The sequence below is a fragment of the Pseudomonas sp. 910_23 genome (genome assembly GCF_052850795.1).
In genome coordinates, this window is sequence record NZ_VXCZ01000002.1 from 56,780 (window position 1) to 114,450 (window position 57,671).

The window sequence follows — 57,671 nt, forward strand, 5'->3', positions numbered from 1 at the left end:
TGAGGCTGTCGATCAGTGCCTTCTGGCTGTTGCCACGCCCGGTCAGGTTGCTGTCCAGGGTGACCTGGCCTTTGACCGGCGGGTTTTTCCCTTGGGCCTGCAGGATTTTCTCAACCGGTACTTGCTTGATATGGGTTTGCATGGCCAGAAGCGGGAGATCCTGGCGCACATCGAGCGTGCCATTGGCCTGGAAGGTACCGTTGTAGAGACCACCGCTCAGGGTGTCGAGCTTGAGCTGGCCGTCGATGCCGGAGGCTTTCAGCGCCGCGTTCTGGATCGGCAGCTGGCTCAGGGTCAATTGGCCGAACGCAAGGTCGGCGTCGATATCCAGGCTGCGCAGGCGGGTCAGCGGCAGCAGCTTGTCGGTGCTCCAGGCGCCTTTGGTCGGGGCGTCCGGCAGTGGCGTGTTGCCGCCGGCTGCCATCGCACCGGCCTCGCTGTTCTGCACTTCGGCCTGGCGAGCGGCGGTTGCGCCTTTGGCTGCTTCTGATTTGGCCGGCAAGTAGTTGTCGGCATTGAAGGTATCGGCCTTGAGCTGTACGCGCAGCGACTGCTTGGCGAAATCATCGACAGCGACACGGCCGCTGAAGGTGCTTTCGTCGAGTTTCAGGTTCAGATTTTCCAGGGCGACGCTGGTGGGCGTGCCCTTGAGGCGACTCACCAGCTCGACCTTGCTCAGGCTGCCTGGGGCCATGGCCGGCAGCGGGTGGCCGACGCTCTCAAGGAACTTGGCCAGATCGAACTGGGCCACAGACAACGCACCACTGACCTGCGGGGTCTTGTCCAGGTCGTTGACCTTCAGTTCGCCCAAGGCGCGCAACTGGTTGGCCGACAGTTTCAGGTTGGTCCATTCGGCGACGTTGGCCGCCAGATCCACCAACAATTGGCCCTGGGTGGAGAAACTCACGGTCTTGCCTTGCAGCGGCTCGCCGGTGGCTTCGCCGCTCAGGCGCATGTCTTCGAACTGGTAGCGCTTGAGGGCACGCTGGATGCGCAAGTTGCCGTTCAGCTCGGTCTTGACGCGCATCAACGGCTGGTTGCTGCCCAGGAACGCGGTGAGTTTGAGCGGAATGCTGGCGCCCTCGTGGATGGCCCCGGCGCTCAACTGGATGCTCTCGGCACTCAATTGCTTGCCGGTCTGTTCATCGGTGTATTCAACGCGAGCGTTGTTGATGGTCAGGCTGTCGATGTCCAGGCGGATCGGCTGCGGGGGTTTTTCCGGTTTGGTTTCAGCCACCGGTTCGACGGGGGCCGGCGCAGGGGTATCCGTGGTTTCGTCGGGCAGGTTCTTGCCGATGTCTTCCCAGTTGCCATGGCCTTGCTTGTCGCGGTTCAGGCGCAGGTTCAGGCCCTCCACACGCACATCGCTCATCTGCACTTCGCGGCGCAGCAGTGGAAGTACGCGTACCGACAGGCCGAGCATCTGCAAATCGGCGAAAGGTTGAGTCGGTGCGGTCAGGGTCGCGACGCTGGCCTCGTGCAACTCCAGGCCCAGCCAGGGGAACAGGCTCCAGCCGATATCGCCATTGAGCGTCAGCTCGATGTGGGCCTTGTCGCGGGCTATCTGGCGAATTTCTTCTTTGTAGTCGTTGGGATCGAAGAGGTGGGTCAGGGCAAAGCCGAGCGCCACAATGATCAGCAACAGCCCGAGAAGTACCAGACCCAGGATTTTGCCGAACGCTTTCATGGGCGAGTCCTTGTATGTCGATTTCAAAATTTAGCCGAAGAGTATAACGCCCGACGGCCTGCGTCAGTTCACGGATCGTTACATTGTATCCAGGAGCTCGGAAATGGGATTTTGACGTCAGAAAAGTACAGATAATCCAAAAAAGGTAGTGGCAGTTTGATTTTTCTGTCATCCACTGATGCTAATCTCTGCACGTTCGTCCGCCTTCTGCGACGTATCGTCGCGCTTTAAATGGAGCTTCACTCAAAAAAACGGCCACGCTTTGCGTGCAAGGCCGAGGAGGAGAGCGCCTGACGGACGCATACCAATAACTGGGGGAAACACCAATGAGCACTAGCACTGTGGCCGGCACCGCCGCCGCACAGCCTGCGTTCCTGTCCAAGGAGCGCATCATCGCCAAGCCGGGGTTCAACCGCTGGCTGGTTCCACCGGCCGCCCTGGCCATCCACCTGTGCATCGGCATGGCCTACGGCTTCTCGGTGTTTTGGCTGCCGTTGTCCAAAGCGCTGGGTATCACCGCACCGGTCGCCTGCGCGCCAGACATGAGCTTCATCGCCCAGGTCTTCTCGTCCCAATGCGACTGGCCCATCTCCATGCTGGGCTGGATCTACACCTTGTTCTTCATCTTCCTGGGCTGCTCGGCCGCGATCTGGGGCGGCTGGCTGGAACATGCCGGGCCACGCAAGGCCGGTGTCGTCTCGGCGTTCTGCTGGTGCGGTGGCCTGCTGATCTCGGCGCTGGGTATCTATACCCACCAGATCTGGCTGATGTGGATCGGCTCCGGTGTCATTGGCGGTATCGGCCTGGGCCTGGGCTATATCTCGCCCGTTTCGACCTTGATCAAGTGGTTCCCGGACAAGCGCGGCATGGCTACCGGCATGGCGATCATGGGCTTTGGCGGCGGCGCGATGGTGGGTGCGCCCCTGGCTGCGGCACTGATGGGCCATTTCTCTTCGCCGACCAGCGTAGGTGTATGGCAGAGCTTTGTGGTCATGGCGGCGATTTACTTCGTGTTCATGATCGGTGGCGCACTGCTGTATCGCGTTCCGCCGACCGGCTGGAAGCCTGAGGGCTGGACCGCGCCGGCGAAAAAAGCCAGCAATGCGATGATCACTCATCGCCACGTGCATGTGAATGTCGCGTGGAAAACCCCGCAATTCCGCCTGGTATGGCTGGTGTTGTGCCTGAATGTATCGGCCGGTATCGGTATCCTCGGCATGGCCTCGCCACTGTTGCAGGAAGTGTTCGGCGGCAAGTTGCTGGGTGTTGATGTGCCATTTGGCCAGCTGGATGCCGGTCAGCTTGCCTCCATTGCAGCCATTGCCGCTGGTTTTACCGGCCTGTTGAGCCTGTTCAACATCGGTGGCCGGTTCTTCTGGGCGTCGTTCTCCGACTACCTGGGACGTAAGAATACCTACTTTGTGTTCTTCGCCCTGGGCTTTGCCCTGTACGCGCTGATCCCGAACCTGGGGCATCTGGGCAACGTGGCGCTGTTCGTGGCGGCGTTCTGCATCATCCTGTCGATGTACGGCGGTGGTTTTGCGACGGTTCCGGCTTACCTGGCCGACTTGTTCGGTACCCAGATGGTCGGTGCTATTCACGGTCGCCTGTTGACCGCCTGGGCTGCTGCGGGCGTGTTGGGGCCGGTACTGGTGAACTACCTGCGTGAATATCAGCTGAGCATCGGCGTTGAACGCGCCGCGGCGTATGACATCACCTTGTACATCCTTGCCGGTCTGCTGGTGCTGGGTTTCATCTGCAATCTGCTGGTACGCCCGGTGGCCGACAAGTACTTCATGACCGATGCCGAACTGGCCGCCGAACAGGCTCTCGGGCATGACAAGGGTGCCGATGCGTCCACCGTGCTGGAGTGGAAGGCCTCCGCCGCCAGCAAGCCGTTGGCGATCGCCGCCTGGCTGGTGGTGGGTATTCCGTTGGCGTGGGGTGTGTGGGTGACCCTGCAGAAGACCGCGGTACTGTTCCACTAACACTGCAAAACCCTTGTGGGAGGGGGCTTGCTCCCGATGGCGGCGCATCAGTCAGTGCATTGTTGACTGATCTACCGCTATCGGGAGCAAGCCCCCTCCCACATTGGTTATGCATGTATGCACATGTCTAACCCCGACACGCCGTCAGTCTTATCCCCTTCGATGTTTCTGTTTGGCGCCCGCGCCCCTATAATGGCTGCCTTTTTCGCCCAATGATTTTGCGGAGCTGGTGATGGCCGAACGTAAGGCGTCTGTCGAGCGCGACACTCTGGAAACCCAGATCAAAGCCTCGATCAACCTGGATGGCACCGGAAAGGCCCGATTTGATATCGGTGTCCCTTTTCTTGAGCACATGCTGGACCAGATCGCCCGTCATGGGCTGATCGACCTGGATATCGTCGGCAAGGGCGACCTGCACATCGACGACCACCACATGGTGGAAGACGTGGGCATAACCCTCGGCCAGGCATTTGCCAAGGCCATCGGCGACAAGAAAGGCATCCGTCGCTACGGTCATGCCTATGTTCCGCTGGATGAAGCGCTGTCGCGTGTGGTGATCGACTTCTCCGGCCGCCCAGGCCTGCAGATGCACGTGCCCTACACCCGCGCCAACGTGGGCCGTGGCTTTGATGTGGACCTGTTCCAGGAATTCTTCCAGGGCTTCGTCAACCACGCACTTGTCAGCCTGCATATCGACAACCTGCGCGGCACCAACACCCACCACCAGATCGAAACCGTGTTCAAGGCTTTCGGCCGCGCATTGCGCATGGCTGTGGAAGTCGATGAGCGCATGGGCGGGCAAATGCCGTCGACCAAGGGCGTCCTGTAATGCAGACGGTCGCGGTTATCGACTACGGCATGGGCAACCTGCACTCGGTGGCCAAGGCCCTCGAGCACGTAGGCGCCGGCAAGGTGCTGATCACCAGCGATGCCAACGTGATTCGCGAAGCCGACAGAGTGGTGTTCCCAGGCGTCGGTGCGATTCGTGATTGCATAGCCGAAATCCGCCGCCTGGGCTTTGACAGCCTGGTGCGCGAGGTCAGCCAGGATCGTCCATTCCTCGGTATCTGCGTCGGCATGCAAGCCTTGCTCGACAGCAGTGAGGAGAACGGCGGCGTCGATTGCATCGGTATGTTTCCCGGCCAGGTGAAGTTCTTCGGCAAAGACTTGCATGAAGACGGTGAGCATTTGAAGGTCCCGCACATGGGCTGGAACGAGGTGCGCCGTACCGTCGACCACCCGCTGTGGCACGAAATCCCGGACATGGCGCGTTTCTACTTCGTGCACAGCTACTACATCGCTGCCGGTAACCCGCGCCAGGTGGTGGGTGGCGGGCACTATGGTGTCGACTTCGCCGCAGCGCTGGCCGAAGGTTCGCGTTTTGCCGTGCAATTCCACCCGGAAAAGAGCCATACCCATGGCCTGCAATTGCTGCAGAACTTCGCCGCGTGGGATGGTCGCTGGTAAATGGCCAGGAAACCGAAGCCGCCGATCTTGAACCTCACGCCCGAGCAAGAGCGTGAGGCAACCGACAAGATCAAGCGTTTCATGGAAGACCGCTTCGAGCTCAAGCTGGGCTCGTTCGAGGTCGCTGAGATTCTTGAGCTGTTCACCACCGAAGTGGCGCCGCACTATTACAACAGGGCGATTTTCGACACGCAGACGCTCCTTAAGGAAAGGTTCGAAAGCATCGAAAGCGACTTGTGGTCGCTTGAGAAGCCCTGATTTCCCAAGCATTGCTGAATATCGAATAAGGTTTGCCAGATGCTGATTATCCCCGCTATCGATCTCAAGGACGGCGCTTGTGTACGCCTGCGCCAGGGCCGCATGGAAGATTCCACGGTGTTCTCCGACGACCCGGTGAGCATGGCCGCCAAATGGGTGGAAGGTGGCTGCCGTCGTTTGCATCTGGTGGACTTGAACGGTGCCTTCGAAGGCCAGCCGGTCAATGGTGAGGTGGTCACCGCGATTGCCAAACGCTACCCGAACCTGCCGATCCAGATCGGCGGCGGCATTCGCTCCCTGGAAACCATCGAGCATTACGTCAAAGCTGGCGTGAGCTACGTGATCATCGGCACCAAGGCCGTGAAAGACCCGGCCTTCGTCGCCGAAGCCTGCCGTGCGTTTCCTGGCAAGGTCATCGTTGGCCTGGATGCCAAAGACGGCTTCGTTGCTACCGACGGCTGGGCTGAGATCAGCACCGTGCAGGTGATCGACCTGGCCAGGCAGTTCGAAGCCGACGGCGTGTCCGCCATTGTTTATACCGATATCGCCAAAGACGGCATGATGCAGGGCTGCAATGTGCCGTTCACCGCAGCCTTGGCAGCGGCCACGAAGATTCCGGTGATCGCTTCCGGCGGCATTCACAACCTGGGCGATATCAAGTCGCTGCTGGACGCCAAGGCGCCTGGCATCATCGGCGCCATCACTGGCCGTGCGATTTACGAAGGCACCCTGGACGTTGCGCAAGCCCAGGCTTACTGCGACGCCTACAACGGCTGAGGACTGACCATGGCGCTGGCCAAACGCATCATCCCTTGCCTGGACGTCGACAACGGTCGGGTGGTCAAGGGCGTCAAGTTCGAGAACATCCGCGATGCCGGCGACCCGGTGGAAATCGCCCGTCGCTACGATGAGCAAGGTGCCGACGAGATTACCTTTCTCGACATTACCGCCAGCGTCGATGGCCGCGACACCACCTTGCATACCGTCGAGCGCATGGCCAGCCAGGTGTTCATCCCGTTGACCGTGGGCGGTGGCGTGCGCACTGTGCAAGACATCCGCAACCTGCTCAATGCCGGCGCGGACAAGGTCTCGATCAACACCGCCGCGGTATTCAACCCCGAGTTCGTCGGCGAAGCCGCGCAACACTTTGGCTCGCAGTGCATCGTGGTCGCCATCGACGCCAAGAAGGTCTCCGGCCCGGGCGAAACCCCGCGCTGGGAGATCTTCACTCACGGCGGGCGCAAACCTACCGGGCTGGACGCGGTGGAGTGGGCGATGAAGATGGAAGGCTTGGGCGCCGGTGAAATCCTGCTGACCAGCATGGACCAGGACGGCATGAAAAACGGCTTCGACCTGGGCGTGACCCGCGCTATCAGCGATGCACTGGGTATCCCGGTGATCGCCTCCGGTGGCGTCGGTAACCTGCAGCATTTGGCCGACGGTGTTATCGAAGGCCATGCCAGCGCAGTGCTGGCGGCGAGTATTTTCCACTTTGGTGAATACACCGTACCTGAGGCCAAGGCCTACATGGCAGCGCGCGGTATCGTCGTTCGCTAAACGCTGCTGGACACCATGGCAGGCTCGCGGCACTCTCTGCGCTTGCCATGGATTCCGGTAGCCTTCATGTTCAAACACCTGCTGCTCGCCCTTGCCAGTACCTCGCTGCTCATGGCTGGTACGGCCCAAGCCGAAGAGCCGTCTGACGCCTCCCTGGTGCTGCTGACGGAAAATTTCCCGCCCTACAACATGGCGAAAAACGGCAAGAACTTCGCCAAGGACGAGAACATCGAAGGCATCGCCGTGGACATTGTGCGCGAAACCTTCCAGCGCGCCGGCATTTCCTACAACCTTACGTTGCGTTTTCCTTGGGAGCGAATCTACAAGCTCGCCCTGGAAAAGCCTGGTTACGGTGTATTTGTGATGGCGCGGCTGCCGGACCGTGAAGCCTTGTTCAAATGGGTCGGCCCCATCGGGCCGGACGATTGGGTATTACTGGCCAAGGCCGACAGCACGATCCAGCTCAACGAGCTTGAGCAAGCCCGCCGCTACAGGATCGGCGCTTACAAGGGCGACGCGATTGCCGAAACCTTGGGAAAACAGGGGCTCAATCCGGTTGTCGCTCTGCGCGATCAGGACAATGCGCAAAAGCTCATGGACGGCCAGATCGACCTGTGGGCCACCGGCGATCCCGCCGGGCGTTACCTGGCGCGCCAGGTTGGTGTGAACGGGCTAAAGACGGTGTTGCGGTTCAACAGTGCGCAGCTTTATTTGGCGTTGAACAGGGAAGTGCCTGATGAGGTGGTCGCCAAGCTCCAGGCTGCGCTGGATGAGTTACGCAAGAGCGGTCGTGTAGACGAAATCATGGCGCGTTACCTCTGAAGTTGGCAGTTGCGCAGAATAAACGCGGTCAAAATGTGGGAGGGGGCTTGCCCCGATAGCAGTAGATCAGCCAATACATTTTCAGCTGACACACCGCCATCGGGGGCAAGCCCCCCTCCCACATTGGATCTTCGCTGCCTTCATTTAGCGGTAAATGCCGTTTTTGCCGTGGGCACTCATGGCCCGATTACTGCGCACGCTGATCATCAGCTTGATATCGATCCAGTCGATACCCTGGGCCTTGAGCTTGGGCAGCTCGCGCTCCAGCACCGCCAGGGTCTGTGGGTAAGGGTGCCCGATCATCACCGCCGAACCCTGCTTATGCGCCAGCTTGATTGCGGTTTGCAGTTGGGTGGTAATTGCTGCCTCGGTGCGTTCGTCATCGAGGAACACATCCCGCGAAACATGCGCCAAGCCGATCTTCTGAGCCTCGGCGGCTGCGACGGTCTGCGCGCTGGTGCGGCTGTCCACGAAGAACTTGTGGCGTCGTTGCAGCTCGGCCATCAACCACGCCATCGCCTGCGGCTGCGCGGTCATGCGGCTGCCCATGTGGTTGTTGATGCCGGCGGTATAGGGCACAGCCTGGAACGCGGCGTCCAGGCGCTTGCCGAGTTCTTCCACCGGTAGCTCGGGGTGCCAGGCGAAGGGGCCGGTGGCCGGGTCCATGGGCATGTGCAGGATCACGATCTTGCCGGCCTTGTGCGCCTCGCGGGCGAATTCGGCGGCATGGGGCGTGTCGGGCATGATCGCGGCGGTCACCGGGCCGGGCAGCGCAAGTACACGGCGATCGCGCGGCAGGTTTTGCCCCAGGTCGTCGATGATGAGGGTCAAGTAGGCTTTGTGGGGTTCGCCGGCAGGGGCCGCGTGAGCGACCCCTGCCAGGCTGCACAGCACAGCGATGATCAGGGCAAAACGCATGATCAACGGCTGCGCGTGATGCTCAGGCCCTTGAGCAGGCTCAGTGCCTGGGCCAGTTGGTAGTCATCGTCCTGCGGCATCGGCTTGGCCTTGGCGCCACTGCCGGTAGGCTGGTCGGCGCCGCCGTTGCCATTGCCCAGGTGACCCTGCAGGTCGGCCTCCTTGTAGTACTCGCCGTCGATCTCGTTGGTGATCTTGGCCCTGCGCACTTCGATGTCCGGCACGATGCCTTGGGCCTGGATCGAGCGGCCGTTCGGTGTGTAATACAGCGCTGTGGTGATTTTCAATGCGCGTTCGTTGTTCAACGGCAACACCGTCTGCACCGAACCTTTGCCAAAACTGGTGGTGCCCATCAGCACGCCGCGCTTGAGGTCTTGCAGCGCGCCGGCGACGATTTCCGACGCTGAGGCACTGCCGCCGTTGATCAGCACCGCCAGTGGCACGTTTTCGCTCAGGTCGTTGCCGGTGGCCGAGAAGCGCAGTTCGGAATTGGCGATACGGCCTTTGGTATAAACGATCAGGCCCTTGGTGACAAAGTGGTCGACCACCTCAACTGCCGACTGCAACACGCCGCCGGGGTTGTTGCGCAGGTCGAGCACGATGCCGTTGAGTTTCTTGCCATTGTCTTTGCGCAGCTTGGCCAGGGCCTTGGCCACTTCGTCGCCGGTCTTGACCTGGAACTGGGTGATACGGATGTAGCCGTAACCCGACTCCAGCAACTGGCTCTTCACGCTCTTGACCGTGATGGTCGCGCGGGCCAGGGTCACGTCAAACGGGTTGCCGCCGTCGCGTACCAGGGTCAGGGTGATTTTCTGGCCGAGCTTGCCGCGCATCTTGTCGACGGCCTCGGTCATGCTCTGGCCACGGGTCGGCTGGCCGTTGATCTTCACGATCAGGTCGCCGGCCTGGATACCGGCCTTGGACGCAGGGGTATCGTCGATGGGCGAGACCACTTTGATCTGGCCGTCTTCGGAGCCCACTTCGATGCCCAGGCCACCGAACTCGCCGCTGGTGCTTTCCTGCAGCTCGGCGAAATCTTCAGGGCCCAGATAGGCGGAGTGCGGGTCGAGGTTGCTGAGCATGCCCTTGATGGCATTTTCCAGCAGGGCCTTGTCGTCTACGGGTTCGACATACGCTGCCTTGATCCGGTCCATGACCTCGGCAAAGGTGCGCAGCTCATCCAGCGGCAACGGCGCCTTGGTGGTCGCGGCCATTGCAGCGGGTGCAGCCTGGTCGGCAAAAGCCAGAGGCGCGCCGATCACCAGGGCGATCGTCAGGGCCAGCGAAGTGAGGCGGGACAAATGCAGCATGTCGAACGAACTCCTAATGTAGATGCAGCCCTATCCTTGGGAACGGCACCATTGTGCGGGATCGCTCGGGCGACCCTGCTGACGAATAGCGAAGTACAGCGCCGGGGTGTCCTGGCCGCCACTGTTACCGACAGTGGAGATGGATTCACCGGCTTTTACAACATCACCTGCCGACTTGAGTAATGTCTGATTGTGGCCGTAAAGGCTCAAATAGCCATTTCCATGGTCGAGAATCACCAGCAAACCGGCGCCCCGCAGCCAATCGGCAAACACCACGCGCCCACCGTGAACGGCATGGACCTGGCTGCCGGCTGAGGCGCTGATCATCACCCCATCCCACTTGGCGCGGGTGTCATCGCCACGGGTTTCCCCAAAGCGTGCCAATAGTCGACCATCAACCGGCCATGGAAGTTTGCCCCGTGCCGAAGCAAAAGGGCCGCCGAACGACTCGCCGCTGCTGGAAACCAGCGGGCCGGGGCTGGCGCGCGCGGGTTTGCGCGGTGCTGGCGCGTCGCTGGTGGCAGCCAGTTCGGCCTCACGCTGGCGCTTTTTTTCCGCTTCCTGCTGGGCGATCAGCGCTTTTTGCCGCGCTTCTTCGGCCTCGCGTGCCTGGCGGGCCAGGGTTTCTTCGATGGTCTTGAGCACTTTGGCCAGGTCGGCCTGGTCCTGCTCGCGGGCCTGGAGCTTGGCGTCGCGGGCTTTTACATCGCTGTTGAGCTTGGCCAGGGCCTGCTGGCGCTCCTTGCGCACCTTGTCCAACTGGTCGCGCTGAACGTCGAGGGCGCTTTTCTGGTCGAGCAGTTGCGATTGCTGGTCGGCAATTTCCTGCTCGACATTGGCCAATTGGCGCAGGGTTTCATTGAAACCCTTCAATTGCGCCAGGCGCGCCTGGCTCAGGTAATCGTAATAGGTGAGGGTGCGGGCGAATTTTTCCGGGTTCTGCTGGTTGAGCAGCAGCTTGAGGTATTCCTGGCGACCGCTCTGGTAGGCGGCACGGGCCTGGATCGCGATCAGGCGTTGCTGTTCAACGCGTGCGCTCTGGAGTTTTTTTTTCTCAGCGTCGAGTCGCTCCAGTTCCGACTCGCTCTTCTTTAATTCTTTTTGCAACTCCTGGACCTGCTTCTCGAGCTTGCCCATTTCGGTTTCCGTGCCGCGCAGGTCTTTCTGCACGCCGGATTTTTCTTCCTGGAGCTTGCCGAGCAGCTTTTTCAGCTCGGTAATGTCCTGACGCGTAGCGTCCAACTGTTGTTGGGTTTGTGCGCGCTCATCGGCAAACGCCGGTTGGAGCAGGCAGACAAGAGCAAGGGTTATCAAGGCGCGAAGCATAGAGGCGGGCGACACCAGGGGAAAAGGACGGCCTAGTATGCCCGCCAAGCGCTGCAAAAAAAACGCCCAATTGGGGAGTTACGGCAAGATAGGTGCCGAGTGGCGGTGGTATGGCAAAAAGACATCTATCAAACACCACAAAACCAATGTGGGAGCGGGCTTGCCCGCGATTGCGGTGGGTCAGCGACATAGATGTCGACTGATTAGCCGCTATCGCGGGCAAGCCCGCTCCCACACTGTTTTGTGGCGTACTTTGGATCAGACCAGGATCGAGGTCCCGGTCATCTCCTTCGGTTGCTCCAGCCCCATCAGTTTCAGCATGGTCGGCGCCACATCCGCCAGCACGCCACCTTCACGCACTTTCAGGTCACGTTTGCCGACATAGATGAACGGCACCGGCTCGGTGGTGTGGGCGGTGTGTGCCTGGCCGGTGGATTCGTCGGACATCTGCTCGCAGTTGCCATGGTCTGCGGTGATCAGCGCTTCGCCGCCGACTTTTTCCAGGGCGTCGACAATGCGGCCAACGCACAGGTCCAGGCATTCAACGGCCTTGACCGCCGCTTCCAGGTTACCGCTATGGCCGACCATGTCGCCGTTGGCGTAGTTGACGACGATCACGTCGTAACGCTGGTTATCAATGGCATCGACGATTTTGTCGGTCACTTCCGGCGCACTCATTTCCGGCTGCAGGTCGTAGGTGGCGACTTTTGGTGACGGGATCAGGATGCGCTCTTCGCCCGGGAACGGTTCTTCACGGCCACCGGAGAAGAAGAATGTCACGTGGGCGTACTTCTCGGTCTCGGCGATGCGCAGCTGGGTCTTGCCGTTTTTCGCCAGGTAATCACCCAGCACGTTTTCCAGGCTGCCCGGGGCGAACGCCGACGGGGCCGGGATGTTGGCGGCGTACTGGGTGAGCATGACGAACTCGACTTTCGGCTGGCGTGCGCGCTCGAAGTCCTTGAAACCTTCATCGACGAACACATGGCTCAGCTCGCGGGCACGGTCGGCGCGGAAGTTCATGAATACTACGGCGTCGCCGTCTTCGACCTTCACCGGCTCGCCGATGGTGGTGGCCTTGACGAACTCATCGCTCTCGCCACGGGCGTAGGCCGCTTCCAGGCCTTCCTGGGCCGTGGCGGCATTGAATTCGGCCTGGCCGTCGACGATCAGGTTGTAGGCCTGGGACACGCGGTCCCAGCGGTTGTCGCGGTCCATGGCGAAGTAACGGCCCACCAGGCTGGCGATGCGGCCCTTGCCGAGGGCGGCGAAGGTGGTGTCGAGCAGTTCGATGGACGATTGCGCGCTTTTCGGCGGGGTGTCGCGACCGTCGAGGAAGGCGTGCAGGTAGATCTTGTCGGCGCCGCGCTTGAAGGCCAGTTCGGCCATTGCCACCAGATGGTCCTGATGGCTGTGTACGCCGCCGTCCGACAGCAGGCCCATGAAATGCACGGCCTTGCCGGCGGCCACGGCTTTATCCACCGCAGCGCAGATGGTCGGGTTCTCGAAGAACTCGCCATCGCGGATCGCTTTGGTGACACGGGTGAAGTCCTGATATACCACTCGTCCGGCGCCAAGGTTCATGTGGCCGACTTCCGAGTTGCCCATCTGGCCGTCCGGCAGGCCCACGTCCATGCCGGAACCGGAGATCAATCCGTTGGGGACGGTAGCGCTCAGGCGGTCCAGCACGGGCTTGTTGGCCGAGTACACGGCGTTGTCGTGGTGGCTTTCACTGTGTCCGAAGCCATCGAGAATTATCAGGACCAAAGGTTTAGGCGTGGTAGTCATAGATCCTCTCGCGGCGGTAATAAAGGAAGACAATGGAAAAGGGAGTGGCAGTTTAAAGCGAAGTTCCGAGCGCGTCACCGCTTTACGGGGGTTGGCCCTCCTTGGCGGCTGTGTATACTTACCGCCATTTTAACGCCCTGGAACCTCCTTGATGGTTGATCACCTGATTGCATTTGCCACTGCCCACTACCTGCTCGTGGGTGCCTTCGTCATCCTGCTGGCGTTGCTGATCGCACATGAACTGAGCCGCGGTGGTCGCAGCCTGAGCACGTCGGAGCTGACCGCGCTGGTCAACAAGGATGAGGCCGTTGTCGTCGATATTCGCCCGGCCAAGGATTATGCCGCCGGCCATATCGTTGGTGCCCTTAACATCCCGCAGGATAAGCTGATTGCACGCTTGGCCGAGCTGGAAAAATACAAGGCCAAGACCATCATTCTGGTCGACGCCCAAGGCCAGCACTCCGGCACCCACGCCCGCGAGATGCTCAAGACCGGCTTCACCGCCGCCAAGCTGTCAGGTGGTATCAGCAGCTGGCGTGGCGATAACCTGCCGTTGGTGAAGTGATATGAGCCAGGTTGTCGTGTATTCCAGCGATTATTGCCCTTATTGCATCCGAGCCAAGCAGTTGCTCCAAAGCAAGAAGGTGGCCTTCGAAGAGATCAAGGTCGATGGCAAGCCCCAGGTGCGCGCCGAAATGGCCCAGAAGGCCGGCCGCACGTCGGTCCCGCAGATCTGGATCGGCACCCGGCATATCGGTGGTTGCGATGACCTGTTCGCTCTGGAGCGCGCCGGTAAACTTGATGCGCTGCTGTCCGTCTGACTGCTAACCCCTTAAGAACCCCAAGATAAAGAAGGATCTGCGATGACTGATCAACAGAACACCGAAGCAGCGCAAGACCAAGGCCCACAGTTTTCGCTGCAGCGCATCTACGTGCGTGACCTGTCGTTCGAAGCGCCGAAAAGCCCGGCGATCTTCCGTCAGGAATGGACCCCAAGCGTTGCGCTGGACCTGAACACCCGTCAGAAAGCCCTGGAAGGCGACTTCCACGAAGTGGTGCTGACTCTGTCGGTCACCGTCAAGAACGGCGAAGAAGTGGCTTTCATCGCTGAAGTGCAACAGGCCGGCATCTTCCTGATCCAGGGCCTGGACGAAGCGTCCATGAGTCACACCCTAGGCGCGTTCTGCCCGAACATCCTGTTCCCGTACGCCCGTGAGACCCTGGACAGCCTGGTCACCCGTGGCTCGTTCCCGGCGCTGATGCTGGCTCCGGTGAACTTCGATGCCCTGTACGCCCAAGAGCTGCAGCGCATGCAACAGGAAGGCGCGCCGACGGTTCAGTAATCTCGAACCCGACGCAGCACTCAATGTGGGAGGGGGCTTGCTCCCGATAGCGGTGGAACAGTCACTTAGATGTCGACTGACACTCCGCCATCGGGAGCAAGCCCCCTCCCACATTTGTTATGCGGTGTTATTTAAAGCCAAGCTGGCGCCAGCCTTCATAGACGGCGACGGCTACGGTGTTGGACAGGTTCAGGCTGCGGCAGCCCTCACGCATCGGCAAACGCAGGCGATGGCCATCGGGCAGGGCGTCGAGCACCTCGGCCGGCAGGCCACGGCTTTCCGGGCCGAACAGGAAGGCATCGCCCTCGGCAAAGCTGGCATCGTGAAATGGTCGCGAACCCTTGGTGGTGAATGCGAATAAACGCGGATGGCCCAGGGTTTCCAGGCAACTGGCCAGGTCGGCGTGACGCTTGAGGGTGGCGTGCTCGTGGTAGTCCAGCCCGGCGCGGCGCAGGCGCTTGTCGTCCATGTCGAAGCCCAGCGGCTCGATCAAATGCAGGTGGCAGCCACTGTTGGCGCACAGCCTGATAACGTTGCCGGTATTCGGCGGAATTTCTGGTTGAAAAAGGATGACGTGAAACATGCACGGCTCCGAAGGCAAAGATGCGCTGCATTCTACCCCTGAAGAAGACCCGAGGCCGAAGCTATTGCCGAGGGTTTTGGGCTCGTTGGCGATTGTCGGCTTGATGGTGGGTTTGATGATCGGTCGCCTGACCACGCCAGACCCAGTCCAGTTACTGGAGGTGGTGCCTGCTGTCGACGGTGTAGCGGTGTGGTTCAACCGTGAGCCCAAGCTGCACGGTGAGCATATCGACGGCACCGTGGCGCTGCTGTTTGACGCCCAGGGCAAGGCGGCCAGCGGGCAGCTCAAGGTCAATGACAAGGACGTGAACTGGCGTGTGCGCAAGACCGATGGTGGTTTGCTGCTGAACCTGGTGGCGGCGCGACCGTTGCGTGGGGAGTGGAAAGGCGAGCAGGTCGATGACCGCTGGCGGCTGGAGGTCCATCTCCAGGAGCAATAAAAGAGGGAGTTCCCGGCCTGCCTGTACCAGGGCTCCCAAAACGGAGTGAAGCCTAAGGCTTCGGTGTTAAAGAGGGGATTCTCGGCCTGCCTGTACCAAGGTCCCCGAAACTGGGTTGTACGAGGGTTATTGCAGGGCGCGTGCCAGAGTTTGCAATTTCACCCATAAAATTTTTCCAAAAAGCGCAAAGCCCCGTAATCCGGGGCTTTGGTGGTTTCAGCTTGCGAGAGTTGTCCCGCGATAACGGTCTTCCACGTATCCAGCCCGTGCCCGATGCCGGTTCATGGTGCATTGAAGCGGTGCACAGTCGTGGAATTGCAGAGATCCAAATGTGGGAGGGGGCTTGCTCCCGATAGCGGTGGGTCAGACACAGATGTGGTGACTGAACTACTGCTATCGGGAGCAAGCCCCCTCCCACATTAGACTTTCAGTGGAACTGGGAGGTGTGATCAGGCCTCATCACCCTCATCATCATCCCCACCATCCACCTTCATCCCCAACTCCTTGATCTTGCGCGTCAGGGTATTGCGCCCCCAACCCAGTAGCACGGCCGCATCGCGACGGCGGCCGGCGGTATGCTTCAACGCGGTCTCAATCATGATCCGCTCGAATGCCGGCACGGCGCTGTCCAGCAGGTTCGACTGGCCGCGCGCCAACGCCTGGTCGGCCCATTGGCGCAGCGCTTGTTCCCAGTTGGTTACCGGTGCCGAATCCTGCGGCAGGCTCAGCAGCTCAGGCGGCAGGTCGCTGATATGCACTTCACGCCCGGAGGCCATTACGGTGATCCAGCGGCACGTGTTCTCCAGCTGGCGCACGTTGCCGGGCCACGGCAGGTTCTTGAGGTATTCCTCGGTCTCGCTTTTGAGCAGCTTGGGCTCCACCGCCAGCTCCAGGGCGGCGCGGCTGAGGAAGTGGCGGGCGAGGGTGGGGATATCTTCGCGGCGGTCCGACATGCGCGGGATATGGATGCGGATCACATTGAGGCGGTGGAACAAGTCCTCACGGAACTTGCCCGCGTGTACCAGGGTTTCGAGGTTCTGGTGGGTGGCCGCAATGATGCGCACATCAACCTTGACCGGTGTGTGCCCGCCGACACGATAGAACTCACCGTCTGCCAACACCCGTAACAAGCGGGTCTGGGTATCGGCCGGCATGTCGCCGATCTCATCGAGAAACAGCGTGCCGCCGTCGGCCTGTTCAAAGCGCCCGCGCCGCAGGTTGGCCGCGCCGGTAAACGCGCCTTTCTCATGGCCGAACAGCTCGGACTCCATCAGGTCCTTGGGGATCGCCGCCATGTTCAGCGCGATAAACGGAGAGGCCGCACGCGGGCTGTGGCGGTGCAGAGCATGGGCCACCAGCTCTTTACCGGTGCCCGACTCGCCATTGATCAGCACAGTGATGTTGGAGTGGCTCAAGCGCCCGATGGCGCGAAACACTTCCTGCATCGCTGGCGCTTCACCGATGATTTCCGGGGTGCGGGTCAGGGTTGGCGGGGCTTCCTGGTTCTGTTGTTCCTGGGCGTGCTGGTTGGCGCGCTTGACCAGCGCCACCGCCTCATCCACGTCGAATGGCTTGGGCAGGTATTCAAAGGCGCCGCCCTGGTAGGACGCGACAGCGCTGTCCAGGTCCGAGTGCGCAGTCATGATGATCACCGGCAAGCGCGGGTGCTGCTCGCGGATGCGCGCCAGCAAGTCCAGGCCGCTTGCGCCGGGCATACGAATGTCGGAGATGATCACGTCCGGCTGCTGGCGTGCCAGGCGGCTCATCACCCCGTCGGCGCTGTCGAAGCTTTGGGTGGTCATGCCTTCCTGTTGCAAGGCTTTTTCCAGGACCCAACGGATAGAACGGTCGTCATCGACGATCCAGACAGTTTCACTACGGCTCATGTCGTGGGGGCTCCTTGTTCCAATGGCAGGAAGATCGAGAACGTGGTGTGGCCGGGATGGCTCTCACATTCGATCAGGCCCTGGTGCTGGCTGATGATGTTCTGGGTAATGGCCAGGCCCAGCCCGGTACCGTCCGGGCGGCCACTGACCATGGGGAAGAAGATGGTTTCCTGCAGTTCGGCGGGAATGCCGGGGCCGTTGTCGATGATCTCGACCTTGGTCACCAGGCGATGGCGCACATGGCCGATGGTGAACTGGCGCAGGGCGCGGGTGCGCAAACTGATGCGGCCCAGGCGCAGCTCGTTTTGGCTGCTGATGGCCTGCATGGCGTTGCGCACGATATTGAGCACCGCCTGGATCATCTGCTCGCGGTCGATCAATACATCAGGAATGCTTGGGTCATAGTCGCGTACCAAGGTGATACAGCCCTGGCTTTCGGCCTCGACCAGTTGGCAGACGCGCTCCAGCACCTCATGCACGTTGGTCATCGCCAATGACGGCAACTTGTTGGAGCCGAGCATCCGGTCCACCAGGTTACGCAGGCGGTCGGCTTCTTCGATGATGACGTTGGTGTAGTCCTTGAGATGCTCCTCGGGCAGCTCGCGGGCCAGCAGCTGCGCGGCGCCGCGAATCCCGCCGAGCGGGTTCTTGATTTCGTGAGCCAGGCCGCGCACCAGCATCTTGCTGGTTTCCTGCTTGGACAGCTGCGCCTCTTCCTTGGTGATGCGCAGCAGGCGGTCGCGGGGGTGTACTTCGAGCAATAGCAGCGTGGCGCCATTGCTCAGAATGGGGGTTACGGCGTAATCGACCGTCAGTGTCTGGCCGGTGAGGGCGGTGAGCATCGCTTCGCGCTTGGTGAACGGATGTGCCTGCTCCACGGCCTGGCGCAACGAGCTCAAGGCTTCGGCCGACTCGGTGAACAGCTCGCTGATGAACTGCCCATGGCTGCGCTGGCCGCTGATGGCCAGGAGCATCTCCGCCGCCGGGTTCATGTACTCAAGGCGCAGATCGGCATTGAGCAGGATGGTCGCGGTGGTCAGGTTGTCGAGTAACAAACGGTGCAGTGCATCGCTGATGGTCATCGGGACCTCTTTTGGAGCAAGGCGCAGGCTTGAGGCACACGCTGATACAAGGAAAATGCAAAAACCAAACCAAGGCTCCGAAAAGAAGCGTTAAAGCCCTGAAATAGGGGTTTGTGGCGCGAAACTGTGGCGTTCTGCCAGCTTTGTCGGGAAGATTCGAACCAAAATGGGCTGTGGCTGGAGTAAGGGTGCAACCTATCGCACCAATATAGTGCGGTTTTGTGAAGGTTGTTCAGGAAGCTGCCAGAGATGGCCCTGAATGCATACAGTCCAAATGTGGGAGGGGGCTTGCTCCCACATTTTTACCGGGTTTGCAGTCATTAACCTATGTAGATGCAGAGTTCGGCGGTGGCGCGGATCATTGCCAGTTGGCGCAGCGGATCATTCAGCGGCTCATGCACGGCGGTGGCCAGCCATTGGGGGCACTGTGGATCGGCACGGTGCGGAATGAAGTCGGCCAGTTGTTGCAGCAGGCGTTTTTGCAGCTCATCCAGCTGCGGGCGAATCTGCTTGATCAGGTCCGGCCGCGGCTCGTCTGGGGCTTTGCCCTGGAACTGCCAGTCGGACAGGTGGGTGTATTGCACCAGTTTGTTCGCTTCGATCTGCGCGGCGAAGAACTGCTCGGCAGCGGCCGGGTCCAGCTTGTAGCTCGGCGCCTGGGCAGTGACGCTGGCGATCACCTCTTGCTCGCGCTTCTTGTCCTCCACGGGCTTGTGGCTGTCCCATTTACTCAGCGCCACCTGGTCGGCAATCTCCAGGCGTTCGGCGATGCTGTTGAGCAGTGGCTCCAAGGTAGGTGGGGCGGCGTAAACACCGGCGCTGACGAACAGCAGGGCGAACACGAATTTATGTTTCAACACAGATCTCCTTGTGGGAGGGGGCTTGCTCCCGATAGTGGTGTGTCAGTAACACATATACTGCCTGACACTCTGCCATCGGGAGCAAGCCCCCTCCCACCTTTGATTGGGTTTGCAGATGGGGAGCCGGGTAATCCCCGGGCAAAAAAAAGACCTCCCTAGGGAGGTCTTTTTCATCACGCCACGTTAAGCAACGCTACCGGATCAGCAGCTGTAGTACAGCTCGTATTCCAGTGGGTGTACGAAGGTGCGCACCTTGATTTCTTCTTCGCTTTTCAGGGCGATGTAAGCGTCGATGAAGTCGTCGCTGAACACGCCGCCTTTGGTCAGGAACGCACGGCCCTTGTCCAGCTCTTCCAGGGCTTCTTTCAGGCTGCCGCACACTTGTGGGATCTCTTTGGCCTCTTCAGGCGGCAGGTCGTACAAGTTCTTGTCGGCGGCGTCGCCAGGGTGGATCTTGTTCTGGATACCGTCCAGGCCGGCCATGACCAGTGCAGCGAAGGCCAGGTATGGGTTGGCTGCCGGGTCCGGGAAGCGAGCTTCGATACGGCGAGCGCGCGGGCTGGACACGTAAGGAATACGGATCGAGGCAGAGCGGTTACGCGCCGAGTAGGCCAGCATTACCGGAGCTTCGAAACCTGGGACCAGACGCTTGTAGGAGTTGGTCGACGGGTTGGTGAAGCCGTTCAGGGCCTTACCGTGCTTGATGATGCCGCCGATGAAGTACAGGGCTGTGTCGGACAGGCCGGCATAACCTTCACCTGCGAAGGTGTTCTTGCCTTCTTTGGCGATGGACAGGTGAACGTGCATACCCGAACCGTTATCGCCGTACAGAGGCTTGGGCATGAAGGTAGCGGTACGGCCGTAAGCGACGGCAGTGTTGTGTACGCAGTACTTCAGGGTCTGAACTTCGTCAGCCTTGGCCACCAGGGTGTTGAACTTCACACCGATTTCGTTCTGGCCGGCAGTCGCCACTTCGTGGTGATGCACTTCGATGACCAGGCCCATGTCTTCCATGGCGTTGCACATGGAGGTACGGATTTCGTGGTCGTGGTCGAACGGTGGAACCGGGAAGTAGCCGCCTTTGATGCCTGGACGGTGGCCATGGTTGCCGCCTTCCACGTCCTGGTCGGACATCCACGAACCTTGTTCGGAGTAGATCTTGAACATGGAGCCGGAGATGTCGGACTTGAACTTCACCTGGTCGAAGATGAAGAACTCTGGCTCCGGGCCCACGAATACAGTGTCACCAATACCGGTGGACTTCAGGTATTCCTCGGCACGCTTGGCGATCGCACGTGGGTCGCGGTCGTAGCCTTGCATGGTCGACGGCTCGATCACGTCGCAGACCAGGATCAGGGTCGGCTCTTCGGTGAACGGGTCCAGCACGGCAGTGCTGTCGTCCGGCATCAGGATCATGTCGGAAGCTTCAATGCCTTTCCAGCCGGCGATGGAGGAGCCGTCGAACATTTTGCCTTCTTCGAAGAAAGCATCATCCAGCGCGTCGCGAGCCGGCATGGTCACGTGGTGCTGAGTGCCTTTTGTGTCCGTGAAGCGCAGATCAATCCATTTAACGTCATGATCTTTGATGAGTTGAACCGACTTCGACATGGTGTCCTCCGGGTGGCTTCGGGCTTGGGTAGTGGAGTTAGCCCTTAGAATGTGGGTGATGCCGGCGCGGATACTCCGCCAAGGCAACCTGCCTCACAAGAGAGCAAATTACATGCCAGTGCGCCAACATGGTCTTTTTGCCTCAAAATGGCCCCTATAGCGGTGCAATAGGCCAAAGCGCGAGAAATAGCGCACTGCAATGTAGCGTTTATTTGTGTAAATGACCCGTTTTGGTGCATTGCACGTTCGATGCATATTAACTGGTTAAACCTTGAGCGATTTCCGCTATAATCCGCGCCCCCCTTTTTCAGCAGGCCCGGCGCGCGCTGTTTCCATGAAATTAATCGTTAAAGTCTTCCCCGAGATCACCATCAAAAGCCGACCGGTACGGACGCGTTTCATCCGTCAGTTGGCCAAGAACATCCGTGCCGTGCTCCGTGACCTGGACCCGGCTGTGGTGGTGAACGGTGTGTGGGACAACCTCGAGCTGGAAACCCGCATTACCGACGCCAAAGCCTTGAAGGACATGACCGAGCGCCTGAGCTGCATGCCGGGCATCGCGCATTTCCTGCAGGTGGATGAGTACCCGCTGGGCGACTTCGACGACATCACCGAAAAGTGCAAGCAGCACTACGGCAGTGCACTTGAAGGGAAGATTTTTTCGGTGCGCTGCAAGCGTGCCGGCAAGCACACCTTCAGCTCCATGGATGTAGAGAAATACGTCGGCAGCAAGCTGCGTCGCGAGTGCGGCGCCGCTGGAATTTCCCTTAAAGCGCCGCAAATTGAAGTGCGCATGGAAATTCGCGACCAACGGTTGTTTGTGATCCACAGCCAGCACAACAGCATCGGCGGCTACCCGCTGGGCGCCCTGGAACAGACCCTGGTATTGATGTCCGGCGGTTTCGATTCCACGGTGGCGGCCTACCAGATCATGCGTCGCGGCCTGATGAGCCACTTCTGCTTCTTTAACCTGGGCGGGCGTGCCCATGAATTGGGCGTGATGGAAGTTGCGCACTTTATCTGGAAGAAGTACGGCAGCTCCCAGCGCGTGCTATTTGTAAGCGTGCCGTTCGAGGAAGTGCTGGGCGAAATTCTCGGCAAAGTCGATAACAGTCATATGGGCGTGGTATTGAAGCGTATGATGTTGCGCGCCGCGTCCCGAGTCGCCGATCAATTGCAGATCGACGCGCTGGTGACCGGCGAGGCGATTTCCCAGGTGTCCAGCCAGACGCTGCCGAACCTGTCGATCATCGACTGCGTCACCGAGAAGCTGGTGTTGCGCCCGCTGATAGCCAGCCACAAGCAGGACATCATCGACCTGGCAGAGCAAATCGGCACCGCCGACTTTGCCAAGCACATGCCCGAGTACTGCGGGGTCATCTCGGTGAACCCCAAGACCCACGCCAAGCGTCACCGCGTGGAGCATGAAGAGAAAGAATTCGACATGGCGATTCTGGAGCGTGCGCTCGAGAACGCCAAGCTGGTCCCAATCGATCGGGTGATCGACGAGTTGGGCCAGGATGTAAAAATCGAAGAAGTCAGCGAAGCCCTGGCCGGCCAGATCGTCATCGACATCCGTCACCCGGATGCCGCTGAGGATGAGCCGCTGGAAATCGCCGGCATCGACGTGCAAACGCTGCCGTTCTACGCACTGAACGCGCGTTTCAAGGAACTGGATAACAGCCGTCAGTACCTGTTGTATTGCGACAAAGGCGTGATGAGTCGCCTGCATGCCCACCATTTGCTCAGTGAGGGGCATGCCAATGTGCGCGTTTATCGACCGAGCTAAGAGCCCGGGGCTGTTTGCCTGTGGCCTGCGTCACCGGCCCCCCGACTCTGCCGTCAAGCTGTAACGGCAAGGCCTGACTCTACTGTTAATCGCTGCCACGACCTGTCAGCACACCGAATCCTCTGATCGAGATACACAAGTGATCGAAAATCTACGTAACATCGCCATCATTGCTCACGTTGACCATGGTAAAACCACCCTGGTAGACAAACTCCTGCGTCAATCCGGCACCCTGGAGCGCAACGAGCTCAACGACGAGCGCGTGATGGACTCCAACGACCAGGAAAAAGAGCGCGGTATTACCATCCTGGCAAAAAACACCGCCATCAACTGGAACGGCTACCACATCAACATCGTGGATACCCCGGGCCACGCCGACTTCGGCGGCGAAGTAGAACGCGTAATGTCGATGGTTGACTCCGTTCTGCTGCTGGTTGACGCTCAAGACGGCCCTATGCCGCAAACCCGTTTCGTGACCAAGAAGGCTTTCGAAGCCGGCCTGCGCCCGATCGTGTGCATCAACAAGGTTGACCGTCCAGGCGCGCGTCCGGACTGGGTTCTGGACCAGATCTTCGACCTGTTCGACAACCTGGGTGCCACCGAAGAACAGCTGGACTTCCAGGTCATCTACGCCTCGGCCCTGAACGGTATTGCTGGTCTTGACCACACCGACATGGCTGAAGACATGACCCCGCTGTACCAGTCGATCGTCGACAACGTACCCGCGCCGAAAGTTGACCGTGACGGCCCGTTCCAGATGCAAATCTCGGCACTGGACTACAACAGCTTCCTGGGTGTTATCGGCGTTGGCCGTATCGCTCGTGGTAGCGTCAAGCCGAACACCCCGGTTGTCGCTATCGGCGCCGACGGCAAGAAGCGTAACGGTCGTATCCTGAAGCTGATGGGTCACCACGGTCTGCACCGTATCGACGTTGAAGAAGCTTTCGCTGGCGACATCGTATGCGTAAGCGGCATGGACTCGCTGTTCATCTCCGACACCCTGTGCCAGCCGGACAACGTTGAGGCGATGAAGCCTCTGACCGTTGACGAGCCAACCGTTTCCATGACCTTCCAGGTAAACGACTCGCCGTTCTGCGGTAAAGAAGGCAAGTTCGTGACCTCCCGTAACATCAAGGAGCGTCTGGACAAGGAGCTGCTGTACAACGTTGCTCTGCGCGTTGAAGAAGGCGACTCGGCTGACAAGTTCAAGGTCTCCGGCCGTGGTGAGCTGCACCTCTCGGTACTGATCGAAACCATGCGTCGCGAAGGCTTCGAAATGGGTGTTGGTCGTCCGGAAGTGATCATCCGTACTGTTGACGGCGTGAAGCAGGAACCGTTCGAAAACGTCACCATCGACACCCCTGAAGAATCCCAGGGCAAGGTCATGGAAGAGATGGGCCTGCGTAAGGGCGACCTGACCAACATGGTGCCGGATGGCAAAGGCCGTGTACGTCTGGAATACAACATCCCTGCTCGTGGTCTGATCGGTTTCCGTAACCAGTTCCTGACCCTGACCAACGGTGCTGGCATCCTGACTTCGATCTTCGATCGCTACGACACCATGAAGTCCGGCGACATGTCCGGCCGTCAGAACGGTGTTCTGGTATCGGTAGAAACCGGCAAGGCGCTGACCTACTCCCTGGAAACCCTCCAGGCGCGTGGCAAGCTGTTCGTTGAACACGGTCAAGAGATCTACAACGGCCAGATCGTTGGTCTGAACAGCCGTGACAACGACATGGGCGTCAACCCAACCAAAGGCAAGAAGCTCGACAACATGCGTGCTTCGGGCAAAGACGAAACCATCGCTCTGGTTCCACCTGTTCGCTTCACCCTGGAACAGGCCCTGGAATTCATCCAGGACGACGAGCTGTGCGAAGTCACGCCTAAGTCGATCCGCCTGCGTAAGAAGATCCTGGACGAAGGCGAGCGTACCCGCGCTGCCAAGAAAGCCAAGAACTGAGTTAACTCAGGCTGAATGAAAAACGCCCCCGGTCGAAAGGCCGGGGGCGTTTTTTTGTGCCCGCAGTTTGTGTGTCGTCTTTACTGGCCCCATCGCAGGCAAGCCAGCTCCCACATTTGAATGTGTTCCCAAATCAAAATGTGGGAGGGGGCTTGCCCCCGATGAGGCCCTTCAGAACACTACAAAACCCGAGTCAGAATTTATCGAGAGTCTTGAAGTTGGTCTCGCGTACCACTTCCTTGGGCTTGTAAGCGCAATACCCCGGCCGCGGCCCGATTTTCGGGTGGTTGCGGCAAGTATCCGGGCGCTTGTCATAAATAGTGCAGAAGCGCGTCTTACGATCCAGATACAGGCAGTCGTTGTTGCTCATGCGCTGCAGGGTAAAAATCTCGGATTTGTTGTTGTAGCGCTCGACGATGCCTTCTTTCTGCAAACGCTTGGCGATGTTCTTCGGCGGGTCGCCGCGCTCGAACTCGTCGACGATGCCAATGCGGATCAGGTCCTTGATCTTCACCTCAACCGGCAGGGTGCAACAGCTGGACACGCAGCCGCCGCACATGTGGGCGGAATATTTCTGCCACGTTTCGAGACGGTCGAGTTCCGCGGCGGCGATCAGTTGAGGCTTCATCAGGGTTCCAGGGTGGGGCGGTATACGGGCGCGGGATCATACCGGGATTGGTGGTTTTTTGAACAATATTTTGCAGGTTTCAGCTCAAAGGCTTCGCCGCGGCCTGATCGGGCACGACCCCTGCATCAAATTCAGCCAATGGTGAATGAGTTAAAAAACTGCCGAACCAGCACGTCTACCGTCTGTCAGACCGACTAGGCTCTAGCAACTCCTTCAATCTCGCCCGAGGTCGCACCGATGTCTCAGGAACCGCTTGCACGAGAAGCAGAGGTAGCCGCATTCCGCGATGCTGTCTTGACCAAACTCACCTACGCGGTGGGCAAAGACCCGGATCACGCCTTTGACCATGACTGGTTCGAAGCCATTGCCCTGGCCGCCCGCGACCAGATGGTCGATCACTGGATGGACCACACGCGGCGTATTTATCGCAAAGGCCAGAAGCGCGTTTATTACCTCTCGCTGGAATTTCTCATTGGCCGTCTGTTGTACGACAGCCTGAGCAATCTGGGCGTGCTGGAGATCGCCCGTGAAGCGCTGTCGGAGTTGGGCGTCGATCTGGAGCGCATCCGCCTGCTTGAGCCCGACGCGGCGCTCGGCAATGGTGGCCTGGGCCGTCTGGCGGCGTGCTTTATGGAAAGCATGTCGACCTTGGGGATTGCCGGCCATGGTTATGGTATTCGCTATGAACACGGCTTGTTCCGCCAGGCCATCGTTGATGGCTGGCAGCAGGAGCAGACCGAACGCTGGCTGGATTTTGGTAACCCTTGGGAGTTCGAACGCGCCGAAGTGATTTACCCGATCGGCTTTGGCGGCAGCGTCGAAACCCTGGCGGACGCCTCCGGCAAGATGATCCAGGTGTGGTCGCCCAACGAAACTGTCAGGGCTGTTGCCTATGACACCCCGGTAGTCGGCTGGCGTGGCGCCAGCGTCAACACCCTGCGCCTTTGGCGTGCACGGGCAGTGGAAGACTTGCACCTGGAGCGCTTCAATGCCGGTGACCACTTGGGCGCCGTCGCCGAGGTGGCCCGTGCCGAAAGCATCTCTCGCGTGCTTTACCCGGCCGACAGCACTGAAGCGGGGCAGGAATTGCGCCTGCGCCAGGAATATTTCTTCGTTTCGGCGTCCTTGCAGGATTTGCTGCGCCGCCACAAGAACATGCACGGTTCGGTACTTAGCCTGGGCGAACACGCCGCGATCCAGCTCAACGACACCCATCCGTCCATCGCCGTGGCCGAGCTGATGCGCCAACTGGTCGACCTGCATGACGTGCCGTGGGAAGCTGCGTGGGATGTCACCGTCGAAACCCTGTCGTACACCAACCACACCTTGCTGCCCGAAGCGCTGGAAACCTGGCCCGTAGGTCTGATGGAGCGCATGTTGCCCCGGCACATGCAGATCATCTACCTGATCAACGCCCAACACATCGACTCGCTGCGCGCCAAGGGCATCCACGACTTCGACGTACTGCGCGCCGTCTCGCTGATCGAAGAGGACAACGGCCGCCGCGTGCGCATGGGCAACCTGGCATTCCTCGGCTCCCATAGCGTCAACGGTGTATCGGGCCTGCATACCCAGTTGATGCGCAGCACGGTGTTCTCCGAGCTGCACAAGCTGTATCCCGAGCGCATCAACAACAAAACCAACGGCATCACCTTCCGCCGCTGGTTGTACCAGGCCAACCCCAAGCTGACCGATATGCTGGTGGAAGCCCTGGGGCCGGATATTCTCGACCAGCCCGAGCAGCGTTTGATCGAATTGGAGCCGTTCGCCGAGAAGCAGGCTTTCCGCAAGTCCTTCGCTGAACAGCGCCTGCACAGCAAGCGTGCACTGGCCCAGATCATCCATGAGCGCCTGGGTATCGCGATCAACCCGGCGGCGATGTTCGATGTGCAGGTCAAGCGCATTCATGAGTACAAGCGCCAACTGCTCAACCTGCTGCACACCGTGGCGTTGTACCAGGCGATCCGCGCCGAGCCGGGCACCGACTGGGTGCCACGGGTGAAAATCTTCGCCGGCAAGGCTGCAGCCAGCTACCACCAGGCCAAGCTGATCATCAAGTTGACCAACGACATCGCCCGTACCGTCAACAACGACCCGACCGTGCGCGGTTTGCTCAAAGTGGTGTTCCTGCCCAACTACAACGTCAGCCTGGCGGAGAGCATCATTCCGGCGGCGGATTTGTCGGAGCAGATTTCCACTGCCGGCTTTGAAGCATCGGGTACCAGCAACATGAAGTTCGGCCTCAACGGCGCGCTGACCATCGGCACCATGGACGGCGCCAACGTGGAGATGCACGAGCGGGTCGGTGCCGAGCACATGTTTATCTTCGGCCTCAGTGCCCAGCAGGTGGAAGCCCGCAAGCACGCCGGTGAGTTCAACGCCGGGCCGGACATCGCCGCGTCCCATCGCTTGAACGACGTGTTGCAAGCGATCCGTGGCGGGGTGTTCTCGCCGGATGATCCGGGGCGCTATGTGGGCCTGATCGATGGGTTGATCGACTACGACCGTTTCCTGGTGTGTGCCGACTTTGATTCCTACTGGGACGCCCAGGCGCGGGTCGAAGCCCACTGGCACGATTCCAAGGAATGGTGGCGTTCGGCGGTGCTCAATACCGCGCGCATGGGCTGGTTCAGCTCGGACCGGACCATCCGCGAGTACGCCACCGAGATCTGGAAAGCCCTCGACTGACCACTGCGGTTAAAAAATGTGGGAGGGGCAAGTCCCTTCCCACATGGGTTCTGCGATGTTGGAGAGGGTCGTGGCGCCAGGTCGTGAACTCTATTGGCGTTAAATCCTCTGATTAGAGGAAATAACCCTCGACTCGCGTTAAACTGCGCGGGTTTTCAGCCCCCCATTCTCCGGAGCCTTCCATGTCCCGCGTTACCCTGAGTCGCTATTTGATCGAGCAGACCCGCAGCAACAACACGCCTGCCGATCTGCGCTTCCTTATCGAAGTGGTGGCGCGTGCTTGCAAGGAAATCAGCCACGCCGTTTCCAAAGGCGCACTGGGCGGCGTCCTGGGCAGCATGGGCACTGAAAACGTCCAAGGTGAAGTGCAGAAGAAGCTCGACGTACTCTCCAACGAAATCCTGCTCGAAGCCAACGAATGGGGCGGTCACCTGGCCGGCATGGCGTCCGAAGAAATGGACAATGCCTACCAGATCCCTGGCAAGTACCCGAAAGGCGCTTACCTGCTGGTATTCGACCCACTGGACGGTTCGTCCAACATCGATATCAATGCACCGGTCGGCACCATCTTCTCGGTACTGCGTTGCCCGAATGAATACCTGAGCCAGAACGAAGCCCTGAACGAAAAGGCCTTCCTGCAGCCGGGCACCGAGCAGGTCGCTGCCGGTTATGCCATCTACGGTCCACAGACCATGCTGGTGCTGACCCTGGGCGATGGCGTCAAAGGCTTCACCCTGGACCGTGAAATGGGCAGCTTCGTGCTGACCCACGAAGACATTTCGATTCCTGCTTCTACCCAGGAATTCGCCATCAACATGTCTAACCAGCGTCACTGGGAAGAACCGGTGAAACGCTACGTCAACGAGTTGATGGAAGGCGAAGAAGGCCCGTTGAAGAAGAACTTCAATATGCGCTGGGTCGCTGCGATGGTTGCCGATGTGCACCGCATCCTGACCCGTGGTGGCCTGTTCATGTACCCACGCGACAGCCGCGAGCCGTCCAAGCCGGGCAAACTGCGCCTGATGTACGAAGCCAACCCGATGTCGTTCCTGGTTGAGCAGGCAGGCGGTGCGTCCACCGATGGCCACCAGCGCATCCTCGACATCCAGCCTGAAGGTTTGCACCAGCGTGTGGCGGTGTTCCTGGGTTCCAAGGAAGAAGTTGAGCGTGTGACCAGCTACCACAAGAAGTAATACACGGCGATAAGTTATCCACTGTGTTGTGAGGCCGTTCACCCTTGAAGAAGCCCCGAAACGTTTCAGCGTTTTCGGGGCTTTTTTGTTTTCGCTCGTCGGGAACCAGACACCCCTTTTCCCTTCTAAGCTTCTGGCAGATACCCCAGCTGCTTTGTCTCTCCAGGAGCTTTTCCATGTCTTTACGCCGTCTCGCCCTGCTGACTTTTTGCGTGCTCTTAGCCGCTTGCAGCAAGGTCACTCAAGAAAACTACCAGAAACTGTCGGCTGGCATGGCCAAGGCCGAGGTGGAGTCGTTGCTGGGTAAGCCGACCGATTGTTCCGGTGCGCTGGGCATGTCCAGCTGCACCTGGGGCGATAAAAACAGCTTTATCAGCGTGCAGTACGCCGGTGACAAAGTTCTGATGTTTTCCGGGCAAGGCCTGAAGTAAACCGGGGCGCGAGCCTGCGGGAGAAGAAGAATGATGCGTTTTGTTTTGTTCCTTTGCGCCAGCCTGTTTTTGGCGGGCTGCGCCAGCCATTCTGGCGATGATCTGCAACCCAAGACGGCAACCAACGTCAACCTCAAGCGTTACCAGGGCACCTGGTATGAGTTGGCCCGATTGCCGATGTACTTCCAGCGCAACTGCGCGCAGTCCGAGGCGCGTTACACCTTGCTGCCGGATGGCGACATGTCGGTGTTCAACCGCTGCCTGACGCCTGAATGGAAGTGGCAAGAAGCCAAAGGCACGGCCACGCCGCAGGTGCCTGGCAAAACCGACAAGCTCTGGGTGGAATTCAATAACTGGTTTACGTCACTGTTGCCGGGCGTTGCCAAGGGCGATTACTGGGTGCTGTATGTCAGCGATGACTACAAGACCGCCATCGTCGGCAGCCCGAGCCGGCGCTATATGTGGATCCTGTCGCGCACGCCGACGGTGAGTGCCGAGACGCGTGAAGACTTGCTCAGTAGGGCGCGACAGCAGGGGTATGACACTACGCGGTTGATCTGGCGTACTTCAGATAAACAAATGGCCAAGAGTTCGCAGTAATCAAATGTGGGAGGGGGCTTGCTCCCGATGCAGTGTGTCAGCCAGTACATCTGATACTGACACACCGCTATCGGGAGCAAGCCCCCTCCCACATTTGTTAGGTGTTGGCCGTTAGCCCAACAAAGCCTTCAAGACCTGGGTGAATGCCCAGCTGCTGTCTTCTTCGCCGGCATGATGCCCATCCCGCACCACCCATTTGCCATTGACCAGCACGTCGCGCACTTGGCGATCGCCACCTGCAAACAGCCAGCGATTGAGAATCCCATCCTCACTGGCGGTCGCCAGGTACGGGTCGCTACCGTCCAGCACAATCCAATCCGCACGCTTGCCGACTTCCAGGCGCCCGATCGGCTGGCCAAGCGCCTGTGCGCCACCATCCAGCGCAGCATCGAACAGCGTGCGGCCAACCATTGGCTGATCACTGCGATACAGGCGATTACGCCGTTGATCGCGAAGACGCTGGCCGTATTCCAGCCAACGTAATTCCTCCACCACGCTCAGTGATACATGGCTGTCGGACCCGATACCCATGCGTCCACCCTGGGCGAGGAAATCCACCGCCGGAAAAATCCCATCGCCCAGGTTCGCCTCGGTGGTCAGGCACAAACCGGCAATCGCCCGGCTCTTGGCCATACGTGTCACTTCATCGGGGTCGGCATGGGTAGCGTGCACCAGGCACCAGCGTTCATCCACCTCGACATTGTCATACAGCCACTGCAATGGGCGCTTGCCGCTCCAGGCCAGGCAATCGTCGACTTCTTTTTGCTGCTCCGCGATATGGATATGCACCGGACAAGTCTTGTCACTGGCGGCCAGGACGTCGTGGATTTGCTGGGGGATGACGGCGCGCAGAGAGTGGAAACACAGTCCCAGTCGCTGCGCGGGTTGTGCCGCCAGGATCGGCTGCAAGCGTGCTTGCAGGTCCAGGTAGTTTTCGGTGCTGTTGATAAAACGGCGCTGGCCTTCATTCGGCGCCTGGCCGCCGAAGCCTGAGTGGGTATAGAGCACCGGCACCAACGTCAGGCCGATCCCGCTGCTGGCGGCCGCCAGGCTGATCTGGCGCGACAGCTCGGTACGGTCGGCGTAGGGCTGGCCGCTGACATCGTGGTGCACGTAATGAAACTCGGCCACCGAGGTGTAGCCGGCCTTGAGCATTTCGATATACAGCTGGCGGGCGATGACCTGCAATTGCTCGGGGCTGATCTTGCCGACCATGCGGTACATCAGGTCGCGCCACGTCCAGAAACTGTCATTGGGGTTGCCAGCCACTTCGGCCAGACCTGCCATTGCGCGCTGGAAGGCATGGGAATGCAGGTTTGGCATGCCCGCCAATACCGGGCCCCTGAGCCGTTCGGCAGCGTCTGCACTGGCATTGGGCTCAACCTGGGTCAGCAGGCCATCGGCGCTGACTTCAAGACGTACATCGTTGGCCCATCCATTAGGCAGCAGCGCGCGTTCGGCAAAGAAAGCGGACATGATCAAGGCACCCCGGTCGTGTGTTTATTTGTATATACATATACAGACGTTTGCCTGCTCGGTAAACTCCGGCAATCTATGCATCTTTTTCCCCTGCAAGGATTCCTCGTGCCGACTCCGCCTGCCAAGTCTTCGCTGGCTGCCCACATGGACGAAAGTCCGGCGCCCTTGTATGCCCGCGTCAAACAGATGATCAGCCAGCAGATCCTCAACGGCAACTGGCCGCCCCATTACCGCGTGCCGTCGGAAAGCGAACTGGTCAGCCAGCTGGGTTTCAGCCGCATGACCATTAACCGCGCCCTGCGTGAGCTTACCGCCGAAGGTCTGCTGGTGCGCATGCAAGGCGTGGGTACGTTCGTGGCCGAGCCGAAGAGCCAGTCGGCGCTGTTTGAAGTGCACAACATTGCCGATGAAATCGCTTCCCGCGGGCATCGGCACACGTGCCAGGTCATCACCCTGGGCGAAGAGGCCGCGGGTTCCGAACGCGCCGTCGCGCTGGAAATGCGTGAAGGTGGGCGCGTGTTCCACTCGTTGATCGTGCATTACGAGAACGATATTCCCGTGCAAATCGAAGATCGTTTCGTCAACGCCCTGGTTGCGCCGCAATATTTGCAGCAGGACTTCACCCAGCAAACCCCCTATGCCTATCTGAACCAGGTCGCGCCGTTGACCGAGGGTGAGCATGTGGTCGAAGCGATCCTTGCCGACGCAGCCGAGTGCAAGCTGTTGCAGATCGAGCCGAGCGAGCCGTGCCTGTTGATTCGCCGTCGCACCTGGTCGGGTCGCCAGCCGGTAACCGCTGCGCGATTGATCCACCCCGGTTCCCGTCACAGCCTGGAAGGACGTTTCAGCAAATGAGTACAGTGAAGGTCTGGCGCGCCGCCGACTACGTGCGCATGCCGTGGAAAAACGGTGGCGGCAGCACCGAAGAAATCAGCCGCGACGCCGGCACCGGCCTGGATGGATTTGGCTGGCGTGTGTCGATTGCCGATATCGCCGAGTCGGGTGGTTTTTCCACCTTCGCCGGTTACCAGCGCGTGATCACGGTGATCAAGGGCGCGGGCATGGTGTTGACCGTGGACGGCGAGGAGCAGCGCGGCTTGTTACCGTTGCAGCCGTTCGCGTTCCAGGGTGAAAGCCAGGTTTCCTGCCGCTTGATCACTGGGCCGATCCGCGACTTCAACCTGATCTACTCGCCCGAGCGTTACCATGCACGGTTGCAGTGGGTGGATGGTGTGCAGCAGTTTTTCAGCACGGCGCAGACGGTGTTGGTGTTCAGCGTGACGGATGAGGTGAAGGTGTTGGGCGAGAAGCTCGGCCATCACGATTGCCTGCAAGTGGACGGTAACACTGGGCTGCTGGAGATATCGGTCACAGGCCGTTGCTGCCTGATCGAACTGACCGCACGCGGTTAAAAAATGTGGGAGGGGGCTTGCTCCCGATAGCGGTGGTTCAGTCAATTGATAGGTGACTGATAAACCGCTATCGGGAGCAAGCCCCCTCCCACATTTTGTTTTGTGTGGTCCATAGATCTGTTTCCAACCCGCGCACCAATTTGTTACCGAATGCCCCAGCGTGATGCAAAGCTTCGCTGCCGTGACAAATTTCCCTTGCTGCAAAAAACCTCCGTAAGAAATTTCATCAAGCGTTGAAGCCTTGATTTACAAGGCTCGCACGCCCCGTACAAAAAAATCCCAACCACTCCCGGCTAAAGTTGGCCGCTCGATTGCATATGCTTGTACATACAAGTAAAGATGTGTGCGTAAGAGCTTCCTTCGCACCATCCATGTTCGCGCATCGATCGCCGAGGAGTCCTAGCAGTGACCAAGTCTACAAAATACCGTGACGTCGAAATCCGCGCCGCCCGCGGTAACAAGCTCACCGCCAAAAGCTGGCTGACCGAAGCGCCGCTGCGCATGTTGATGAACAACCTCGACCCACAAGTGGCCGAGAACCCCAAGGAACTCGTGGTTTACGGCGGTATTGGCCGTGCGGCGCGCAACTGGGAATGTTACGACCAGATTGTCGAGAGCCTCACCCATTTGAACGATGACGAAACCCTGCTGGTGCAGTCCGGCAAGCCGGTCGGCGTGTTCAAGACCCACAGCAACGCCCCGCGCGTACTGATCGCCAACTCCAACCTGGTACCGCACTGGGCCAGTTGGGAGCACTTCAACGAACTGGATGCCAAGGGCCTGGCCATGTACGGCCAGATGACCGCCGGCAGCTGGATCTACATCGGTAGCCAAGGCATCGTCCAGGGCACCTATGAAACCTTCGTCGAAGCTGGCCGTCAGCACTACGATTCAAACCTTCAGGGCCGTTGGGTCCTCACCGCTGGCCTCGGCGGCATGGGCGGCGCGCAACCGTTGGCCGCGACCCTGGCCGGCGCCTGCTCGCTGAATATCGAGTGCCAACAGGTCAGCATCGACTTCCGCCTGGCCAGCCGCTATGTCGACGAACAAGCCACCGACCTCGATGACGCCCTGGCGCGCATCGCCAAGTACACCAAGGAAGGCAAGGCCATTTCCATCGCCCTGCTGGGCAACGCCGCCGAAATTCTGCCAGAGCTGGTCAAGCGTGGCGTGCGCCCGGACATGGTCACCGACCAGACCAGCGCCCACGACCCGCTCAACGGCTACCTGCCGGCCGGGTGGACCTGGGACGAATACCGCGCCCGCGCCAAAACCGAGCCGGCTGCCGTGATCAAGGCCGCCAAGCAGTCCATGGCCGTGCACGTCAAGGCCATGCTGGAATTCCAGAAGCAAGGCATCCCGACCTTCGACTACGGCAATAACATCCGCCAGATGGCCCAGGAAGAGGGCGTGGAAAATGCCTTCGACTTCCCGGGTTTCGTACCGGCCTACATCCGCCCGCTGTTCTGCCGTGGCATTGGCCCGTTCCGCTGGGCGGCGCTGTCTGGCGACCCGCAAGACATCTACAAGACCGACGCCAAAGTCAAAGAGCTGATCCCGGACGACGCCCACCTGCACAACTGGCTGGACATGGCCCGCGAGCGCATCAGCTTCCAGGGCCTGCCGGCACGTATCTGCTGGGTCGGCCTGGGCCAGCGCGCCAAGCTCGGCCTGGCCTTCAACGAAATGGTACGCAGCGGCGAGCTGTCCGCCCCTGTGGTGATCGGTCGTGACCACCTGGACTCCGGTTCCGTATCCAGCCCGAACCGCGAAACCGAGGCCATGCAGGACGGTTCCGATGCCGTGTCCGACTGGCCACTGCTCAACGCCTTGCTCAACACCGCCAGCGGCGCGACCTGGGTCTCGCTGCACCACGGTGGTGGCGTGGGCATGGGCTTCTCTCAGCACTCAGGCATGGTGATCGTCTGCGACGGTACCGATGAAGCGGCCGAGCGGATTGCGCGGGTGCTGCATAACGACCCGGCGACCGGGGTGATGCGTCATGCCGATGCCGGTTATCAGATTGCTATCGATTGCGCCAAAGAGCAGGGCCTCAACCTGCCGATGATCAAGTAAAGGCTGGCTCGGCCCTTGTGGGAGCTGGCTTGCCTGCGATGCAGACGACGCGGTCTGTCAGTAGGGCCGAGGTGATGCTGTCGCAGGCAAACCAGCTCCCACAGAAGAGCAATCGGCGCACAAAACAATCCATCAGAGGTTGAACAACATGGCTGCAAACGACACCACCCCGTTGATCGAAAGGCGTTCGATCGACTACATCCCGGAAGCGGAAAGACACGGTCGTCTATTGAGCCAGTTCACCCTATGGATGGGTGCCAACCTGCAGATCACCGCGATTGTCACCGGGGCCCTGGCCGTGGTGCTGGGTGGTGATGTGTTCTGGTCGTTGATCGGCCTGCTGGTCGGTCAACTGATCGGTGGCGGGGTCATGGCGCTGCATGCGGCGCAAGGCCCCAAGCTTGGTTTGCCGCAGATGATCTCCAGCCGGGTGCAGTTCGGTGTGTATGGTGCGGCTATCCCGATCGTACTGGTGTGCTTGATGTACCTGGGTTTTACCGCTACCGGCACCGTGCTGTCGGGGCAGGCGCTGGGCCAGTTGTTCGGGGTCAGCGACAGCGTCGGTATCCTGATTTTCGCCAGTGTCATTGTGCTGGTCACCGTGCTGGGTTATCGGGTGATCCATTTCATCGGCCGTGTCGCCAGCGTCATTGGCGTGATTGCCTTTGTGTACCTGTTCAGTCGGTTGATGAGCCAGACCGACGTTGGCGCGCTCCTGCAAATCCGACATTTCAGCTGGAGCAGTTTTCTTTTGGCCGTGTCGCTTGCGGCCTCCTGGCAGATCGCTTTCGGCCCCTATGTGGCGGACTATTCTCGTTACCTGCCGAGCAACACGTCGTCGGTGAAAACCTTTCTCGCCGCTGGCGCGGGTTCGGTCATCGGCGCGCAGGTGGCAATGGTACTCGGCGTGTTCGCTGCGGCCATGTCCAATGGCCAATTTGCCGGGCATGAAGTGGCCTACATCGTTGGCTTGAGCGGCACGGGGGCCACCGCTGCATTGCTGTACTTCAGCATCGCGTTCGGCAAGGTCACCATCTCCACGCTCAACTCCTACGGCAGCTTCATGTGCATTGCGACCATCATCAGCGGCTTTCGTGGTCGCCTGGAGGTCACGCGTGTGCAACGCCTGGTGTTCGTGCTCGCCATCGTCGGTACGGCAACCCTGATCGCCTTGCTTGGCCAGCACTCGTTCCTCGGTGCGTTCAAGTCGTTCATCCTGTTCCTGCTGGCGTTTTTCACGCCCTGGAGCGCGATCAACCTGGTGGATTACTACTGCATCACCCGCGAGCGCTATGACGTGCCGGCACTGGCCGACCCGAACGGTCGCTATGGCCGCTGGAACCTCTTGGGTATCAGTGTCTATGTCTTCGGCGTGCTGGTGCAGTTGCCGTTCATCTCGACCAAGTTCTACACCGGCCCTTTGGTGGCCGCGCTGGGTAACGTGGACATCTCCTGGATCATCGGCCTGGTACTGCCGGCGGCCCTGTATTACGTGTGTGCGAAAAAATGGCACGGCACGGTACCCGATCACCTGATCCTGCCGACAGAGCAGGGCGCTTTACCCACAACAAACGGGCTGGCTGCACAAGCCTGATGGGACGTGGACAGGGCAGGACGCCTACTGACTGCCGTAATCCATTTCATGATTGGGAGCGTCACAACAATGACTATGAATAAGACCTTGCTGGCTACCTTGTTCTCAGCGGGCTTGCTGGCAAGCGCCGGCGCCCAGGCGGCCGGCTGGTGCGAATCCGGCAAGCCGGTGAAATTCGCCGGCCTGAATTGGGAAAGCGGCATGTTACTCACCGACATCCTGCAAACCGTGCTGGAAAAAGGCTACGACTGCAAAACCGACAGCCTGCCAGGCAACTCCATCACCATGGAAAACGCCTTGGGTAGCAACGACATCCAGGTCTTCGCCGAAGAGTGGGTAGGCCGCAGCGAAGTCTGGAACAAGGCCGAGAAGGCCGGCAAAGTCGTCGGTGTAGGTGCCCCGGTGGTCGGCGCGGTGGAAGGCTGGTACGTGCCGCGTTATGTGATCGAGGGCGACGCCAAGCGCAAGCTGGAAGCCAAGGCCCCGGACCTGAAAAGCATCGCCGACCTGGCCAAATACGCCTCGGTGTTCAAGGACCAGGAAGAGCCCTCCAAGGGCCGTTTCTACAACTGCCCGGCCGGCTGGACCTGTGAGCTGGACAACAGCGAAATGCTCAAGAGCTACGGCCTGGAAAGCACCTACACCAACTTCCGCCCAGGCACCGGCCCGGCGCTGGATGCGGCGGTGCTGTCGAGCTACAAGCGCGGCGAACCGATCCTGTTCTACTACTGGTCACCGACACCGCTGATGGGCCAGGTCGACCTGGTCAAGCTGGAAGAAAAGCCCGGCGTGGATAAGAGCGTAAGCATCAAGGTCGGACTGTCCAAGACCTTCCACGAACAAGCGCCAGAACTGGTGGCCGTGCTGGAAAAGGTCAACCTGCCCATCGACCTGCTCAACCAGAACCTCGGCCGCATGGCCAAGGAGCGAATCGAGTCGCCGAAACTGGCGAAAATTTTCCTCAAGGAACATCCTGAAGTCTGGCACGCCTGGGTGAGCGACGACGCAGCCAAGAAAATCGAAGCGGCCTTGTAGGTCAAGTGTGCACGGCTACCCTCAGGGGTGGCCGAGCGGCTGGCCACAACCCACTGGATCGAGAGCACGATATGTTTCCTGAGAGTTTTACGTTTTCCATCGCCGACTGGGTCAACGGTTGGGTGGACTCGCTGGTCACCAACTACGGCGATGTGTTCCGGCACATCTCCGACACCCTGCTATGGGCCATCGTCAACCTGGAAGGCCTGCTCCGCATGGCGCCCTGGTGGCTGATGCTGGCCATTGTCGGGGGCATCGCCTGGCACGCCACGCGCAAGCTGGTGACCACAGCGGTGATCGTCGGTTTGCTGTTCCTGGTGGGCGCGGTTGGCCTGTGGGACAAGCTGATGCAAACCCTGGCACTGATGATGGTCGCCACGGTGATCTCGGTGCTGATCGGCATTCCCCTGGGCATCCTGTCGGCGCGCAGCAATCGCCTGCGTTCGGTGCTGATGCCGCTGCTGGACATCATGCAGACCATGCCCAGCTTCGTGTACCTGATCCCGGTGCTGATGTTGTTCGGCCTGGGCAAGGTGCCGGCGATTTTCGCCACGGTGATCTACGCCGCGCCGCCGCTGATTCGCCTGACCGACCTGGGCATTCGCCAGGTCGATGGCGAGGTCATGGAAGCCATCAACGCCTTTGGCGCCAACCGCTGGCAGCAACTGTTCGGCGTGCAACTGCCGCTGGCGCTGCCGAGCATCATGGCCGGGATCAACCAGACCACCATGATGGCGCTGTCGATGGTGGTAATCGCCTCGATGATCGGCGCCCGCGGCTTGGGTGAAGACGTGCTCGTCGGCATCCAGACCCTCAACGTCGGCCGTGGCCTGGAAGCCGGGCTGGCGATCGTGATTCTCGCAGTGGTCATCGACCGCATTACCCAGGCTTATGGCCGCCCACGGCATGAGGCGAGCAAATGACGACTGTCAGCAAAATCGAAGTAAAGAACGTCTTCAAGATCTTCGGCGCCCGTTCCAAGGACGCCCTGGCGATGGTCGGCCAGGGCAAGACCAAGGACCAGGTACTGGCCGAGACCGGTTGCGTGGTCGGCGTGAACGATCTGTCCCTGAGCATCGGCACGGGTGAGATCTTCGTGATCATGGGCCTGTCAGGTTCCGGCAAGTCCACCCTGGTGCGCCACTTCAACCGCCTGATCGATCCCACCAGCGGCGCGATCCTGGTGGACGGCGAAGACATCCTGCAACTGGACATGGAAGCCCTGCGCCAATTCCGTCGCCACAAGATCAGCATGGTGTTCCAGAGCTTCGGCCTGTTGCCCCACAAGAGCGTGCTCGACAACGTCGCCTACGGCCTCAAAGTGCGCGGTGAAACCAAGCAGGTATGCGCTGAGCGCGCCCTGCACTGGATCGAAACCGTGGGGCTCAAGGGCTACGAAAGCAAATACCCACACCAGCTTTCCGGCGGTATGCGCCAGCGTGTGGGCCTGGCCCGCGCCTTGGCCGCAGACACCGACATCATCCTGATGGACGAAGCCTTCAGCGCCCTCGACCCGCTGATCCGCGCCGAAATGCAGGACCAGTTGCTCGAGCTGCAAAAGACCCTGCACAAGACCATCGTGTTTATCACCCATGACCTCGACGAAGCCGTGCGCATTGGTAATCGCATTGCGATCCTCAAGGACGGCAAGTTGATCCAGGTCGGCACGCCGCGGGAGATTTTGCATTCGCCGGCGGACGAGTATGTGGACCGGTTTGTTCAGCGGCGGGCGGCGGTGGTCTGACGGACGCCATCGCAGGCAAGCCAGCTCCCACATTTGATTGGGTTCACACAGTTCAAATGTGGGAGCCGGGCTTGCCCGCGATGAGGCCGCCAAAGGTTTAGAGAATATGAAGAGGTCAACGATGTCCCAGGCAACCAAAATCATCATCGCCGACGCCCCGATGCGCTGGCAGGACGTCGCCGCCGTTGCTCGCCACGGCGCAGTGCTCGAACTCTCGGGCCACGCCTGGGCGCGCATCGACAATGCCCAGGCCATCGTGCAGCGCATCGTCGCCAGCGGCGAGCGCGCCTATGGTGTGAACACCGGCCTGGGCGCGTTGTGCAATGTGTCGCTTGAGGGCGGGCAACTGAGCCAACTGTCGCGCAATACGCTGCTCAGCCATGCCTGCGGCGTCGGCACGGTGCTCAGCGACGAGCAGACCCGCGCGATCATGTGCGCGGCAATCATCAACTACAGCCACGGTAAATCCGGCCTGCACCCGCAGGTGGTGCACGCGTTGCTGGCGCTGCTCAATCACGGCATCACGCCGCAAGTGCCATCCCAGGGTTCGGTGGGGTATTTGACCCACATGGCCCATGTCGGCGTGGCCTTGCTCGGCATCGGCAATGTGAGTTACCGCGGCCGGATCGTCACGGCGCAATACGCGTTGCAGGCTGAAGGCTTGCAGCCCGTGGTACTCGGTGCCAAGGATGGCCTGTGCCTGGTCAACGGCACGCCGTGCATGACCGGCCTGAGTTGCCTGGCCCTGGCCGACGCGCACCACCTGTTGCAATGGGCCGACGTGATCGGCGCCATGAGTTTCGAAGCCCAGCGCGGCCAGATCGATGCCTTCGACGAAGAAATCATCGCCCTCAAGCCGCACCCGGGTATGCAGCAAGTGGGCAGCAACCTGCGTGCGTTGCTCGACGGCAGTGAGGTGATCGCCAGCAGCAAAGGTATCCGCACCCAGGACGCCTTGAGCATTCGCTCGATCCCGCAGATCCACGGCGCGGCCCGCGATCAGGTGGAGCACGCCACGCGCCAGATCGAGACCGAACTCAACAGCGCCACCGACAACCCTTTGGTGCTCGGCACGCCGGTCAGCTACCGCGTGGTGTCCCAGGCCAACCCCCACGGCCAGTCCGTGGCGCTGGCGGCCGACATGCTCGCCATCGCCATGGCCGAAATCGGCTCGGTGGCCGAGCGCCGCCTGGATCGCCTGATCAATCCGCACGTCAGCGGCTTGCCGGCCTTTCTGGTCAGCAACCCGGGGGTCAACTCCGGGATGATGATCGTGCAGTACGTCGCCGCGTCCTTGTGCGGGCAAAACCGCCAGTTGGCGCAACCGGCGGTGCTCGACAACTTCGTCACCTCGGGCCTGCAGGAAGACCACCTGAGCATGGGCACCAACGCCGCGCTCAAGCTGCACCAGGTATTGGCCAACGTCACCCAGATTCTTGCCATCGAATACTTGCTGGCGGCCCAGGCGTTCGAGTTCCTCAAGGACCAGCGCTTGGGCGCCGGTACCGATCACGCCTGGCGCTTGCTGCGCGAAGTGGTCCCCGCTTACGAGCAGGACCGCTGGCTGGCGCCGGATATTGCCGCCGCTGCCCAGTTGCTTAAAGACACTGCGTTACCGAATTTGCACTGAACACTTAAGAATAATTCACAAGGAGAACGAATGTGACTGCGCTAAACCTGATTCCAGGCCAACTGAGCCTCGCCCAACTGCGTGCCATCTACCAGCAGCCGGTAACCCTCAGCCTGGATGACAGCGCCTCGGCCCAGATCGAAGCCAGCGTTGCCTGCGTGGAGCAGATCCTCGCCGAGAACCGCACCGCCTATGGCATCAACACCGGTTTTGGCCTGCTGGCCTCGACCCGTATCGCCAGCGAAGACCTGGAAAACCTCCAGCGTTCACTGGTGCTGTCCCATGCTGCCGGCGTCGGTGAGCCGATCAGCGATGCGCTGGTGCGGCTGGTCATGGTGCTCAAGGTCAACAGCCTGAGCCGTGGTTTCTCCGGGATCCGTCGCCAGGTGATCGACGCGCTGATTGCGCTGATCAACGCCCAGGTGTACCCGCACATTCCGCTCAAGGGTTCGGTCGGTGCATCCGGTGACCTGGCGCCATTGGCGCATATGTCCCTGGTCCTGCTCGGCGAAGGCAAGGCGCGCTACAAAGGCGAATGGCTGGACGCGACCGCAGCGCTGAAAGTGGCTGGCCTCACACCGCTGACCCTGGCCGCCAAAGAGGGCCTGGCCCTGCTCAACGGTACCCAGGTGTCCACCGCTTATGCATTGCGCGGCCTGTTCGAAGGTGAAGACCTGTTCGCCGGCGCCCTTGCGTGTGGCGGGCTGACCGTGGAAGCCGTACTGGGTTCGCGTTCGCCGTTCGATGCGCGTATTCATGCGGCGCGTGGCCAGCGCGGGCAGATCGATGCGGCTGCGGCCTATCGTGACCTGCTGGGCGAAAGCAGCCAGGTCTCGCAGTCGCACCAGAACTGCGACAAGGTGCAAGACCCTTACTCCCTGCGTTGCCAGCCACAGGTCATGGGCGCCTGCCTGACCCAGTTCCGCCAGGCTGCCGAAGTGCTGGTGGTGGAAGCCAACGCGGTGTCGGATAACCCACTGGTATTTGCCGCCGAAGGCGATGTGATTTCCGGTGGCAACTTCCACGCCGAACCGGTGGCCATGGCCGCCGATAACATGGCCCTGGCGATTGCCGAAATCGGCTCCCTGAGCGAGCGACGCATCTCGTTGATGATGGACAAGCACATGTCGCAACTGCCACCGTTTTTGGTGGGCAATGGCGGGGTGAACTCCGGCTTCATGATTGCCCAGGTGACGGCTGCTGCGCTCGCCAGCGAGAACAAGGCGCTGGCCCATCCCCATAGCGTCGACAGCCTGCCGACCTCGGCGAACCAGGAAGACCACGTGTCCATGGCCCCGGCTGCGGGCAAGCGTCTGTGGGAAATGGCCGAGAACACCCGTGGCATCCTCGCGGTGGAATGGCTGGCAGCGTGCCAGGGCCTGGATTTGCGCGACGGCCTGAAGACCTCGCCGAAACTTGAAAAAGCCCGCGGCATCCTGCGCGATAAGGTGGCGTTCTATGACAAGGATCGCTTCTTCGCCCCAGACATCAACGCCGCCAGCGAACTGCTCGCCACCCGCTGCCTGAATGAGCTGGTACCGGCCAAGTTGCTGCCGAGCCTTTAAGCTCCCCGGTACCCAATGTGGGAGCTGGCTTGCCTGCGATAGCGGTGTGTCTGCGCCAGATGGGCTGGCTGGAAGTCCGCCATCGCAGGCAAGCCAGCTCCCACATTGATTTTCGCCAGATTCAGATTTTCTCGGGATAAGAATAATAGGGAAGAGAAATGCACCAGCCAGAAAAAGGTTTGAAACGCGGGCTCAACGCCCGACATATTCGCTTCATGGCACTCGGTTCCGCGATCGGCACCGGGCTGTTCTATGGTTCTGCCTCCGCTATCCAGATGGCCGGCCCCGCCGTGCTGCTGGCTTACCTCATCGGCGGCGCCGCCGTGTTCATGGTGATGCGTGCTCTCGGTGAAATGGCCGTGCACAACCCGGTGTCCGGCTCGTTCGGCCACTACGCCAGCACCTACCTGGGGCCCATGGCGGGGTTTATCCTCGGCTGGACCTACGCCTTTGAAATGATCATCGTCTGCCTGGCCGACGTCACCGCGTTCGGCATCTACATGGGCTTCTGGTTTCCCGAGGTAGCCCGTTGGGTCTGGGTGCTGGGCATCGTGTTTTTGATCGGCGGCCTGAACCTGTGCAACGTCAAGGTCTTTGGCGAAATGGAGTTCTGGCTGTCGTTGCTCAAGGTCGGCGCCATCGTGGCGATGATCCTCGGCGGTTTCGGCATCATGCTGTTCGGCATTCACTCGGCGGGTGAAACCCAGGCTAGCGGCCTGAGCAACCTGTGGGCGCACGGCGGCTTCATGCCCAACGGCATTGGTGGCTTGATCGCCTCGTTTGCGGTGGTGATGTTTGCGTTCGGCGGTATCGAAATCATCGGCATCACTGCCGGTGAAGCCAAGGACCCGCAGCGAGTGATCCCCAAGGCGATCAACGCGGTACCGCTGCGTATCCTGTTGTTCTACGTGCTGACCCTGTTCGTGCTGATGGCGATCTACCCGTGGCCGCAAATTGGCAGCCAGGGCAGCCCGTTCGTGCAGATCTTCAGTAACCTGGGGATAGGCTCGGCGGCGACCATTCTCAATATCGTGGTGATCTCGGCGGCGGTCTCGGCCATCAACAGCGACATCTTCGGCGCCGGTCGCATGATGTACGGCCTGGCCCAGCAAGGTCAGGCGCCCAAGGGCTTTGCGCAGTTGTCCAAACAAGGCGTGCCGTGGATGACCGTGGTGGTGATGGGCGCCGCGTTGCTCGGCGGCGTGGTGCTCAACTACCTGATCCCGGAAAACGTCTTCCTGCTGATCGCTTCGATCGCCACCTTTGCCACCGTGTGGGTCTGGCTGATGATCCTGTTTACCCAGGTCGCCATGCGTCGCTCGATGACCAGGGAGCAGGTCGCCGAACTGAAATTCCCGGTGCCGTTCTGGCCCTATGCGCCGGCAGCGGCCATTGTGTTCATGCTGTTTGTGTTTGGTGTGCTCGGTTACTTCCCGGACACCCAGGCGGCCTTGATGGTCGGCGCTGTGTGGATCGTGCTGCTGATCGTCGCGTACCTGCTGTGGGTCAAGCCCGCTGCCGGGCAAGCGGCCAAGGTCCATTACGAACAGGCTTTGTCTCATCGATAACTTAGGGAGGCGTTGATGAAAACCCTTTGGCAACACTGCCACGTCGCAACCATGGCCCAAGGCAAATACTCGATTATCGAGGATGCCGCGATGGTGACAGCGGGCTCGCTGATCGAGTGGATCGGCCCGCGCAGCCAGGCACCTACGGCCGATTACGCCCAGGTGCATGACCTGCAAGGCGCGTGGGTCACCCCCGGGCTGATCGACTGCCACACCCATACCGTGTTTGGTGGCAATCGCAGCGGCGAATTCGAGCAGCGCCTCGAAGGCGTCAGCTACGCCGACATCGCGGCCAAGGGCGGCGGGATTGCCAGTACCGTGCGTGCCACGCGTGCAGCCACGGAAGATCAATTGTTCCTGAGCGCTGAAAAACGTCTGCGCAGCCTTTTGCGTGACGGCGTGACTACCGTGGAGATCAAGTCCGGCTACGGCCTGGATCTGCCCAACGAGCGCAAGATGCTGCGCGTGGCCCGGCGCCTGGGTGAAGCGCTGCCGGTCAGCGTGCGCGCCACGTGCCTGGCCGCTCACGCGCTGCCGCCGGAGTACAAGGACCGCGCCGATGATTACATTGAGCACATCTGCAATGAGATGCTGCCGGCGCTGGCCGCAGAGGGCCTGGTGGATGCGGTGGATGCCTTCTGTGAATACCTGGCGTTTTCCCCCGAACAGGTCGAGCGCGTGTTCAAGGTTGCCCACCAGCTTGGCTTGCCGGTAAAGCTGCACGCCGAGCAACTCTCATCGCTGCACGGTTCCAGCCTGGCGGCGCGCTATCACGCGTTGTCGGCCGACCATCTTGAGTTCATGACTGAAGAAGATGCCATCGCCATGGCCGCTGCCGGCACGGTCGCCGTGTTGCTGCCGGGCGCTTTCTACTTCCTGCGCGAAACCCAGTTGCCGCCCATGGAGGCCCTGCGCAAGCACGGCGTGAAGATCGCCATCGCCAGCGACCTCAACCCCGGCACTTCCCCGGCGTTGTCGGTGCGCCTGATGCTGAACATGGCCTGCACCCTGTTCCGCATGACGCCCGAAGAAGCCCTGGCCGGTGCCACGCAACATGCGGCCACCGCGTTGGGCATGGGCGACACCCATGGCTCCCTGGAAGCGGGCAAGGTCGCTGACTTTGTCGCCTGGCAGATTGATCGCCCCGCTGACCTGGCCTACTGGCTGGGCGGCGAGCTGGATAAACGCGTTGTGCGCCACGGCGCCGACGTCACTGTGTAAGGAGTGGTGTTGTGGATAAGGTTCTGACATTCAAACAAGGCCGCGTACCGCTGCTGATCAGCATGCCCCACGCCGGCGTGCGCCTGACGCCTGCGGTCGAGGCCGGGTTGATTCCCCAAGCGCAAAGCCTGCCGGACACCGACTGGCATATTCCGCTGCTGTATGACTTTGCCGAAGAACTGGGCGCCAGCACCCTGGCGGCGGAGTACTCGCGGTTTGTCATCGACTTGAACCGGCCTTCCGACAACAAGCCGCTCTATGCCGGCGCTACCACTGGCCTGTACCCGGAGACGCTGTTCGATGGTGTGCCCTTGTTCCGCGAGGGGCTGGAGCCGAACGAGACCGAGCGCGCCAGTTACTTGCAGAAGATTTGGGGCCCGTATCACCGCACGCTGCAGGAGGAACTGGCACGGCTCAAGGCCGAATTCGGCTACGCGTTGCTGTTCGATGCGCACTCGATCCGCTCGGTGATCCCGCACCTGTTCGACGGCAAGCTGCCGGACTTCAACCTCGGCACCTTCAACGGCGCTGCCTGTGATCCCGAGTTGGCCAGCCAACTGGAAGCCATCTGCGCCGGGCATCCGCAGTACAGCCATGTGTTGAACGGGCGCTTCAAGGGCGGGCATATCACCCGTCACTACGGCAACCCCGCGCAGGATATTCATGCGGTGCAGTTGGAGTTGGGGCAATGCACGTATATGGAAGAGGTTGAGCCGTTTCGGTATCGGGCGGATTTGGCTGAGCCGACGCGGGAGGTATTGAAGCAGTTGTTGCAAGGTTGTTTGGCCTGGGGGAAAAAGCAGTACGGCTGAAATCGCCACCGCAAGCCAGTCGCGCCTGCTGATCGTTGCCGGCCTGTGGATGACCGCTGTGATCGGTGGCTCGGCCAGGAATCGACAGCAGCGCTGAGGAGGCGGGCGGTGTTGCTAAGAGTTGCACGCGCGTTTGACCGTCACTGGACAATATCGCTTTGTTTCAGGTCGCCGTGCACCTTCACCTCCAGTGGCTGACCTTGGCCATCGAAGACCCGCAGTGTGCTGATGTTCTTGTGTGGGTCGTAGGATATGGAGGCGTCGCCTTTTTGCATCTGCGCCGATTTGCCATCGACAAATCGCAATGGGGCGTCTCCGATTTTACTGCGTATGCCCGACACATCGACCTTGTCCTTGCCGCTTTCAAAATCCATGATTTCGTCGGTTCCATCCACGCTGTTCGATTCAGTCCAACTACCATAAACAAAGGTGTCGGCACCTTTTCCGCCCCACAGTTTATCCGCGCCTCTGCCACCATCAATAATGTCGTCGCCATCACCACCCTTGAGTATGTTGTCGGCGTCGTTACCGATTATCAGGTCATTGCCTTTGCCACCAATCGCGTTTTCGATGATGACGCCCCGGGCAATAGAGAGGTTTCGATCGCGACCATTGGCATTGGTGAAGGTGCCAGGCGTCAGGTTGATCTTTTGGTTTTTCTGATAGCCGGATAAATCCAGTGTGTCGTTGCCGCCGCTATCCCAAAGGGTACCTCTGAGCTCATCCTTTTCGGACTTGAGCTTGAGGAAGTTTCGGTTGGCGTTGGAGTTGAAGCCGTAGACGGTGTCCTCTTTGCGAGTATTGTGGTTTACACCGTACCGGGTCTGTATGGCGGTGATGTCATCCTGTAGGGGGGACTTCGCAACCGAGCCATGCTGGTATTTGCTCATAATGGTGTGGGAACGGGAATCTTCCACATAACCGAGTTTTTGCTGTTCATATTTTGTTCCGTAGTTGCCTCCTGGATGCTTCAAGCCAAGCGTGTGGCCGACTTCATGGATCAGAGTCGTCATACCGCTCGGGCCTGCACTTTCTTTTTCTGTGGTCCAGACATGCGCCGTTAGCCTGTCTTTCGTCGGCGGCAAGGCGTGGGGGTTGAAAGGGGTGTACTGACCTTTGTCATTCAGTCTGGTTTTGAAGTTGCCGAAGTTGATATGACCTTCGCTTTGTTCATTTCTCGGCCCTTCTACAAATTTCACGTTTGTCACATCTTCCCAGAGCTTGAGTGCCTCGCGGGTTTTGGCTTTGTTTGCTTCGGACACATCAGTCACGCCTTGGTAACTGTCATGTTGCCCTTCAGGTTTATCGGAGCCGGGGGTAAATGAATAGGTGATGGTGATGACGCCATCGCCGTTCTTATCCTTCCAGATCGGATTCGGGCTTATCAGTCGCGCAGTGGCTTCCTCTGCGGTCTTGGACTTCAGGCCGTTGATTTCGATGTGCCCGCCACGATCATCACGACGCCTGAACTGTTCAACTTGTTGATATGTGGCACTTCCTTGCGGGGGAAGTCTGCTGATCGACATGGGATTCTCTATTCAAAGTTGGCGAGCTCTGAGCTTGGCGATGTCGAATCCAGTCGCAATTAAGAGTTTTCCGCAGTAGTGAGATGTCTTGCTCGCTGATTTGTAGGAAAGGGCAGTGACGCAATTGCAGCAACTCGACGATAACGTGCTGCATTACCTGAGCAGCGAAGGGCTGACACAGGTCTAAGCGCTCAATGACATGCTCATTGCACAATTCGGGTTTATGATGCGAGACGGCAAAATAATAGACGTCCCCCCAGGGATGAACCCGACACCCTACGGAGCGCGCAATGCAGACTTGGTACCCGCAGATCAAACCCTACGCCCGGCATGATCTGGCAGTCGATGACACCCACACGCTGTATGTCGATGAAAGTGGCTCTCCCGAGGGCTTGCCCGTCGTGTTCATCCACGGGGGGCCAGGTGCCGGTTGCGACGCCCAGAGCCGCTGCTATTTCGATCCGAACCTCTACCACATCGTCACCTTCGACCAGCGTGGCTGCGGGCGCTCCACCCCCCGCGCCAACCTTGAGAACAACACCACCTGGGATCTGGTCGCCGACCTTGAGCGCATCCGCGAGCACCTGGGCATCGACAAATGGGTGCTGTTCGGCGGCTCCTGGGGTTCAACCCTGGCCCTGGCCTACGCACAAACCCATCCAGAGCGTGTGCTTGGCCTGATTGTGCGCGGCATCTTCCTGGCCCGCCCGCAGGATATTCACTGGTTCTACCAAGAGGGCGCGAGCCGTCTTTTCCCGGACTACTGGCAGGACTACCTGGCGCCAATCCCGGTGGAAGAACGCCACGACATGATTGCCGCCTACCACAAGCGCCTCACCGGCAACGACCAGATCGCCCAGATGCATGCGGCCAAAGCCTGGTCGGGTTGGGAAGGGCGCATGCTCGGCCTGTGTCCGAGCCCGCAGCATGTGGAGCGTTTTTCCGAACCGCAACGCGCGCTGTCCATTGCGCGTATCGAGTGCCATTACTTCACCAACAACTCCTTCCTGGAGCCCAACCAGCTGATTCGCGATATGCACAAGATCGCCCATCTGCCGGGCATCATCATCCATGGTCGCTACGACATGATCTGCCCGCTGGATAACGCCTGGGAGCTGCATCAGGCCTGGCCCAACAGTGAGTTGCAGGTGATTCGCGAGGCTGGCCATGCCGCGTCTGAGCCGGGCATCACCGACGCGCTGGTGCGCGCCACCGGCGAGATGGCACGGCGCCTGCTTGATCTGCCGCCTGAAGAAGCATGAAGGGCCTGTTGCAGCGGGTGCGTGGCGCCCGCGTCGAAGTAGCCGGTGAGGTCGTGGGGGCGATTGACCAAGGTTTGCTGGTGCTGGTCGCCGTCGAACCTACAGATACGCCCGAGAGCGCCGACAAACTGCTGCACAAGCTGCTTAACTACCGGGTGTTCAGTGACGCCGAGGGCAAGATGAACCTCTCGCTCAAGGATATCGGCGGCGGGTTGCTGCTGGTGTCGCAGTTCACCCTGGCGGCGGACACGAAGAGCGGGCTGCGGCCAAGCTTCTCCACCGCTGCCCCTCCGGCCTTGGGAGCGGCGCTTTTTGAGCACTTGTTGTTACAAGCGCAACAATTGCATGGCAAGGTGGCGTCAGGGCGTTTTGGCGCTGATATGCAGGTGCATTTGGTCAATGATGGCCCTGTGACCTTTCTCTTACAGACATGAATGTATGAAAAACGACTTTAATGCCTAAAAACGCAGGTTTTCGCTACAAATACTTCGCTGTCCCTGATGCGTTGTCTCGCGGGCTACTAGATAATCGCGCGCTACGGGGATCAGCGTTGTTTGGTCCATTTTTGACTTAGGTAGAGCCTTGTCCGATAGCCTTTGGGGAATCATTTTGCCTTGGGGGAGTCGGAACATTGCTCGCCAACCTGGCATATAGATAGCTGGCCGTTGGTTTTTTGATCTGTTTTCGGCGAGGGTTGCTCGTGATTGTTAGTCCCTGTAATGCACCAAAATTGTCTGCCAAACGGTTACGAAACGCACTGGTAACGGGCTCTGCCCTGTTTTGCCTGTTCGGCGCGGGTCAACTGTGGGCATTCAGTCTGGATGATGTGTCGGCCAAGGCAAAAGAGCTGGCCGGGCAGAAATACGAAGCTCCGCGCAGCAATCTGCCGAACGAATTCCGCGAAATGAAATTCGCTGACTACCAGAAGATTCGTTTCCGCAACGAAAAAGCCGAGTGGGCCGATCAGAACACCCCGTTCAAGCTGTCCTTCTATCACCAGGGTATGCATTTCGATACGCCGGTGAAAATCAATGAAGTCACCGCCGACAGCGTGCATGAAATCAAGTACGACCCGACTCGCTTCGATTTCGGTGACGTGAAATTTGATCCCAAAGCCACCGAACAGCTGGGCTATGCCGGTTTCCGTGTGCTTTTCCCGATCAACAAGGCCGACAAGCAAGACGAAATCATGACCATGCTCGGCGCGAGCTATTTCCGCGTCGTCGGCAAGGACCAGGTGTATGGCCTGTCTGCCCGTGGCATGGCTATCGATACCGCGCTGCCGTCCGGTGAAGAGTTCCCACGGTTCACCGAGTTCTGGATCGAGCGACCAAAGCCGGGCGACAAGCACCTGGTGATCTTCGCCCTGCTGGACTCGCCGCGCGCTACCGGTGCCTATCGCCTGATCCTGCGCCCCGGCACTGACACCGTGGTCGATGTGAAATCCCAGATGTTCCTGCGCGACAAGGTCAGCAAGCTGGGGGTTGCCCCGTTGACCTCGATGTTCCTGTTCGGCGCCAACCAGCCTTCCAAGGTGCTTAACTACCGTCGCGAGCTCCACGATTCCAGCGGCCTGTCGATCCACGCCGGCAATGGCGAGTGGATCTGGCGCCCGTTGAACAACCCTAAACACCTGTCGGTCAGCAACTTCAGCGTCGAGAACCCGCGTGGCTTCGGCCTGCTGCAACGTGGCCGCAACTTCAGCCACTACGAAGACCTGGACGACAACTACGACAAGCGCCCAAGCGCCTGGATCGAACCTGAAGGCGATTGGGGCAAGGGCTCCGTTGACCTGGTAGAGATCCCGACAGCCGATGAAACCAACGACAACATCGTGGCGTTCTGGAGCCCGGCCGAACTGCCGGAAGTCGGCAAGCCGCTGGACATCGCCTACCGTCTGCACTGGACCCTGGACGACGCTGCATTCCATTCGCCGGACAGCGCTTGGGTCAAGCAGACCCTGCGTTCTACCGGTGACGTGAAGCAATCCAACCTGATCCGTCAGCCCGATGGCAGCGTGGCCTACCTGGTGGACTTCGAGGGCCCAGCCCTGAAGAAACTGCTGCCGGACGCCCCGGTGCGCAGCCAGGTGAGCGTGGGCGACAACGCCGAACTGGTTGAAAACAGTGTGCGCTACAACGAACACACCAAAGGCTGGCGCTTGACTCTGCGTATGAAGATCAAGGACGCAGGCAAACCGACCGAAATGCGTGCGGCACTGGTGCAGGATGTGGTGCAACCAGCGCCTGAGCCGGTTTCCAATCACGTGTTGAAGGCTGACAAAGTCCTGGCCAAGCAGCACGAGAAACAGGCCAGGAAAGACGCAAAAGACAAGCAAGACCCGCAGCCAGAAGCTGCCCCAGCCACACCGGAGCCGGCCAAGACCGAACAAGTCCTGACCGAAACCTGGAGCTATCAGTTGCCTGCCGATGAGTAATTCAAATGTCCGGCCAGAGACTCTGAGCGAGTATCTGGCGCACCTCCCGTTGACCGCTGAGCAGCGCGCCGAGCTGGCGGGCTGCAACTCGTTCAGCGAATTGCACGAACGCTTGTCGTCGTCGACTTTCGACGCACCGACTGAGGCCGCCCAGGCTTCGGTCGGCCGTCGCTTGACCCTCAACAGCGCCGAAGAGCTGCAAGACGCCGAGATGCTGGCGCTCGACGCCAGCGGTCGCGTGTGTCTTAAAGCCACGCCGCCGATCCGCCGGACCAAAGTGGTGCCCGAGCCCTGGCGCACCAACATCCTGGTGCGCGGCTGGCGCCGGATGACGGGTCGCACCAACCCGCCCAAGCCACCCAAGGATGAGCGCGTACTGCCCGCTGCCCGCTGGCGTACCGTGGGTTCGATCCGTCGCTATATCCTGTTGGTGTTGATGTTGGGCCAGACCATTGTCGCCGGCTGGTACATGAAAGGCATCATGCCGTACCAGGGCTGGTCGCTGGTCGACTTCGATGAAATCCGCAACCAGACCCTGCTGCAAACCGCCACTCAGGTAATGCCTTACGCGCTGCAAACCAGCATCCTGATCATGTTCGGGATTCTGTTCTGCTGGGTCTCGGCCGGTTTCTGGACCGCACTCATGGGCTTCCTGGAACTGCTGACCGGTCACGATAAATACCGCATCTCCGGTAAAAGTGCCGGTAACGAGCCAATTCCGAAGGATGCGCGCACCGCACTGGTAATGCCGATCTGCAACGAAGACGTGCCGCGGGTATTCGCAGGTTTGCGTGCCACGTTCGAATCGGTAGCCGCCACCGGTGACCTGGATCGCTTCGATTTCTTTGTGCTCAGCGACAGTAACGACGCCGACATCTGCATCGCCGAACAGCAAGCCTGGCTCGACGTGTGCCGCGAAGCTGGCGGCTTTGGCAAGATCTTCTATCGCCGCCGCCGCCGTCGTGTAAAGCGCAAGAGCGGCAACCTCGACGACTTCTGCCGTCGCTGGGGCGGCGACTACAAATACATGGTCGTTCTCGACGCTGACTCCGTGATGAGCGGCGAATGCCTGACCAGCTTGGTACGCCTGATGGAAGCCACGCCGGATGCGGGGATTATCCAGACCGCGCCGCGGGCGTCGGGCATGGACACCCTGTATGCGCGTATGCAGCAGTTCGCTACCCGCGTATACGGCCCATTGTTTACCGCCGGCCTGCACTTCTGGCAGTTGGGTGAATCCCACTACTGGGGTCACAACGCCATTATCCGCATGAAGCCGTTTATCGAGCACTGCGCCCTGGCGCCGTTGCCAGGTAAGGGCGCATTCGCCGGTGCAATCCTTTCCCACGACTTCGTTGAAGCCGCTCTGATGCGCCGTGCCGGCTGGGGCGTGTGGATTGCCTACGACTTGCCGGGCAGTTACGAAGAACTGCCGCCGAACCTGCTGGACGAACTCAAGCGTGACCGTCGCTGGTGCCACGGTAACCTGATGAACTTCCGCCTGTTCCTGGTTAAAGGCATGCACCCGGTGCACCGTGCGGTGTTCCTGACCGGCGTGATGTCCTACCTGTCGGCGCCGTTGTGGTTCTTCTTCCTGGTGTTGTCCACGGCGTTGCTGGCGGTGAACACCCTGATGGAGCCGCAGTACTTCATGGCGCCGCGCCAGTTGTACCCACTATGGCCACAATGGCACCCGGACAAGGCGGTGGCGCTGTTCTCCACCACCATCGTGCTGTTGTTCCTGCCCAAGCTGCTCAGCATCATCCTGATCTGGGCCAAGGGTGCCAAGGAGTTCGGCGGCAAGTTCAAGGTGACCTTGTCGATGCTGCTGGAGATGCTGTTCTCCATGCTGCTGGCGCCGGTGCGGATGATTTTCCACACCCGTTTCGTCCTCGCCGCTTTCCTCGGTTGGGCTGCCACCTGGAACTCGCCGCAGCGTGACGACGACTCCACGCCTTGGAGTGAAGCGGTCAAGCGTCACGGCCCGCAAACTATCCTCGGCTTCCTGTGGGCGCTGTTGGTGGTGTGGTTGAACCCAAGTTTCCTGTGGTGGCTGGTGCCGATTGTCGGCTCGCTGATGCTGTCGATTCCGGTGTCGGTGATTTCCAGCCGGGTCAAGCTGGGCCTCAAGTCCCGTGACGAGAGCCTGTTCCTGATCCCCGAGGAATACAATCCGCCGCAAGCGCTGCTGTCGACCGAGAAGTACACCCACGAAAACCGTTGGCACGCCCTCAATGACGGTTTCGTGCGTTCGGTGGTCGACCCGCAGCAGAACGCCCTGGCCTGTGCCTTGGCGACCTCGCGTCACCGTGAGGCCGAGCCGATCGAGTACCTGCGCATGGAGCGCGTTCGCCATGCGTTGAAAGTCGGGCCTGCCGGCCTCAACAACAGCGAACGCCTGGCCCTGCTCAGCGATCCGGTAGCCCTGGCTCGCCTGCATGAGCAGGTCTGGAACGAAGGTCATGCCGAGTGGCTCGGTGCCTGGCGTGCTTCGATCAAGGCAGATCCGCACGCGCCATTGCTGCCTCTGCAACCGCAGTCGCCGCAGGCCCAACCGGCCTGATTCAGACGCCCCCGAGGGCTCGCCTCGGGGGCGCTGCAGACGCTGGTCCTACAGCGTTTACAGTCGCTTCCTTTTATCCCTAACTCCTTGTTATTTCGAAACAAAAGACCTTTGATCGAGGCGTATTGTCGTGCCTGTCGCTGGGTTAGCATCGCCCCCCAAAATTTGACTCGCCACGGGGGCATTCATGATCAAAAGGTATTGTTCGGTATTGCTGGTTAGCGTTTTCCTATGGGCTTACGCGGGTCTGCTGAGTGCGGGCGCCCTGGACGATGCTGTTCGTCGCGGCGTGTTGAAGGTGGGGACCACGCCCAATTACGTGCCCTTCGAGATGCTCGATAAGCAGGGGCGCATCGTCGGTTTTGAAATTGACTTGCTCCGCGCCATGAGCCGTGCACTGGGCGTGGAACTTGAGCTGATTGCGGTGCCGTATACGGATTTGGTACCGGGGTTGATGGCGAAGAAATTCGACCTGATTGGCAGTGGCATGACCGTCACCCAAGAGCGCAACCTGAAGCTCAACTTCAGCGACTCTTTCATTGTGGTGGGTCAGACCGTGCTGCTGCACCCCCGCCTGGCCGGCATCGTTTCCAGCATCGAAGAGCTGGACGACGCCAGCTACCGGGTGGTGACTATCCAGGGCACGACCGGAGAGGCAGCAGCCCAGCGTTTTCTGGGGGCTGCTCAACTGAGCACGGTGACGACCCCGGAAGACGGTGTGCGGCAGGTCGTGGAAGGCAAGTTCGATGCGTTTATCCATGATGCGCCCTACAACCTGATCGCGATGAGCCGGCCGCAGAACAGCGCCTTGTTGACACTGGAACAACCCTTCACCTTTGAGCCCCTGGCGTTTGGTTTGAAAAAGGGTGATTACGACAGCCTCAACTGGATCAATCACTTTCTCAACCAGATCGCTCAGGATGGCTCCTACGATCACTTGCATGACAAGTGGTTCAGGGACACGGCCTGGATGGCAGAGATTGAGTGATCGTCATAACTACTTACACATCAATCAATTGTCGAGGGGCTGCGTAGACGCGTCTACCCCTGCGCTTGACTGCACCGCCGTAGGACTTTTACGACATACGCCGATAACATTTACCGCTGAAACCTTTGTGACGGACAACGAGTGGGTTAGGATCGCATCCCGAAATGGCGCAGCCCTTTTGTGCGCCGACCTTATAAGAATCGTTCAGGGGTCTTGAAGATGAAAAAGTATCTTTCGATGCTGATGCTCGGCGTCACCGCGATGGTCGCTGCCACTGCGGCCCAGGCCGGTGCCATCGACGATGCGGTCAAGCGCGGCACGTTGAAAGTCGGCATGGACCCGACCTACATGCCGTTCGAAATGACTGACAAGCGCGGTGAAATCATCGGCTTCGAAGTCGACATCCTCAAGGCCATGGCCAAGTCCATGGGGGTCAAGCTGGAGCTGGTGTCCACCGGTTATGACGGCATCATCCCGGCCTTCCTGACCGGCAAGTTCGACATGATCGGCAGCGGCATGACCCTGACCCAGGAGCGCAACCTGCGCCTGAACTTCAGCGAACCCTTCATCGTGGTCGGCCAGACCCTGCTGATCCGCAAGGACCTGGAAGGCACCATCAAGTCCTACAAAGACCTGAACGATGAGAAATACCGTCTGACCTCCAAGCTCGGCACCACCGGTGAGATGGTCGCCAAAAAGCTGATTTCCAAGGCCAAGTACCACGGCTACGACAACGAGCAGGAAGGCGTGCTGGATGTGGTCAACGGCAAGGCTGACGCCTTCGTCTATGACGCACCGTATAACGTAGTAGCCGAGAAGAAAGTCGGCAACGGCAAGCTGGTGTTCCTGGAAGAACCCTTCACCTTTGAACCCCTGGCGTTCGGTTTGAAGAAAGGCGATTACGACAGCATCAACTTCATCAACAACTTCCTGCACCAGATCCGTAACGACGGCACTTACGATCGCATCCATGACAAGTGGTTCAAGAGCTCCGAGTGGCTCAAGGACATGGAATAAGGCCTGACACCGAGTTGCCTGTATCGCAGGCAAGCCGGCTCCCACATTTGACTGTATTCACACATCAACCTGTGGGAGCGGGCTTGCCCCCGATGGCGGCCTATCAGGCAACACATATCCGGAAAGTGAAATGAAACAGAAAAAAGCCCAATGGCCCTGGCACCTGCTGACGGTGGTCGTGCTGGTCGGCCTGGCTGGCGCCTTGTACTACGCCACCTCGTTGATGTCCTACGAGTGGCGCTGGAACCGCGTGCCGCAATACTTCGCCTATCAAGCCGAAACCTCCCAGCGCGCCGCGGATATTTCCACCGTGGTCGAGTTGGTGCGCAAAGGCGATGTGGCCGAAGTCACCCTGCGCAACGACGCGGGGGCCGAGCAAAAGCTCACGGTTGCCGACAACAGCCTGCAAGTGGCGCGCGGTGATGATGTGGCTGAGGGCGATGTGGTCGGCGTGACCCGCCAGTGGGCGTTGGGGCCGCTGATGTGGGGCTTGTGGACCACGCTGTGGCTGTCGGTGGTGTCCGGCATCCTGGGCTTGGCGATAGGTTTGGCGACCGGTTTGTGCCGGCTCTCCAAAAACCCGACCCTGCGGGATTTGTCGACGATCTACGTCGAACTGGTGCGCGGTACGCCGCTGCTGGTGCAGATTTTCATTTTCTATTTCTTCATCGGCACGGTGCTCAACCTCTCCCGGGAGTTTGCCGGGATCGCCGCGCTGTCGTTGTTCACCGGCGCCTACGTGGCCGAAATCGTCCGCGCCGGCGTGCAGTCCATCACCCGTGGCCAGGATGAGGCGGCGCGTTCCTTGGGCTTGAGCGCCAGCCAGTCGATGCGCCATGTGGTGTTGCCGCAAGCCTTCAAGCGCGTGCTGCCACCCCTGGCCGGGCAATTTATCAGCCTGGTCAAGGACACGTCCCTGGTGTCGGTGATCGCGATTACCGAATTGCTCAAGAGTGGCCGCGAAGTGATCACCACCTCGTTTTCGCCATTCGAGATCCTGTTCTGTGTGGCAGGCCTGTACCTGCTGATCAACCTGCCGCTGTCGAAAATGGCCAGCCGGCTTGAGCGGAGGCTCGCCCAAAGTGATTGAAGTGCGCGATCTGGTAAAAGTCTTCGACACCCGTGGGCATGTGGTACGCGCGGTTGATCACGTCACCACCCAGGTGGCCAAGGGCGAAGTGCTGGTGGTCATTGGCCCGTCCGGTTCCGGCAAGTCCACCTTCCTGCGCTGCCTCAATGGGTTGGAGGAGTTCGACTCGGGCTCGGTGAGCATTGATGGCCTGCAATTGGCCGATCCTAAAACCGATGTGAACGCCTATCGCCGTGAAGTCGGCATGGTGTTTCAGCATTTCAACCTGTTCCCCCACATGACCGTGCTGGAAAACCTGTGCCTGGCGCAAAAGGTCGTGCGCAAGCGCGGCAAGCAAGAGCGCGAGGCCAAGGCCCTGGCTCTGTTGGAAAAGGTGGGTATCGCGCAGAAGGCCCATGAGTTTCCATCGCGCCTGTCTGGCGGCCAACAGCAGCGGGTCGCGAT

Annotated in this window: 50 protein-coding genes (2 of these 50 running past the window's edge); 37 read left to right on the forward strand and 13 right to left on the reverse strand. The window is 60.1% G+C overall.

Annotation, left to right across the window (positions count from 1 at the left end; translation table 11 throughout):
• On the reverse strand, positions 1–1,687 hold the 5' portion of the coding sequence (locus tag FW800_RS02455) for an AsmA family protein (RefSeq protein ID WP_446436905.1). The gene continues 530 nt to the left of window position 1, outside the view; 1,687 of the gene's 2,217 nt are visible here — the first part of the coding sequence; the start codon lies at positions 1,685–1,687; its stop codon lies off the left edge, out of view.
• A gap of 326 nt (positions 1,688–2,013) precedes the next feature.
• Between FW800_RS02455 and FW800_RS02460 the strand changes: the two genes are divergently transcribed.
• From FW800_RS02460 to FW800_RS02490, 7 genes are all read left to right on the forward strand, one after another.
• Complete coding sequence (locus FW800_RS02460; protein ID WP_446436906.1) at positions 2,014–3,675, forward strand: OFA family MFS transporter; 1,662 nt, start codon at positions 2,014–2,016, stop codon at positions 3,673–3,675.
• Positions 3,676–3,907: 232 nt separating this feature from the next.
• Positions 3,908–4,504: an imidazoleglycerol-phosphate dehydratase HisB gene (hisB, locus tag FW800_RS02465; protein ID WP_003187781.1), complete on the forward strand. Its 597-nt coding sequence runs from the start codon at positions 3,908–3,910 to the stop codon at positions 4,502–4,504.
• Positions 4,504–5,142 (forward strand): imidazole glycerol phosphate synthase subunit HisH, encoded by a 639-nt coding sequence (gene hisH, locus FW800_RS02470; RefSeq protein WP_446436907.1) that lies wholly within the window; start codon positions 4,504–4,506, stop codon positions 5,140–5,142. The genes hisB and hisH overlap by 1 nt, the downstream gene beginning before the upstream one ends.
• Entirely contained in the window at positions 5,143–5,400 is a 258-nt protein-coding gene (locus FW800_RS02475; RefSeq protein ID WP_032878360.1) for a DUF2164 domain-containing protein, read from the forward strand.
• Between the two features lie 39 nt (positions 5,401–5,439).
• Positions 5,440–6,177, forward strand: coding sequence for a 1-(5-phosphoribosyl)-5-[(5-phosphoribosylamino)methylideneamino]imidazole-4-carboxamide isomerase (gene hisA, locus FW800_RS02480; RefSeq protein WP_003171106.1), 738 nt, complete (start codon positions 5,440–5,442; stop codon positions 6,175–6,177).
• Between the two features lie 9 nt (positions 6,178–6,186).
• Entirely contained in the window at positions 6,187–6,957 is a 771-nt protein-coding gene (gene hisF / locus FW800_RS02485) for an imidazole glycerol phosphate synthase subunit HisF (protein WP_003171107.1), read from the forward strand.
• 66 nt (positions 6,958–7,023) lie between these two features.
• On the forward strand, positions 7,024–7,779 hold the full coding sequence (locus FW800_RS02490; RefSeq protein ID WP_446436908.1) for a substrate-binding periplasmic protein: 756 nt from the start codon (positions 7,024–7,026) through the stop codon (positions 7,777–7,779).
• Between the two features lie 144 nt (positions 7,780–7,923).
• On the opposite strand, the gene FW800_RS02495 is transcribed toward FW800_RS02490, so the two are convergent.
• The 4 genes from FW800_RS02495 to gpmI form a co-directional block, all read right to left on the reverse strand.
• Positions 7,924–8,697: a divergent polysaccharide deacetylase family protein gene (locus FW800_RS02495; RefSeq protein ID WP_005783923.1), complete on the reverse strand. Its 774-nt coding sequence runs from the start codon at positions 8,695–8,697 to the stop codon at positions 7,924–7,926.
• Positions 8,698–8,699: 2 nt separating this feature from the next.
• Entirely contained in the window at positions 8,700–10,007 is a 1,308-nt protein-coding gene (locus FW800_RS02500) for a S41 family peptidase (RefSeq protein WP_005783925.1), read from the reverse strand.
• Positions 10,008–10,037: 30 nt separating this feature from the next.
• Positions 10,038–11,333, reverse strand: coding sequence for a murein hydrolase activator EnvC family protein (locus FW800_RS02505; protein ID WP_005783927.1), 1,296 nt, complete (start codon positions 11,331–11,333; stop codon positions 10,038–10,040).
• Between the two features lie 258 nt (positions 11,334–11,591).
• Complete coding sequence (gpmI, locus tag FW800_RS02510; protein ID WP_446436909.1) at positions 11,592–13,118, reverse strand: 2,3-bisphosphoglycerate-independent phosphoglycerate mutase; 1,527 nt, start codon at positions 13,116–13,118, stop codon at positions 11,592–11,594.
• 151 nt (positions 13,119–13,269) lie between these two features.
• Between gpmI and FW800_RS02515 the strand changes: the two genes are divergently transcribed.
• The 3 genes from FW800_RS02515 to secB are packed head-to-tail and all read left to right on the forward strand — an operon-like array spanning position 13,270 to position 14,461.
• Complete coding sequence (locus FW800_RS02515; RefSeq protein WP_003187796.1) at positions 13,270–13,683, forward strand: rhodanese-like domain-containing protein; 414 nt, start codon at positions 13,270–13,272, stop codon at positions 13,681–13,683.
• Between the two features lies 1 nt (position 13,684).
• Positions 13,685–13,939, forward strand: coding sequence for a glutaredoxin 3 (gene grxC, locus FW800_RS02520; protein ID WP_032878355.1), 255 nt, complete (start codon positions 13,685–13,687; stop codon positions 13,937–13,939).
• Positions 13,940–13,981: 42 nt separating this feature from the next.
• On the forward strand, positions 13,982–14,461 hold the full coding sequence (gene secB / locus FW800_RS02525; protein WP_005783933.1) for a protein-export chaperone SecB: 480 nt from the start codon (positions 13,982–13,984) through the stop codon (positions 14,459–14,461).
• Positions 14,462–14,588: 127 nt separating this feature from the next.
• On the opposite strand, the gene FW800_RS02530 is transcribed toward secB, so the two are convergent.
• Entirely contained in the window at positions 14,589–15,044 is a 456-nt protein-coding gene (locus FW800_RS02530; protein ID WP_446436910.1) for a tRNA (cytidine(34)-2'-O)-methyltransferase, read from the reverse strand.
• Between FW800_RS02530 and FW800_RS02535 the strand changes: the two genes are divergently transcribed.
• Complete coding sequence (locus FW800_RS02535) at positions 15,043–15,483, forward strand: hypothetical protein (protein ID WP_078820069.1); 441 nt, start codon at positions 15,043–15,045, stop codon at positions 15,481–15,483. The genes FW800_RS02530 and FW800_RS02535 overlap by 2 nt on opposite strands.
• Positions 15,484–15,932: 449 nt before the next feature.
• On the opposite strand, the gene ntrC is transcribed toward FW800_RS02535, so the two are convergent.
• The 4 genes from ntrC to glnA form a co-directional block, all read right to left on the reverse strand.
• A complete protein-coding gene (gene ntrC, locus FW800_RS02540) occupies positions 15,933–17,369 on the reverse strand; it encodes a nitrogen regulation protein NR(I) (protein WP_003187806.1) in 1,437 nt (478 codons plus the stop codon).
• Positions 17,366–18,451 carry a nitrogen regulation protein NR(II) gene (gene glnL, locus FW800_RS02545; protein ID WP_005783937.1) on the reverse strand — a complete coding sequence of 362 codons (1,086 nt, stop codon included), beginning with the start codon at positions 18,449–18,451 and terminating at the stop codon, positions 17,366–17,368. The genes ntrC and glnL overlap by 4 nt, the downstream gene beginning before the upstream one ends.
• A 320-nt stretch (positions 18,452–18,771) precedes the next feature.
• Entirely contained in the window at positions 18,772–19,308 is a 537-nt protein-coding gene (locus tag FW800_RS02550; protein WP_446436911.1) for a chorismate mutase, read from the reverse strand.
• Positions 19,309–19,512: 204 nt separating this feature from the next.
• A complete protein-coding gene (gene glnA / locus FW800_RS02555; protein ID WP_005783941.1) occupies positions 19,513–20,919 on the reverse strand; it encodes a type I glutamate--ammonia ligase in 1,407 nt (468 codons plus the stop codon).
• Positions 20,920–21,253: 334 nt separating this feature from the next.
• Here glnA and thiI point away from each other — a divergent pair, with 334 nt between their 5' ends.
• The gene (gene thiI, locus FW800_RS02560; protein WP_194439868.1) at positions 21,254–22,708 is read left to right on the forward strand and encodes a tRNA uracil 4-sulfurtransferase ThiI; all 1,455 of its coding nucleotides are present in this window, start codon (positions 21,254–21,256) and stop codon (positions 22,706–22,708) included.
• 139 nt (positions 22,709–22,847) lie between these two features.
• Positions 22,848–24,668 carry a translational GTPase TypA gene (gene typA / locus FW800_RS02565; protein ID WP_005783945.1) on the forward strand — a complete coding sequence of 607 codons (1,821 nt, stop codon included), beginning with the start codon at positions 22,848–22,850 and terminating at the stop codon, positions 24,666–24,668.
• A gap of 193 nt (positions 24,669–24,861) precedes the next feature.
• Here the strand turns inward: typA and FW800_RS02570 are convergent, their stop codons facing one another.
• Complete coding sequence (locus FW800_RS02570; protein WP_003187815.1) at positions 24,862–25,296, reverse strand: YkgJ family cysteine cluster protein; 435 nt, start codon at positions 25,294–25,296, stop codon at positions 24,862–24,864.
• Between the two features lie 237 nt (positions 25,297–25,533).
• Here FW800_RS02570 and FW800_RS02575 point away from each other — a divergent pair, with 237 nt between their 5' ends.
• The 4 genes from FW800_RS02575 to FW800_RS02590 all read left to right on the forward strand — a co-directional run bounded on the left by FW800_RS02575 (position 25,534) and on the right by FW800_RS02590 (position 30,208).
• On the forward strand, positions 25,534–27,984 hold the full coding sequence (locus FW800_RS02575) for a glycogen/starch/alpha-glucan phosphorylase (RefSeq protein ID WP_078820070.1): 2,451 nt from the start codon (positions 25,534–25,536) through the stop codon (positions 27,982–27,984).
• A 182-nt stretch (positions 27,985–28,166) separates the two neighbouring features.
• Positions 28,167–29,177 carry a class 1 fructose-bisphosphatase gene (locus FW800_RS02580; RefSeq protein ID WP_032878350.1) on the forward strand — a complete coding sequence of 337 codons (1,011 nt, stop codon included), beginning with the start codon at positions 28,167–28,169 and terminating at the stop codon, positions 29,175–29,177.
• 176 nt (positions 29,178–29,353) lie between these two features.
• A complete protein-coding gene (locus tag FW800_RS02585; RefSeq protein ID WP_005783949.1) occupies positions 29,354–29,608 on the forward strand; it encodes a hypothetical protein in 255 nt (84 codons plus the stop codon).
• Between the two features lie 30 nt (positions 29,609–29,638).
• Positions 29,639–30,208, forward strand: a complete 570-nt coding sequence (locus FW800_RS02590; RefSeq protein ID WP_032878349.1) for a lipocalin family protein — start codon at positions 29,639–29,641, stop codon at positions 30,206–30,208.
• Between the two features lie 111 nt (positions 30,209–30,319).
• Here FW800_RS02590 and FW800_RS02595 read toward each other — a convergent pair whose 3' ends face one another.
• On the reverse strand, positions 30,320–31,684 hold the full coding sequence (locus FW800_RS02595) for a formimidoylglutamate deiminase (protein WP_446436912.1): 1,365 nt from the start codon (positions 31,682–31,684) through the stop codon (positions 30,320–30,322).
• Between the two features lie 147 nt (positions 31,685–31,831).
• Between FW800_RS02595 and hutC the strand changes: the two genes are divergently transcribed.
• The 12 genes from hutC to hutG all read left to right on the forward strand — a co-directional run bounded on the left by hutC (position 31,832) and on the right by hutG (position 46,344).
• Positions 31,832–32,542, forward strand: a complete 711-nt coding sequence (gene hutC, locus FW800_RS02600) for a histidine utilization repressor (RefSeq protein WP_171905445.1) — start codon at positions 31,832–31,834, stop codon at positions 32,540–32,542.
• On the forward strand, positions 32,539–33,099 hold the full coding sequence (locus FW800_RS02605; protein WP_446436913.1) for a HutD/Ves family protein: 561 nt from the start codon (positions 32,539–32,541) through the stop codon (positions 33,097–33,099). Before hutC ends, FW800_RS02605 begins: the two co-directional genes overlap by 4 nt.
• Positions 33,100–33,504: 405 nt before the next feature.
• The gene (gene hutU, locus FW800_RS02610; RefSeq protein ID WP_032878345.1) at positions 33,505–35,175 is read left to right on the forward strand and encodes a urocanate hydratase; all 1,671 of its coding nucleotides are present in this window, start codon (positions 33,505–33,507) and stop codon (positions 35,173–35,175) included.
• A 148-nt stretch (positions 35,176–35,323) separates the two neighbouring features.
• Positions 35,324–36,769 carry a purine-cytosine permease family protein gene (locus FW800_RS02615; RefSeq protein WP_103733952.1) on the forward strand — a complete coding sequence of 482 codons (1,446 nt, stop codon included), beginning with the start codon at positions 35,324–35,326 and terminating at the stop codon, positions 36,767–36,769.
• Positions 36,770–36,838: 69 nt separating this feature from the next.
• Positions 36,839–37,804, forward strand: a complete 966-nt coding sequence (locus FW800_RS02620; protein ID WP_103733951.1) for an ABC transporter substrate-binding protein — start codon at positions 36,839–36,841, stop codon at positions 37,802–37,804.
• Positions 37,805–37,875: 71 nt separating this feature from the next.
• A complete protein-coding gene (locus FW800_RS02625) occupies positions 37,876–38,727 on the forward strand; it encodes an ABC transporter permease (RefSeq protein ID WP_032878340.1) in 852 nt (283 codons plus the stop codon).
• The gene (locus FW800_RS02630) at positions 38,724–39,548 is read left to right on the forward strand and encodes a quaternary amine ABC transporter ATP-binding protein (protein WP_050549364.1); all 825 of its coding nucleotides are present in this window, start codon (positions 38,724–38,726) and stop codon (positions 39,546–39,548) included. The genes FW800_RS02625 and FW800_RS02630 overlap by 4 nt, the downstream gene beginning before the upstream one ends.
• Before the next feature lie 121 nt (positions 39,549–39,669).
• Positions 39,670–41,178: an HAL/PAL/TAL family ammonia-lyase gene (locus tag FW800_RS02635; protein WP_446436914.1), complete on the forward strand. Its 1,509-nt coding sequence runs from the start codon at positions 39,670–39,672 to the stop codon at positions 41,176–41,178.
• A 32-nt stretch (positions 41,179–41,210) separates the two neighbouring features.
• The gene (gene hutH / locus FW800_RS02640) at positions 41,211–42,743 is read left to right on the forward strand and encodes a histidine ammonia-lyase (RefSeq protein ID WP_005783960.1); all 1,533 of its coding nucleotides are present in this window, start codon (positions 41,211–41,213) and stop codon (positions 42,741–42,743) included.
• Between the two features lie 158 nt (positions 42,744–42,901).
• Positions 42,902–44,311: an amino acid permease gene (locus tag FW800_RS02645; protein WP_032878336.1), complete on the forward strand. Its 1,410-nt coding sequence runs from the start codon at positions 42,902–42,904 to the stop codon at positions 44,309–44,311.
• A gap of 15 nt (positions 44,312–44,326) precedes the next feature.
• A complete protein-coding gene (gene hutI / locus FW800_RS02650; RefSeq protein ID WP_446436915.1) occupies positions 44,327–45,532 on the forward strand; it encodes an imidazolonepropionase in 1,206 nt (401 codons plus the stop codon).
• Positions 45,533–45,543: 11 nt separating this feature from the next.
• Positions 45,544–46,344: an N-formylglutamate deformylase gene (gene hutG, locus FW800_RS02655; protein WP_446436916.1), complete on the forward strand. Its 801-nt coding sequence runs from the start codon at positions 45,544–45,546 to the stop codon at positions 46,342–46,344.
• Between the two features lie 140 nt (positions 46,345–46,484).
• On the opposite strand, the gene FW800_RS02660 is transcribed toward hutG, so the two are convergent.
• Positions 46,485–47,870, reverse strand: a complete 1,386-nt coding sequence (locus FW800_RS02660; protein WP_446436917.1) for a M10 family metallopeptidase C-terminal domain-containing protein — start codon at positions 47,868–47,870, stop codon at positions 46,485–46,487.
• A 290-nt stretch (positions 47,871–48,160) separates the two neighbouring features.
• Between FW800_RS02660 and pip the strand changes: the two genes are divergently transcribed.
• The 8 genes from pip to FW800_RS02700 all read left to right on the forward strand — a co-directional run.
• A complete protein-coding gene (pip, locus tag FW800_RS02665; RefSeq protein ID WP_005783969.1) occupies positions 48,161–49,132 on the forward strand; it encodes a prolyl aminopeptidase in 972 nt (323 codons plus the stop codon).
• Complete coding sequence (gene dtd / locus FW800_RS02670; protein ID WP_005783971.1) at positions 49,129–49,566, forward strand: D-aminoacyl-tRNA deacylase; 438 nt, start codon at positions 49,129–49,131, stop codon at positions 49,564–49,566. Before pip ends, dtd begins: the two co-directional genes overlap by 4 nt.
• A gap of 266 nt (positions 49,567–49,832) precedes the next feature.
• Positions 49,833–51,569: a glucan biosynthesis protein G gene (locus FW800_RS02675; protein ID WP_005783973.1), complete on the forward strand. Its 1,737-nt coding sequence runs from the start codon at positions 49,833–49,835 to the stop codon at positions 51,567–51,569.
• Positions 51,562–54,132, forward strand: coding sequence for a glucans biosynthesis glucosyltransferase MdoH (gene mdoH / locus FW800_RS02680; protein WP_005783974.1), 2,571 nt, complete (start codon positions 51,562–51,564; stop codon positions 54,130–54,132). The genes FW800_RS02675 and mdoH overlap by 8 nt, the downstream gene beginning before the upstream one ends.
• Positions 54,133–54,319: 187 nt before the next feature.
• Positions 54,320–55,120, forward strand: coding sequence for a transporter substrate-binding domain-containing protein (locus FW800_RS02685; protein ID WP_032878330.1), 801 nt, complete (start codon positions 54,320–54,322; stop codon positions 55,118–55,120).
• Positions 55,121–55,339: 219 nt separating this feature from the next.
• Entirely contained in the window at positions 55,340–56,137 is a 798-nt protein-coding gene (locus tag FW800_RS02690; RefSeq protein WP_005783978.1) for a transporter substrate-binding domain-containing protein, read from the forward strand.
• Between the two features lie 130 nt (positions 56,138–56,267).
• On the forward strand, positions 56,268–57,227 hold the full coding sequence (locus tag FW800_RS02695; RefSeq protein ID WP_005783980.1) for an amino acid ABC transporter permease: 960 nt from the start codon (positions 56,268–56,270) through the stop codon (positions 57,225–57,227).
• Positions 57,220–57,671, forward strand: partial view of an amino acid ABC transporter ATP-binding protein gene (locus FW800_RS02700; RefSeq protein ID WP_032878328.1) — the 5' portion only. Its footprint extends 283 nt past the window's final position; the window shows 452 of its 735 coding nt (coding positions 1–452); it begins with the start codon at positions 57,220–57,222; its stop codon lies beyond the right edge, outside the window. The genes FW800_RS02695 and FW800_RS02700 overlap by 8 nt, the downstream gene beginning before the upstream one ends.

What these genes read in the sequence shown, in the direction of transcription:
- grxC (WP_032878355.1), top strand. Translation starts at nt 13,685, where the DNA reads ATGAGCCAGGTTGTCGTGTATTCCAGCGATTATTGCCCTTATTGCATC.
- hisF (WP_003171107.1), top strand. Translation starts at nt 6,187, where the DNA reads ATGGCGCTGGCCAAACGCATCATCCCTTGCCTGGACGTCGACAACGGT.
- FW800_RS02635 (WP_446436914.1), top strand. Translation starts at nt 39,670, where the DNA reads ATGTCCCAGGCAACCAAAATCATCATCGCCGACGCCCCGATGCGCTGG.
- FW800_RS02620 (WP_103733951.1), top strand. Translation starts at nt 36,839, where the DNA reads ATGACTATGAATAAGACCTTGCTGGCTACCTTGTTCTCAGCGGGCTTG.
- FW800_RS02515 (WP_003187796.1), top strand. Translation starts at nt 13,270, where the DNA reads ATGGTTGATCACCTGATTGCATTTGCCACTGCCCACTACCTGCTCGTG.
- FW800_RS02660 (WP_446436917.1), bottom strand. Translation starts at nt 47,870, where the DNA reads ATGTCGATCAGCAGACTTCCCCCGCAAGGAAGTGCCACATATCAACAA.
- pip (WP_005783969.1), top strand. Translation starts at nt 48,161, where the DNA reads ATGCAGACTTGGTACCCGCAGATCAAACCCTACGCCCGGCATGATCTG.
- FW800_RS02630 (WP_050549364.1), top strand. Translation starts at nt 38,724, where the DNA reads ATGACGACTGTCAGCAAAATCGAAGTAAAGAACGTCTTCAAGATCTTC.
- FW800_RS02645 (WP_032878336.1), top strand. Translation starts at nt 42,902, where the DNA reads ATGCACCAGCCAGAAAAAGGTTTGAAACGCGGGCTCAACGCCCGACAT.
- FW800_RS02505 (WP_005783927.1), bottom strand. Translation starts at nt 11,333, where the DNA reads ATGCTTCGCGCCTTGATAACCCTTGCTCTTGTCTGCCTGCTCCAACCG.
- FW800_RS02695 (WP_005783980.1), top strand. Translation starts at nt 56,268, where the DNA reads ATGAAACAGAAAAAAGCCCAATGGCCCTGGCACCTGCTGACGGTGGTC.
- FW800_RS02575 (WP_078820070.1), top strand. Translation starts at nt 25,534, where the DNA reads ATGTCTCAGGAACCGCTTGCACGAGAAGCAGAGGTAGCCGCATTCCGC.
- FW800_RS02500 (WP_005783925.1), bottom strand. Translation starts at nt 10,007, where the DNA reads ATGCTGCATTTGTCCCGCCTCACTTCGCTGGCCCTGACGATCGCCCTG.
- FW800_RS02690 (WP_005783978.1), top strand. Translation starts at nt 55,340, where the DNA reads ATGAAAAAGTATCTTTCGATGCTGATGCTCGGCGTCACCGCGATGGTC.
- FW800_RS02625 (WP_032878340.1), top strand. Translation starts at nt 37,876, where the DNA reads ATGTTTCCTGAGAGTTTTACGTTTTCCATCGCCGACTGGGTCAACGGT.
- FW800_RS02605 (WP_446436913.1), top strand. Translation starts at nt 32,539, where the DNA reads ATGAGTACAGTGAAGGTCTGGCGCGCCGCCGACTACGTGCGCATGCCG.
- hisB (WP_003187781.1), top strand. Translation starts at nt 3,908, where the DNA reads ATGGCCGAACGTAAGGCGTCTGTCGAGCGCGACACTCTGGAAACCCAG.
- FW800_RS02580 (WP_032878350.1), top strand. Translation starts at nt 28,167, where the DNA reads ATGTCCCGCGTTACCCTGAGTCGCTATTTGATCGAGCAGACCCGCAGC.
- hisA (WP_003171106.1), top strand. Translation starts at nt 5,440, where the DNA reads ATGCTGATTATCCCCGCTATCGATCTCAAGGACGGCGCTTGTGTACGC.
- FW800_RS02585 (WP_005783949.1), top strand. Translation starts at nt 29,354, where the DNA reads ATGTCTTTACGCCGTCTCGCCCTGCTGACTTTTTGCGTGCTCTTAGCC.
- FW800_RS02615 (WP_103733952.1), top strand. Translation starts at nt 35,324, where the DNA reads ATGGCTGCAAACGACACCACCCCGTTGATCGAAAGGCGTTCGATCGAC.
- FW800_RS02595 (WP_446436912.1), bottom strand. Translation starts at nt 31,684, where the DNA reads ATGTCCGCTTTCTTTGCCGAACGCGCGCTGCTGCCTAATGGATGGGCC.
- hisH (WP_446436907.1), top strand. Translation starts at nt 4,504, where the DNA reads ATGCAGACGGTCGCGGTTATCGACTACGGCATGGGCAACCTGCACTCG.
- thiI (WP_194439868.1), top strand. Translation starts at nt 21,254, where the DNA reads ATGAAATTAATCGTTAAAGTCTTCCCCGAGATCACCATCAAAAGCCGA.
- FW800_RS02460 (WP_446436906.1), top strand. Translation starts at nt 2,014, where the DNA reads ATGAGCACTAGCACTGTGGCCGGCACCGCCGCCGCACAGCCTGCGTTC.
- secB (WP_005783933.1), top strand. Translation starts at nt 13,982, where the DNA reads ATGACTGATCAACAGAACACCGAAGCAGCGCAAGACCAAGGCCCACAG.
- FW800_RS02495 (WP_005783923.1), bottom strand. Translation starts at nt 8,697, where the DNA reads ATGCGTTTTGCCCTGATCATCGCTGTGCTGTGCAGCCTGGCAGGGGTC.
- FW800_RS02590 (WP_032878349.1), top strand. Translation starts at nt 29,639, where the DNA reads ATGATGCGTTTTGTTTTGTTCCTTTGCGCCAGCCTGTTTTTGGCGGGC.
- FW800_RS02530 (WP_446436910.1), bottom strand. Translation starts at nt 15,044, where the DNA reads ATGTTTCACGTCATCCTTTTTCAACCAGAAATTCCGCCGAATACCGGC.
- FW800_RS02475 (WP_032878360.1), top strand. Translation starts at nt 5,143, where the DNA reads ATGGCCAGGAAACCGAAGCCGCCGATCTTGAACCTCACGCCCGAGCAA.
- dtd (WP_005783971.1), top strand. Translation starts at nt 49,129, where the DNA reads ATGAAGGGCCTGTTGCAGCGGGTGCGTGGCGCCCGCGTCGAAGTAGCC.
- FW800_RS02535 (WP_078820069.1), top strand. Translation starts at nt 15,043, where the DNA reads ATGCACGGCTCCGAAGGCAAAGATGCGCTGCATTCTACCCCTGAAGAA.
- hutI (WP_446436915.1), top strand. Translation starts at nt 44,327, where the DNA reads ATGAAAACCCTTTGGCAACACTGCCACGTCGCAACCATGGCCCAAGGC.
- glnA (WP_005783941.1), bottom strand. Translation starts at nt 20,919, where the DNA reads ATGTCGAAGTCGGTTCAACTCATCAAAGATCATGACGTTAAATGGATT.
- hutC (WP_171905445.1), top strand. Translation starts at nt 31,832, where the DNA reads ATGGACGAAAGTCCGGCGCCCTTGTATGCCCGCGTCAAACAGATGATC.
- mdoH (WP_005783974.1), top strand. Translation starts at nt 51,562, where the DNA reads ATGAGTAATTCAAATGTCCGGCCAGAGACTCTGAGCGAGTATCTGGCG.
- glnL (WP_005783937.1), bottom strand. Translation starts at nt 18,451, where the DNA reads ATGACCATCAGCGATGCACTGCACCGTTTGTTACTCGACAACCTGACC.
- FW800_RS02570 (WP_003187815.1), bottom strand. Translation starts at nt 25,296, where the DNA reads ATGAAGCCTCAACTGATCGCCGCCGCGGAACTCGACCGTCTCGAAACG.
- ntrC (WP_003187806.1), bottom strand. Translation starts at nt 17,369, where the DNA reads ATGAGCCGTAGTGAAACTGTCTGGATCGTCGATGACGACCGTTCTATC.
- FW800_RS02490 (WP_446436908.1), top strand. Translation starts at nt 7,024, where the DNA reads ATGTTCAAACACCTGCTGCTCGCCCTTGCCAGTACCTCGCTGCTCATG.
- gpmI (WP_446436909.1), bottom strand. Translation starts at nt 13,118, where the DNA reads ATGACTACCACGCCTAAACCTTTGGTCCTGATAATTCTCGATGGCTTC.
- FW800_RS02685 (WP_032878330.1), top strand. Translation starts at nt 54,320, where the DNA reads ATGATCAAAAGGTATTGTTCGGTATTGCTGGTTAGCGTTTTCCTATGG.